Annotated in this window: 40 protein-coding genes, 1 rRNA gene and 4 pseudogenes; 32 read left to right on the forward strand and 13 right to left on the reverse strand. The window is 55.9% G+C overall.

What is annotated here, in order from left to right:
• The 8 genes from rrf to IB245_RS11830 form a co-directional block, all read left to right on the forward strand.
• Nucleotides 1-97 (forward strand): 5S ribosomal RNA (gene rrf, locus IB245_RS11795); the annotation flags it as partial.
• Between the two features lie 154 nt (nt 98-251).
• A complete protein-coding gene (gene recC, locus IB245_RS11800; protein WP_192227643.1) occupies nt 252-3,704 on the forward strand; it encodes an exodeoxyribonuclease V subunit gamma in 3,453 nt (1,150 codons plus the stop codon).
• A complete protein-coding gene (gene recB / locus IB245_RS11805; RefSeq protein WP_192227644.1) occupies nt 3,701-7,393 on the forward strand; it encodes an exodeoxyribonuclease V subunit beta in 3,693 nt (1,230 codons plus the stop codon). Before recC ends, recB begins: the two co-directional genes overlap by 4 nt.
• Nucleotides 7,390-9,498 (forward strand): exodeoxyribonuclease V subunit alpha, encoded by a 2,109-nt coding sequence (recD, locus tag IB245_RS11810; protein WP_192227645.1) that lies wholly within the window; start codon nt 7,390-7,392, stop codon nt 9,496-9,498. Before recB ends, recD begins: the two co-directional genes overlap by 4 nt.
• 120 nt (nt 9,499-9,618) lie before the next feature.
• Nucleotides 9,619-10,194: a YfiR family protein gene (locus tag IB245_RS11815; RefSeq protein ID WP_008040808.1), complete on the forward strand. Its 576-nt coding sequence runs from the start codon at nt 9,619-9,621 to the stop codon at nt 10,192-10,194.
• The gene (locus IB245_RS11820) at nt 10,191-11,459 is read left to right on the forward strand and encodes a diguanylate cyclase domain-containing protein (protein WP_192227646.1); all 1,269 of its coding nucleotides are present in this window, start codon (nt 10,191-10,193) and stop codon (nt 11,457-11,459) included. The genes IB245_RS11815 and IB245_RS11820 overlap by 4 nt, the downstream gene beginning before the upstream one ends.
• Entirely contained in the window at nt 11,459-11,959 is a 501-nt protein-coding gene (locus tag IB245_RS11825) for an OmpA family protein (protein WP_192227647.1), read from the forward strand. The genes IB245_RS11820 and IB245_RS11825 overlap by 1 nt, the downstream gene beginning before the upstream one ends.
• 78 nt (nt 11,960-12,037) lie before the next feature.
• Nucleotides 12,038-12,829: a CatB-related O-acetyltransferase gene (locus tag IB245_RS11830; protein ID WP_192227648.1), complete on the forward strand. Its 792-nt coding sequence runs from the start codon at nt 12,038-12,040 to the stop codon at nt 12,827-12,829.
• On the opposite strand, the pseudogene IB245_RS11835 reads toward IB245_RS11830, so the two are convergent.
• Nucleotides 12,768-12,905: pseudogene (locus IB245_RS11835) on the reverse strand (LysR family transcriptional regulator); the annotation flags it as partial. The gene IB245_RS11830 and the pseudogene IB245_RS11835 sit on opposite strands and share 62 nt — an antisense overlap.
• Nucleotides 12,906-13,216: 311 nt before the next feature.
• Here IB245_RS11835 and IB245_RS11840 point away from each other — a divergent pair.
• The 6 genes from IB245_RS11840 (at nt 13,217) to IB245_RS11865 (ending at nt 19,369) form a co-directional block, all read left to right on the forward strand.
• On the forward strand, nt 13,217-14,335 hold the full coding sequence (locus tag IB245_RS11840; RefSeq protein ID WP_225609867.1) for a tyrosine-type recombinase/integrase: 1,119 nt from the start codon (nt 13,217-13,219) through the stop codon (nt 14,333-14,335).
• 533 nt (nt 14,336-14,868) lie between these two features.
• Nucleotides 14,869-15,453 (forward strand): recombinase family protein, encoded by a 585-nt coding sequence (locus IB245_RS11845; protein ID WP_192227650.1) that lies wholly within the window; start codon nt 14,869-14,871, stop codon nt 15,451-15,453.
• Between the two features lie 1,309 nt (nt 15,454-16,762).
• Nucleotides 16,763-17,032, forward strand: a complete 270-nt coding sequence (locus tag IB245_RS11850; RefSeq protein WP_192227651.1) for a hypothetical protein — start codon at nt 16,763-16,765, stop codon at nt 17,030-17,032.
• Between the two features lie 10 nt (nt 17,033-17,042).
• Nucleotides 17,043-17,207 carry a hypothetical protein gene (locus tag IB245_RS11855; RefSeq protein WP_192227652.1) on the forward strand — a complete coding sequence of 55 codons (165 nt, stop codon included), beginning with the start codon at nt 17,043-17,045 and terminating at the stop codon, nt 17,205-17,207.
• A gap of 217 nt (nt 17,208-17,424) precedes the next feature.
• Nucleotides 17,425-18,117, forward strand: a complete 693-nt coding sequence (locus IB245_RS11860; RefSeq protein ID WP_192227653.1) for a KilA-N domain-containing protein — start codon at nt 17,425-17,427, stop codon at nt 18,115-18,117.
• A 187-nt stretch (nt 18,118-18,304) separates the two neighbouring features.
• Nucleotides 18,305-19,369, forward strand: a complete 1,065-nt coding sequence (locus IB245_RS11865; protein WP_192227654.1) for a hypothetical protein — start codon at nt 18,305-18,307, stop codon at nt 19,367-19,369.
• Nucleotides 19,370-20,009: 640 nt separating this feature from the next.
• Here the strand turns inward: IB245_RS11865 and IB245_RS11870 are convergent.
• Nucleotides 20,010-22,700 carry a type I restriction endonuclease gene (locus IB245_RS11870; RefSeq protein WP_192227655.1) on the reverse strand — a complete coding sequence of 897 codons (2,691 nt, stop codon included), beginning with the start codon at nt 22,698-22,700 and terminating at the stop codon, nt 20,010-20,012.
• A gap of 643 nt (nt 22,701-23,343) precedes the next feature.
• Here IB245_RS11870 and IB245_RS11875 point away from each other — a divergent pair.
• On the forward strand, nt 23,344-23,562 hold the full coding sequence (locus IB245_RS11875) for a hypothetical protein (RefSeq protein WP_192227656.1): 219 nt from the start codon (nt 23,344-23,346) through the stop codon (nt 23,560-23,562).
• Nucleotides 23,563-23,640: 78 nt separating this feature from the next.
• Nucleotides 23,641-24,150 (forward strand): hypothetical protein, encoded by a 510-nt coding sequence (locus IB245_RS11880; RefSeq protein ID WP_192227657.1) that lies wholly within the window; start codon nt 23,641-23,643, stop codon nt 24,148-24,150.
• 218 nt (nt 24,151-24,368) lie between these two features.
• Here the strand turns inward: IB245_RS11880 and IB245_RS11885 are convergent, their stop codons facing one another.
• Nucleotides 24,369-25,316 (reverse strand): LysR family transcriptional regulator, encoded by a 948-nt coding sequence (locus IB245_RS11885; RefSeq protein WP_192227658.1) that lies wholly within the window; start codon nt 25,314-25,316, stop codon nt 24,369-24,371.
• 149 nt (nt 25,317-25,465) lie between these two features.
• Between IB245_RS11885 and IB245_RS11890 the strand changes: the two genes are divergently transcribed.
• Together IB245_RS11890 and mmsB are read left to right on the forward strand one after the other, a co-directional pair.
• Nucleotides 25,466-26,992 carry a CoA-acylating methylmalonate-semialdehyde dehydrogenase gene (locus IB245_RS11890; protein WP_008024085.1) on the forward strand — a complete coding sequence of 509 codons (1,527 nt, stop codon included), beginning with the start codon at nt 25,466-25,468 and terminating at the stop codon, nt 26,990-26,992.
• A gap of 10 nt (nt 26,993-27,002) precedes the next feature.
• Nucleotides 27,003-27,890, forward strand: coding sequence for a 3-hydroxyisobutyrate dehydrogenase (gene mmsB, locus IB245_RS11895; protein ID WP_192227659.1), 888 nt, complete (start codon nt 27,003-27,005; stop codon nt 27,888-27,890).
• Nucleotides 27,891-27,990: 100 nt separating this feature from the next.
• Here the strand turns inward: mmsB and IB245_RS11900 are convergent, their stop codons facing one another.
• The 3 genes from IB245_RS11900 to IB245_RS11910 all read right to left on the reverse strand — a co-directional run bounded on the left by IB245_RS11900 (nt 27,991) and on the right by IB245_RS11910 (nt 30,910).
• A complete protein-coding gene (locus IB245_RS11900; protein WP_008024653.1) occupies nt 27,991-28,335 on the reverse strand; it encodes a cupin domain-containing protein in 345 nt (114 codons plus the stop codon).
• Nucleotides 28,336-28,500: 165 nt separating this feature from the next.
• A complete protein-coding gene (locus tag IB245_RS11905) occupies nt 28,501-29,904 on the reverse strand; it encodes an amino acid permease (protein ID WP_008024654.1) in 1,404 nt (467 codons plus the stop codon).
• Between the two features lie 103 nt (nt 29,905-30,007).
• Entirely contained in the window at nt 30,008-30,910 is a 903-nt protein-coding gene (locus IB245_RS11910; RefSeq protein ID WP_192227660.1) for a LysR substrate-binding domain-containing protein, read from the reverse strand.
• Nucleotides 30,911-31,118: 208 nt separating this feature from the next.
• Here IB245_RS11910 and IB245_RS11915 point away from each other — a divergent pair, with 208 nt between their 5' ends.
• Nucleotides 31,119-31,883, forward strand: a complete 765-nt coding sequence (locus IB245_RS11915) for a sulfite exporter TauE/SafE family protein (RefSeq protein WP_192227661.1) — start codon at nt 31,119-31,121, stop codon at nt 31,881-31,883.
• Here IB245_RS11915 and IB245_RS11920 read toward each other — a convergent pair.
• Nucleotides 31,873-32,187 carry a putative quinol monooxygenase gene (locus IB245_RS11920; protein ID WP_008024657.1) on the reverse strand — a complete coding sequence of 105 codons (315 nt, stop codon included), beginning with the start codon at nt 32,185-32,187 and terminating at the stop codon, nt 31,873-31,875. The genes IB245_RS11915 and IB245_RS11920 overlap by 11 nt on opposite strands.
• 162 nt (nt 32,188-32,349) lie before the next feature.
• Between IB245_RS11920 and IB245_RS11925 the strand changes: the two genes are divergently transcribed.
• The 8 genes from IB245_RS11925 (at nt 32,350) to IB245_RS11960 (ending at nt 41,124) form a co-directional block, all read left to right on the forward strand.
• Nucleotides 32,350-32,940 (forward strand): NAD(P)H-dependent oxidoreductase, encoded by a 591-nt coding sequence (locus IB245_RS11925; RefSeq protein WP_192227662.1) that lies wholly within the window; start codon nt 32,350-32,352, stop codon nt 32,938-32,940.
• Between the two features lie 120 nt (nt 32,941-33,060).
• On the forward strand, nt 33,061-33,972 hold the full coding sequence (locus IB245_RS11930) for a LysR family transcriptional regulator (protein WP_008024659.1): 912 nt from the start codon (nt 33,061-33,063) through the stop codon (nt 33,970-33,972).
• Nucleotides 33,973-34,075: 103 nt separating this feature from the next.
• A complete protein-coding gene (locus IB245_RS11935; protein WP_192227663.1) occupies nt 34,076-34,969 on the forward strand; it encodes an NAD-dependent epimerase/dehydratase family protein in 894 nt (297 codons plus the stop codon).
• Between the two features lie 205 nt (nt 34,970-35,174).
• On the forward strand, nt 35,175-36,620 hold the full coding sequence (locus IB245_RS11940) for a SulP family inorganic anion transporter (RefSeq protein WP_192227664.1): 1,446 nt from the start codon (nt 35,175-35,177) through the stop codon (nt 36,618-36,620).
• A gap of 276 nt (nt 36,621-36,896) precedes the next feature.
• Nucleotides 36,897-38,246, forward strand: a complete 1,350-nt coding sequence (locus IB245_RS11945) for a gluconate:H+ symporter (protein WP_192227665.1) — start codon at nt 36,897-36,899, stop codon at nt 38,244-38,246.
• A 15-nt stretch (nt 38,247-38,261) separates the two neighbouring features.
• The gene (locus IB245_RS11950; protein WP_008029861.1) at nt 38,262-39,122 is read left to right on the forward strand and encodes a MurR/RpiR family transcriptional regulator; all 861 of its coding nucleotides are present in this window, start codon (nt 38,262-38,264) and stop codon (nt 39,120-39,122) included.
• Nucleotide 39,123: 1 nt separating this feature from the next.
• A complete protein-coding gene (locus tag IB245_RS11955; RefSeq protein WP_192227666.1) occupies nt 39,124-40,599 on the forward strand; it encodes an N-acyl-D-amino-acid deacylase family protein in 1,476 nt (491 codons plus the stop codon).
• Nucleotides 40,600-40,755: 156 nt separating this feature from the next.
• Entirely contained in the window at nt 40,756-41,124 is a 369-nt protein-coding gene (locus tag IB245_RS11960; RefSeq protein WP_192227667.1) for a glyoxalase superfamily protein, read from the forward strand.
• A gap of 171 nt (nt 41,125-41,295) precedes the next feature.
• Here IB245_RS11960 and IB245_RS29360 read toward each other — a convergent pair whose 3' ends face one another.
• Both IB245_RS29360 and IB245_RS29365 read right to left on the reverse strand, forming a co-directional pair.
• Nucleotides 41,296-42,159, reverse strand: coding sequence for a methyl-accepting chemotaxis protein (locus tag IB245_RS29360; protein ID WP_411736724.1), 864 nt, complete (start codon nt 42,157-42,159; stop codon nt 41,296-41,298).
• Between the two features lie 42 nt (nt 42,160-42,201).
• Nucleotides 42,202-43,215, reverse strand: a pseudogene (locus IB245_RS29365) (methyl-accepting chemotaxis protein); the annotation flags it as partial.
• A gap of 258 nt (nt 43,216-43,473) precedes the next feature.
• On the opposite strand from IB245_RS29365, the gene IB245_RS11970 reads away from it, so the two are divergent.
• Nucleotides 43,474-44,145, forward strand: coding sequence for a histidine phosphatase family protein (locus IB245_RS11970; RefSeq protein WP_192227669.1), 672 nt, complete (start codon nt 43,474-43,476; stop codon nt 44,143-44,145).
• Nucleotides 44,146-44,153: 8 nt separating this feature from the next.
• Entirely contained in the window at nt 44,154-45,017 is an 864-nt protein-coding gene (locus tag IB245_RS11975; protein ID WP_192227670.1) for a phosphatase PAP2 family protein, read from the forward strand.
• 20 nt (nt 45,018-45,037) lie between these two features.
• Here IB245_RS11975 and IB245_RS11980 read toward each other — a convergent pair whose 3' ends face one another.
• Together IB245_RS11980 and IB245_RS11985 are read right to left on the reverse strand one after the other, a co-directional pair.
• Entirely contained in the window at nt 45,038-45,298 is a 261-nt protein-coding gene (locus tag IB245_RS11980) for a DUF6124 family protein (RefSeq protein ID WP_192227671.1), read from the reverse strand.
• Nucleotides 45,299-45,931: 633 nt separating this feature from the next.
• Nucleotides 45,932-47,338, reverse strand: coding sequence for a DUF2252 domain-containing protein (locus IB245_RS11985; RefSeq protein ID WP_192227672.1), 1,407 nt, complete (start codon nt 47,336-47,338; stop codon nt 45,932-45,934).
• A gap of 83 nt (nt 47,339-47,421) precedes the next feature.
• Here IB245_RS11985 and IB245_RS29070 point away from each other — a divergent pair.
• Nucleotides 47,422-47,529: pseudogene (locus IB245_RS29070) on the forward strand (transcriptional regulator); the annotation flags it as partial.
• 440 nt (nt 47,530-47,969) lie between these two features.
• The gene (locus IB245_RS11990) at nt 47,970-49,580 is read left to right on the forward strand and encodes a hypothetical protein (RefSeq protein ID WP_192227673.1); all 1,611 of its coding nucleotides are present in this window, start codon (nt 47,970-47,972) and stop codon (nt 49,578-49,580) included.
• Between the two features lie 492 nt (nt 49,581-50,072).
• Here the strand turns inward: IB245_RS11990 and IB245_RS11995 are convergent, their stop codons facing one another.
• Nucleotides 50,073-50,891 carry a PDZ domain-containing protein gene (locus IB245_RS11995; RefSeq protein ID WP_192227674.1) on the reverse strand — a complete coding sequence of 273 codons (819 nt, stop codon included), beginning with the start codon at nt 50,889-50,891 and terminating at the stop codon, nt 50,073-50,075.
• A gap of 1,235 nt (nt 50,892-52,126) precedes the next feature.
• Here IB245_RS11995 and IB245_RS12000 point away from each other — a divergent pair.
• Nucleotides 52,127-55,930, forward strand: coding sequence for an SIR2 family NAD-dependent protein deacylase (locus IB245_RS12000; protein ID WP_192227675.1), 3,804 nt, complete (start codon nt 52,127-52,129; stop codon nt 55,928-55,930).
• A 596-nt stretch (nt 55,931-56,526) separates the two neighbouring features.
• On the opposite strand, the pseudogene IB245_RS12005 reads toward IB245_RS12000, so the two are convergent.
• Nucleotides 56,527-57,450, reverse strand: a pseudogene (locus IB245_RS12005) (tyrosine-type recombinase/integrase); the annotation flags it as partial.
• Nucleotides 57,451-57,671: the final 221 nt, after the last annotated feature.

The following is a 57,671-nucleotide window of genomic DNA, read 5'->3' on the forward strand; positions in this document are numbered from 1 at the left end:
TGGAACCACCTGATCCCATCCCGAACTCAGCAGTGAAACGATGCATCGCCGATGGTAGTGTGGGGTTTCCCCATGTGAGAGTAGGTCATCGTCAAGATTAAATTCCGAAACCCCAATTGCGAAAGCAGTTGGGGTTTTGTTTTGCCCGCAGGAAAGTTCGTACAGCATTACCGGACAGCTCCCGGCTGTCACAGTCTCCCGACAATGCTAAGGTTCGGCCCTAGCTTTTGTATTTCTCCAAGGAAGCCTTTATGCCGGACGCGACGTCCCTCAGTGCTGGTTTTATGGTGGTTCACGGTAACCGCCTGGACGAGCTGCGCAGCCTGGTGGTCAGCTGGATGCGGCGATACCCGCTGGCTCCCTTGGAAAATGAAATCGCTCTGGTGCAGAGCAACGGCATCGCCCAGTGGCTAAAGCTGGCACTGGCAGAAGACCCGGAAGAGGACGATATGGGCGGCTGCGGAATCGCCGCAGCCATCGACGTGCAGTTGCCGGGCAGCTTCATGTGGCAGCTCTATCGCATGGTGCTTGGTCGAGATGAAATTCCCGCCAAGTCATTGCTCGATAAGGCCCCGCTGACCTGGCGACTCATGCGGCTGCTTCCGCAGTTGATAGGTCAGCCCCACTTCGAACCTCTGCAACGCTTTCTGACCAATGACACCGATCTGCGCAAACGCTATCAACTGGCTGAGCGGCTGGCAGACCTGTTCGACCAATATCAGGTGTACCGAGCCGACTGGCTTGAAGACTGGTCTGAAGGTCGTCATCAATTACGCAACGGTCGGGGTGAAGCGAAACCCCTGACCCCGGCCAACTGCTGGCAGGCGGAATTGTGGCGTGCGTTGTTGCTGGATGTGGGGGAGCAAGGCATGGCGCAAAGTCGTGCTGGCGTCCATCAACGATTTATCGAGCGCATTAACAACCTCGATGTCGCCCCCGACGGATTACCATCCCGAGTGATCGTTTTCGGGATTTCTTCGCTTCCCGCTCAGGCTCTGGAAGCACTCGCCGGTCTGGCCCGTTTCAGCCAGGTTCTGCTTTGCGTGCACAACCCGTGTCGTCACCATTGGGCGGACATCGTCGCTGATAAAGACCTGTTACGGCATCAATACAAACGTCAGGCTCGCAAGAGTGGCATGCCGGTCGTGCTGGATTCTCAAACCCTGCATCAGCATGCACATCCGCTGTTGGCAGCGTGGGGTAAACAAGGGCGGGACTACATTAATCTGCTAGACAGCTATGACGATCCCAACAGCTATCGCTCGGCGTTTCGTGATGGGCGCATTGATCTGTTCAGTGACAGCCAGCCACAGAACCTGCTGAACCAGCTGCAGGACGACATCCTCGAATTGCGCCCTCTGAATGAAACGCGCGAACGCTGGCCGGCAGTCGATACAGGCGCGGATCAATCGATCCGTTTTCACATTGCCCACAGTGCTCAGCGCGAAGTAGAGATACTTCACGATCAGTTGCTCGCACGCTTCAGTGCTGATCCTGGGTTAAGACCGCGCGACATTATCGTGATGGTTCCGGACATCGACAGTTATGCACCGCATATTCGTGCCGTGTTCGGCCAGCTTGAACGCCATGACCCACGCTTCATTCCATTCACGCTCGCAGATCAAGGCCAGCGCGGTCGTGATCCACTGCTGATTGCTGTCGAACACCTGCTCAAACTGCCCGACAGTCGTTTCCCCGTCAGTGAGATCCTTGATCTGCTGGACGTTCCAGCGTTGCGCGCTCGCTTCGGTGTAGAGGAACGTGACCTGCCGACCCTGCATCGCTGGATCGAAGGCGCGGGCATCCGCTGGGGCATGAGCGCAGAGCAACGAGCGGGGCTTGGATTGCCGCAGGAACTGGAGCAAAACAGTTGGCGATTCGGCTTGCGGCGGATGTTGCTTGGGTATGCAGTCGGCAGCGCCAGTGCCTGTCAAGGTATCGAGCCCTACGATGAGATTGGTGGTCTGGACGCCGCGCTCATAGGTCCATTAGTGGCGCTCCTGGATGCGCTTGAAATTGCTCACCAGGAACTCACCCGACCTGCGCCACCCCAGCAATGGGGGATGCGCCTGCAAGCGTTGGTGCAGTTGTTTTTCCAGGCCAGTAATGAGCACGACGACTACTTGCTTGCCCAGCTCGAAGAGTTGCGTGAAACCTGGCTTGAGACCTGTGAGTCTGTCGGTCTGCATGACGAGTTGCCGTTGACCGTAGTTCGTGAAGCCTGGCTCGCCGGTCTCGATCAGGGGCGCTTGTCCCAACGTTTTCTCGCCGGTGCAGTTAACTTCTGCACCCTGATGCCCATGCGCGCGATCCCGTTCAAGCTGGTCTGCCTGCTCGGGATGAATGATGGCGATTATCCGCGTGCGCAACCGCCACTGGACTTCGACCTGATGGGCAGCGATTACCGTCCGGGTGATCGCTCCCGGCGCGAAGACGACCGCTATCTGTTGTTGGAAGCGCTATTGTCAGCGCGTAACCAGCTCTACATCAGTTGGGTTGGCCGCAGCATTCGCGATAACAGCGAGCGCCCGGCTTCTGTGCTGATTGGCCAACTGCGCGACCATCTGGCCAGCGGATGGCGACTGCAAAATGCCGATGAAGACTTGCTTGAGGCAATGACTCAGGAGCACCCGTTACAGCCGTTCAGTGCCCGCTATTTCCACGAAGGCGATGACTTGTTCAGCTACGCCAGCGAATGGCAGATGCTTCATCATGCTGTTGAGTCGGCAGCCGATAACGGCATCCTCGCCCCCTATGTTCAGGAGGAGCCGCTAAGCCTTGGCCAACTGCAGGACTTTCTGCGCAACCCGGTGCGGCACTTCTTCAGTCAGCGGCTGAAGGTGTTCTTTGAAGCGGCTGAAGTGCCGCTTGCCGATGAGGAGCCATTTGTCCTCGACGCGCTGCAACGCTACAGCCTCAGCGACAGTTTGCTCGACGCCGCGCTGGAGCATCTGGATCAGTCCGATCAGGCGTTGGAGGCGCAGGCCAAGCGTCTGCAAAACAGCGGCCTGCTGCCCATGGCCGGCTTTGGCGAATGCCTGCAACGGGAATTGATCGAGCCATTGCCGGATCTGCTGCAGCGTTATCAACAGCTTTTGGCCCTATGGCCGACACCGCTCACCAGCGCTTTACCTGTGAGTCTTGAGCTGCAAGGGCTGCGCCTCGAAGGTTGGCTCAGCGGTCTGCATCAGCGAGCTGACGGTGGTTTGCTGTCGGTCACCACGATTCCCAACAGCATCGGCTCGATCAAGTCTCGCAAATGGCATCGTCTGACACGGTCATGGGTCAATCATCTGGTTGCCAGCGCCAGTGGAATGGCCATGACCACTGCGCTGGTGGCCAGTGACGACAGCCTGCTGCTCGGTCCGATGGAGAAGGATGTTGCATTCCGGACCTTGAGCGACCTGCTGATGGCCTGGCAAGCAGGCATGCGCCAACCTCTACCCATTGCAGTAAAAACGGCGTTTGCCTGGCTAACCCAGACTGATCCTGCCAAAGCCGACGCCGCTGCTCGCAAGGCCTATGAAGGCGACGGTTTGACCACTGACGGCGAGCGCCGCGAAAGTCCCGCGCTCGCCCGGCAGTTTGCTGACTATGACGCACTGATTGCCGACGAGACCTTCGCCGATTGGTGCAACGCCTTGTACAAGCCAATGCTGGAAGCCCCATGGCGCTCATTGACCAGCGAGGAGCCGCGCTCATGACCAGCCAGACACCGTTGGCCCTGGCGTTCCCGCTGCGCGGCAGTCAACTGATCGAGGCCAGTGCCGGGACCGGCAAGACCTTCACTATTTCCGCGTTGTACCTGCGTCTGGTTTTGGGCCACGGCGGGGAATCGAGCGGATTTGGACGTGAACTGTTACCGCCGCAAATCCTCGTAGTGACGTTCACCGACGCCGCGACCAAAGAGCTGCGCGAACGTATTCGAACGCGCCTTGCCGAAGCCGCACGATTTTTTCGCGATGAAACACCGGCGCCGGATGCCCTGATTGCAGAGCTGCGTGAACAGTACCTTCCCGAGCAGTGGTCCGGATGCGCAAACCGTCTGGACATCGCTGCTCAGTGGATGGACGAAGCAGCTGTCTCGACCATCCACAGTTGGTGTCAGCGCATGTTGCGCGAGCACGCGTTCGACAGTGGCAGCCTGTTTACCCAGACCCTGGAAACCGATCACAGTGATTTGCTCGGCGAGGTTCTGCGCGACTACTGGCGATTGTTTTGTTACCCGATGCAAGGCGATGCGCTGAATTGGGTGCGCGGTAATTGGGGCGGGCCCGCAGCCCTGTTGCCGCGAGTTCGTGGTTTGTTCGCCAGTGAGCGCCACAGTGCTGAAGGCAAAGAGCCTGTCGAGCTGATCACTGAGTGTCTGCAAGAGCGACGAGCCGCATTGCTCGAACTCAAAATGCCTTGGCGTCAATGGGCGGACGAGTTGCTTGCCATCTGTCATGAGGGCGTCGCGAGTAAAAGCGTCGACGGTCGGAAGATGCAGGCACGCTATTTCGAACCCTGGTTCGAAAAGATAAAAGCTTGGGCCGAAGATGAATTACTCGAACAGTTGGATATTGGCACTGGCTTCACTCGCCTGACGCCTGATGGCATGGCTGAGGCGTGGAAAAAGGGCGAAGTGCCCAATCACCCGGGACTGGACGCAATGCCTGGCCTCAAGGCCAGTCTCGACAGTTTGCCAACCCCCGATGCGGCTGTCCTGCAACACGCCGCCCAGTGGGTAGGCGCGCGGTTCGAGGAAGAAAAGCGTCGCCGCGCGGAAATGGGTTTCGATGACATGCTGCTGCGCCTCGATGCCGCGTTGCAAGCCGAGGGCGGCGAACGTTTGGCAACCCTGATCCGCGAGCAATTTCCGGTAGCGTTGATCGACGAATTCCAGGATACCGACCCGGTTCAGTACCAGATCTTCGAAAGCATCTATCGCATCGAGGACAACAATCCTGAATGCGGCCTGTTCCTGATCGGCGACCCGAAGCAGGCGATCTACGCCTTCCGTGGCGCCGACATCTACACCTACCTGCGTGCCCGCCAGGCCACCACTGGCCGGCTGCATACCCTGGGCACCAACTTCCGTTCCAGTCATGGCATGGTCGATGCGGTGAACCATGTGTTCGAGCGCGCCGAGTCGCGGGAAGCGGGGCGGGGCGCATTTCTGTTCCGTGAAAAAAGTGGCGAAAATCCGGTGCCGTTCCTGCCGGTCGCCTCCCAGGGCCGCAAAGAAGTTTTGCAGGTTAAGGGTCAGGTTGTACCCGCTCTGAACATCTGGCATCTGCCCGCCGAACAACCATTGTCCGGCGCCGTTTACCGACAGCAATTAGCCGCTGCTTGCGCCAGCGAAATCACTGCTTTGCTCAATGGCGGGCAACAAGGCCAGGCGGGTTTCATCCAGGACGGCAAGGACTTCAAAGGTTTGCTGCCAGCGGATATTGCGATCCTGGTACGTGACGGCAAAGAGGCCCAGGCCGTGCGCGCCGAACTCACGACCCGGGGCGTGCGCAGCGTGTATCTGTCGGACAAGGACTCGGTGTTCGCCGCACAGGAAGCTCACGACCTGCTGACCTGGCTCAAGGCTTGCGCCGAGCCGGATGTAGAGCGTCCGCTGCGAGCGGCGTTGGCCTGTATCACGCTGAATCTGTCGCTGGCGGAGCTGGAACGCTTGAATCAGGACGAGTTGGCGTGGGAAGCGCGGGTCATGCAGTTCCGCGGTTATCGCGAACTCTGGCGCAAACAGGGTGTGCTGCCGATGCTGCGTCGCTTGCTGCATGACTTCCAGCTACCTCAGGCACTGATCGCGCGAAGCGACGGCGAGCGTGTGCTGACCAACCTGTTGCACTTGTCCGAACTGCTGCAACAGGCGGCCGCCGAACTCGATGGCGAGCAAGCGTTGATCCGGCATTTATCCGAACACCTGGCGTTGTCCGGCCAGGCTGGCGAAGAGCAGATACTGCGTCTGGAGAGCGACGAGCAACTGGTCAAGGTCGTGACGATTCACAAGTCCAAGGGGCTTGAGTATCCGTTGGTGTTCCTGCCGTTCGTGTGTTCGGCGAAGCCGGTCGACGGCAGCCGCTTGCCGCTGCATTACCACGACGAGACCGGCAAGGCCCAGGTGACGTTGAAGCCGACACCCGAGTTGATCGCGCTGGCCGATCATGAGCGCCTGGCCGAGGATCTGCGCTTGTTGTATGTGGCCTTGACCCGTGCACAACATGCCTGTTGGCTCGGTGTTACGGACCTCAAGCGCGGCAATAACAACAGCTCGGTGCTGCACCTTTCGGCACTGGGTTATTTGCTGGGAGGTGGTGCGCCATTGACCGAATCGGCGGGATTGACGCGTTGGCTTGAAGACTTGCAGCAGGACTGTCCGGCGCTGAACTACAGTGAAATGCCTGAAGAAACCGCCGAGCATTACCACCCGCCGCAAAACGATGCGACATTGCTTGCCCCGCTGATTCCCAAACGCAAGGCCAGCGAAAACTGGTGGATTGCCTCCTACAGCGCCCTGCGCATTGGCGACAGCCTGAGCGTGGGCAGTGACGAAGCACCGGAAAACCCGCAAGCGCAAAAGCTGTTTGACGACGAGCGTCTTGACCCGGAAGCGCCGCGAGAGGTGGTCGCTGGCGGTGCCGATATCCATCGCTTCCCTCGGGGTCCGAACCCCGGCACCTTTCTCCATGGTTTGCTTGAATGGGCCGGTAACGAAGGTTTTGCCGCCACACCACAAGCCGTGGAAGATGCCATTGCCCGTCGCTGCAACCGTCGTGGCTGGGAAGGCTGGATCACCACGCTGAGCGATTGGCTGCAGCACCTGCTCAAGTCCCCGCTGCACATCGGTGCCGGACAGGCGCCAGTGATATTCGAGCAATTGACCCAGTACCGCGTCGAGATGGAATTCTGGTTCGCCAGCCATAAAGTCGATGTGCTCAAACTCGACGAACTGGTCCGCCAATACACCCACAACGGCGTTGCCCGTGTTGCAGCCGAACCGGTGTTGCTCAATGGCATGTTCAAAGGTTTCATCGATCTGACGTTCGAGCATGATGGTCGCTATTACGTCGCCGATTACAAATCCAATTGGCTGGGCGTCGATGACATGGCCTATACCGAGCAAGCCATGGAGCAGTCGATTCTGGACAATCGCTACGACCTGCAATACGTGCTGTACCTGTTGGCCCTGCACCGCCAACTCAAGGCGCGGCTTGCCGATTACGATTACGACCGGCACGTCGGTGGGGCGCTGTATCTGTTCCTGCGTGGCACCCGCGCATCCAGTCAGGGCGTGTATTTCGCCCGTCCGCCAAGAGAACTGATCGAGCGTCTTGACCGGCTGTTCCAGGGCAAGCCAGAACCCAAGGCCGAACCCGCTTGGGAACAGGGAGTACTGCTATGAGTCGCACCTTCGCCGATTTGCTGCCGACGCCATTGGCATCGGAAAGTCTGGCGAGTCTGGCACCGTTGAGTCGCGCCGATGACTTGTTGCTGCTGCTCACCCGTTGGGTAGAGCGGGGCTGGTTGCGAGCGCTGGACAAGGCCTTCGTTGCGTTCTTGCACGAACTCGCTCCCGACGATGACCCTCTGGTGCTGCTGGCTGCGGCATTGACCAGTCACCAATTGGGCCACGGCCATGTCTGCCTGGATCTGTTCGAAACCCTGAAAGAGCCTGACTTCGCACTGTCATTGCCGCCGGAAGGCGATCTGCAAAGTGGCGCGATGCTGCTGCCATCACAATTGCTTGAGGCGCTGGACGGCGCCCATTGGTGCAAGGTACTGGCCGCCAGCAATCTGGTCGCATTGGCAGCAGACAGGCGTGAAACGGCTCAACAAAGGCCGTTGGTACTGTCGGGTAAACGCCTTTATCTGCGCCGCTATTGGGCTTACGAGCGGCGTATCGATGACGCCCTGCGTGTGCGTCTGGCCGAACACGAAACCACGCCGAGTGATCTGCCCCAACGTCTTGTCGGTTTGTTCGGCCAGGCCAAGCCTGGCGAGCTGATCGACTGGCAGAAACTCGCGTGTGCCTTGGCGACCCGCAGTGCCTTCAGCATCGTCACCGGCGGCCCGGGGACGGGCAAGACCACCACGGTCGTGCGCTTGCTGGCATTGCTTCAGGCGCCGGCGGTGGAGGCTGGCAAACCCTTGCGCATCCGTCTCGCCGCCCCCACCGGGAAAGCTGCGGCACGGTTGACGGAGTCCATCAGCCAACAAGTCCGCACGCTGGAAGTCGCTGAAGCCGTGCGAGATAAAATTCCGTCAGACGTGACCACCGTGCACCGTCTGCTCGGCAGTCGGCCCGGTACGCGACATTTCCGGCACCACGCCGGTAACCGTTTGCCGCTGGATGTGCTGGTGGTGGATGAAGCCTCAATGATCGACCTGGAGATGATGGCCAATCTTCTCGACGCGATGCCGGCCCATGCACGACTGATTCTGCTGGGTGACAAGGACCAACTGGCCTCGGTGGAGGCCGGCGCTGTGCTGGGTGATCTGTGCCGCGACGCCGAGGCCGGTTGGTATAGCCCGCAGACGCGTCAGTGGCTGGAAACGGTCAGTGGTGAAAATCTCGCAGCCAGTGGTTTGCAAGAAGACACTCAGGGGACTCATCCGCTGGCCCAGCAAGTGGTAATGCTGCGTCACTCGCGCCGGTTCGGCGAGGGAAGCGGCATTGGCCAACTGGCGCGCTGGGTCAACCGGCAACAACCCGAAGAGGCTCGGCAGCTTCTGGCGACTGGAAGCCACAGCGATGTATTTTCCCTGCCCCTCAAGGGTGAACAGGACCGGGCGCTGGAGCGCCTATTGCTCGAAGGCCATGGTGATGGGCCGCAAGGCTACCGGCATTACCTCAGCCTGCTGCGCCACCTGCGGCCATCGCCCGACAGCTCGCTTGAGGATTCACGCTGGACCGATTGGGCACGCCAGGTGCTGCAAGCCTTTGACGCCTTCCAGTTGTTGTGTGCCGTTCGCAAAGGGCCATGGGGGGTGGAGGGCTTGAATCAGCGCGTGACCGATGCGTTGCTCAAGGCCCGGTTGATCGACAGCAATCAGCAGTGGTACGAAGGCCGGCCGGTGCTGATGACCCGTAACGACTATGGCTTGGGTTTGATGAACGGCGACATCGGCATTGCCCTCAAGCTGCCAGAGCGCGATGGCCCCGAGGCGGGTCGTCAGGTATTGCGCGTGGCCTTTCCGCGCAATGATGGCCAGGGTGGCGTGCGTTTTGTCCTGCCGAGCCGGCTCAATGATGTCGAAACCGTGTACGCCATGACCGTGCACAAATCCCAGGGCTCCGAGTTTGCCCATACGGCGTTGATTTTGCCGGACGCCCTGAACCCGGTTCTGACCAAGGAGCTGATCTATACCGGCATTACCAGGGCCAAGGACTGGTTCACATTGATCGAGCCACGTGCCGGAGTGTTTGAAGAGGCCGTGCGACGCAAGGTCAAGCGGTTGAGTGGGTTGATGCTGGAGTTGGAAGAGGCCGTCGAGCCGAGGCAATAAATGGCGGCGGCACCGGACGCCGGAAACTGTCCGAAGTGCCGTCGTACGTGGCCTCGCTGGTGTTTCAGCGCTGTGCTATCGTTGCGGCACCCTCCCGTTACGATCGAAGAGAATCCCTGCATGAAGGTGGCTGTCTGGATGACAGAGTGCGTTGCTGGCTGCAAGCAGGCCGTACTTGCAGGCTTTCTCTGTTTGCTGAGCGGCTTCGTTTTCGCTCAAGCGCAAACCCCACCAGGCATGGCCGACCAGCGCGCCAAATCGGTCACGCAGGTTGTACTTGGGATACTCAGCTATGCCCGCTGGCCAGTTGAGCCCGCACAACTTCGTTTGTGCATCGTCGGCCCTACCGAATACACCGACGACCTGGTCAAGGGCACCACCCAGGCCACCGGCCGACCCGTTACCGTGCGCCGCCTGCTGGCCGACAACCCATCCATTGTCAGTGAGTGCGACGCGGTGTACATCGGCAAATTGACCAGCGAAGAGCGCAGCCGGTTGTTCGCTTCGCTGAGCGGGCATCCGGTGTTGAGCATCAGCGAAAGCGACGATCAATGCACCGTCGGCAGTCTGTTCTGTTTGCGTGTCGGCGATGAACAAGTGTCCTTTGAGGTCAACCTCGATTCCGTCGCCCGTAGCGGCGTGCGAATTCACCCAAGTGTGCTGCAACTGTCCCGCCGCAAACCGGCGGCGCCATGAGTCTATTCAAGCCGGGCAGTCGTCCGACCTTGCGTTCGGTCATTGGCCGCGGCCATTTGATCGTCGCGCTGGTCGGCGTCGCCATGGCCAGCATCTCGCTGACGCTGCTCGGCGTCCTGGCGTTGCGGGTCTATGCCGACCACAACCTGCATTTGATCGCGCGCTCCATCAACTACACCGTGGAAGCTGCCGTGGTGTTCAACGACAAAGCCGCCGCCACTGAAGCGCTGGCACTGATCGCCTCCACCGAAGAAGTGGCGGATGCCCAAGTGCTGGACTTGCAAGGCAAGTTGTTGGCGCGTTGGCAGCGACCGGAAACCGGATTGTTCTCTGATCTCGAAATGCAGATGGCCAAAGCCTTTCTGGAAGAGCCCATCAGCATGCCGATCATCCATCAAGGTCAGGAAATCGGCAGCACTCTGCTGATCGGCCACGGCGGCAGCCTGATGCGCTTCTTGCTCAGCGGTCTGATGGGCATCGTTCTGTGCACCGCCGCCAGTGCCTGGGTAGCGCTTTATCTGGCTCGCCGACAACTGAGCGGGATCACCGGTCCGCTGCGCAGTCTGGCGTTCGTGGCGCACGCTGCGCGCAGCGAACGAGCCTTCGACCAGCGTGTGCCGCCCGCCGACATCGCCGAACTTGATAACCTGGGCAATGACTTCAATGCCCTGCTCGATGAACTCGAATCCTGGCAAACCCACCTGCAAAGCGAGAATGAAACCCTCGCCCACCAGGCCAGTCATGACAGCCTCACCGGGTTGCCGAACCGGGCGTTTTTCGAAGGACGATTGATTCGTGCACTACGCAACGCCAACAAGCTCAACGAGCGGGTAGCGGTGCTGTTTCTCGACAGTGACCGGTTCAAGGAAATCAACGACACCTTCGGTCATGCCGCTGGCGATGCAGTGTTGGTCGCAGTCGCCAATCGGGTTCGCGCGCAACTGCGCGAAGAGGATCTGGTGGCGCGTCTTGGGGGGGACGAGTTTGCTGTCCTGCTGACACCGCTGCACAAGACCGAAGACGCCGAGCGGATTGCCGATAAAATCATTGCCAGCATGGAAGTGCCGATCCCGTTGCCGGGTCATACTCAGGTTTTGACTTCTCTGAGCATCGGCATTGCCGTGTACCCGGATCATGGTGCTACACCGGGTGCCCTGCTCAATGCTGCCGATGCGGCCATGTACCAGGCCAAACGCTTTTCCAGAGGTGCACAGCACACGTCAGGGTCGGAGCACCCTGTCGCCGATGTTCAAACCAGGAGCTAATGTTCGTGTTCTCATTCAATCTGCGATTTCTTGCGATCCCTTTGTTCATGGCTTTGCTGGCACTGACCGGTTGCCAGACGGCACCACAAAAAGGTTTGAGTCCGGCACAGGTTGCAGTACTCCAACAGCAAGGTTTCGAGTTGACCGACGAGGGCTGGGCGTTTGGCTTGTCCGGCAAAGTGTTGTTTGGCAGTGATGTCGAAAGCCTGAATCCGCAGAGCACCGAGATCGTCGAGCGCATTGGCAAGGCGTTGCTGGGTGTCGGGATCGATCGGGTGCGGGTTGATGGTCACACCGATGCGTCGGGCAAAGAGACCTACAACGAACAGCTGTCCCTGCGCCGCTCGAACAGCGTCGGCAAGGTCCTGATCGCGGTTGGCATGAAAGAGCAGAATATCCAGCTAAGGGGCTTTGGCAGCAGTGAGCCGGTAGCCTCCAACGATAACGCGGCCGGTCGAACCGAAAACCGCCGGGTGTCGATTGTGGTGAGCGCCGACTGATCGGCCGACCCTCTTTTTAACTATTCTTTTTGGGGGAATTCATACCCCCGTAGATGAACGGAACACGACGACTGCCACATGGAAAAAATAATAAATTACTGCCGCAACCACTTCTGGAAAAAATGGCTTCGCCAGCATAAATGCAAGATCGCTGGCGGGGTGTCATCGCTTAACGCCAAAACCACGTTGCTGGTGGAAGAGAATGTTTCGCTCGGCCATGTGGTGGTCGGCACCAAACGGTTGAGCATTGGTGCCCACACTTACATTCGAAGTGGTTGCGTGCTGTCCGCGGTGTCCTCGATAGGACGGTTTTGTTCGATTGGAAATGACTGCTACATCGGACAAGACAAAAATACCCACCCGTCCGATTGGGTCAGTTCGCACCCCTTCCAATTTACCCGTACAAAACTGTCCTTCGAACCAGAGATCGTTGATGTAACGATCGGCGACGACGTCTGGATCGGACATGGCGCCATGATCATGGAAGGTGTCACGGTGGGCACGGGTGCCATTATCGCCACCCGCGCACTGGTTGCCCACGATGTGCCGCCTTATGCGGTAGTCGCCGGGATTCCGGCGAAGGTCATCAAGTATCGGCACCCGCCAGAGTTGGTGGCGCAGTTACTTGATAGCCGATGGTGGGAATGTAATGTCGATTTCCTTCTGAGCTTGCGCCTGGACGATCCCCGTTCTGCTTTGCCGATCATTGCCGATTCGCGCAGCGCCAATCAGGTTGTTTACAAGCAGGTGGAAGTCACCCGCAAAGGCTGCCAATTAGTCAGCACTCTTGGATTGGCCGCTCCGACGCTCAGTCTGCAAACCGAAGATCCCGCGTCTCGCCCAGTAACAACGGGCCATTCAGTTCAGTGACCTCCCTGATGTAATCCCACAACAGGGTGATCCGCTTGAGCTTCCTCAGATCCTCCCGGCAGTACATCCAGAACTTCAAGGAATACAGGTTTCTCCCAATGTTTACGGGGTTAAACCTTTATGAATCGCCTTTTTGAATGCTCTGCTGTTACAAGTCCTGTACCAATTCTTGTAGGTCCTTCGAGACCCACCACGAGACTCGCGAAACCGTATCACTACAGACGCAACGGTATTTACTACATGCGCCTCAGGGCTACTGGCAGCACCACTGAGTACGCTTCGGTTTCCCTCAAGACCAGCAATAGGCGTGACGCATTAGACGCATCAGAACAGCTCGCGGGGTCTGTCAGGACGTTCCATCTGGCAAACCCAGAAGCCTCTTGGGGGATGCTGAAAGAGCATTTCCGTTTGGCCTCAGCGGAGCTGTTTGAGTTTGGACGTGATGGCGACGTTACGCAGGTGTGGGGTGGTCTGCATGACAGCAACACTGGCCCTGTGGGCGGCTCGCTCAGCTTCCCCAAGTCGGCAAAGAGCGCTGCGCTATCCCTATCTGTAATCGGCCCAGCCGTGACCTTTGAGGCCCTTTCATCGCTCTACTTGGCCGACCGTGGGCAGGATCAGAAGACATCAACCCTGAAGGAAACCAAGATTTGCCACGGCACCATCTCTGCGGCTCTCGGTGAACTGGATATGCGGACTCATTCACGGGCTGACCTCGTAGCGCTGCGTGATCGTCTTGCAGATGGTCGCATGCCCTCAACGGTCAATAAGCTGATCGTGAAGCTATCGGCTGTCCTCGCGTGGTCAGTTGAAAACGGTCACATATCCAAGTCATACGATAAGAAACTGAAGCTTACTAAGGGTCTTGAGTCGAGCCGTAAGGCATTCACACAGGATCAGGTGGGCATGCTGGTGGCTTACTCCAACACGCTCCCTGAGTCCTCATGGAAGCGCTGGTTATTGAGCCTTGGTGCCATCACTGGCGGGCGTCTCAATGAAATCTCACAGTTGACGGTAAGTGACGTACAGACCCTTGCTTCAAGTATCACCGCTATACACATCAACGAGGTAGGTGAAGGTAAGTCGATCAAGAACAAACGCAGTGAGCGGCTAGTGCCACTGACTGATGGTGCCTATGGGTTCGACCTCACAGCATTCCTGCGGTATGTCGATGCGCGCAAGGTCAGTGGGTCAGACTCATTAGCTCAGATCGGCTACAAGACAGCCGGAGAGTGGGTGAATCAACAGGCAATCCCAGAGGCTCTTGGTGACACGTATGGCCCAGGCTTGGTGTTCCATTCGTTGCGTCACTCGTTGGCTTCGCTAATGCAGGTCAAAGGAGTTCCCACGACGCATGCTCAGGCTGTGATGGGTCATGCTTCTGGCACGATTACTTTTGACACATACGGCTCTGGCGTTCCCGTTGAAACCATCGCTGAGGTACTCAAGGGGCTTTTTATCAGTGGTAATCACCTGCCCCGAATCAAAAATGGTTTGCACCCGTGAGGCATATCTCGCGCTCGCGGCGGCTGGGCGTTCCCCCATACGGGGTCTGGGCGTGTGCCTGCTGGGCTGGCGAGTCGAGGGGTGCCCCTCATCTGCTGGCTGGCCGGGGTTGATGTCCTCTCTGGCTGGAGCTAGGGCTTGCCGGTTGCGATGGTCGGGGGCTTGGCCTTCTGTACAACTGGCGGGATATGGGGAGTTGGCGTGCCACACATTATCGGCTCTGGGCTCTGGCTGCCTGTGCTTCGATACACGGGGCGCTAGGTCTACGCCTGCGGGGTAGGGCTACCGGGTGCCGCTCTATGGCGGTCTGGTGGTGCTGGCTGGGATGGTGTCAGGCTGGCCGGTGTCCGGGGTGGCGATGGGGTGGTGTCGAGTGGCTGCCTAGGTGGTGACACCAAACATCCGGTTTATGTCACCTGTCAGGCAGGCTATTAAATAGTGACAACAAACTAGGGGTTTACACTTCATGTCACCATCCGTATTCTTGTCACCATTACTTGGCACCACCAGCCAAGACCACGGGACTAGAGACAATGACTTCTCGCACCTTTGCTTACTGCCGTGTATCCACTGCCGAGCAGACCACTGAAAACCAGATCCTCGCTATTAAGACAGCGGGCGTTACCGTCAAGCCAGCACGCATTATCAGCGAGACTATCAGCGGAGCCGTATCTGCCTCTGAACGTCCGGGGTTCCAGAAGCTGCTAGAGCGCATGGAGGAAGGCGACACACTAGTTGTCCTCAAAATGGATCGACTTGGCCGTGACAGCATCGACATTCAACAGACCATCGAGCGGCTGGCCGCTGCTGGTATCAGTGTTAACAGCCTTGACCTACCGGGCGTTGATCTGACCAGTACAGCCGGTGCCTTGACTATGAAGGTGCTGGCCGCTGTGGCCGATATGGAGCGCTCCCGGATCAAAGAGCGGACTATGGAAGGGCTGGCGCGGGCCGTTGCCGCTGGCGTGAAGCTGGGGCGACCTGTGGCCGACGATGTGACCGGGGCTGTCCGGGAGCTGCGGGGACGTGGACACAGCCAATCAGAAGTGGCGACCATGCTGGGGCTGTCTGTCCGCACCGTGAAGCGACATTGTGCAAAGCTGGAAGGAAATGCATGACTTCTGGCAAAGGGCTGTATCTGGGCACGCTCAAGGAGTCCTATAGCATCGAGGCGCTGATTGCTTCCGACCTCATCGAAGCACAACACTGCTAGCGATCCTGATGCACGACGCATAGGTCGAGGCACAGGGTAAGACATGCGGCCAGCTAGCTCGTGAGAAGCTGCCACAGCTCAAGCTGGCAGCCTCTGGGTTTCGCGTAGGGGTGACGGTTTGACGTGGCTCCCGCGCTCCCTGATCGGCCTCACCGTGGCACTGGCTCTCTTCATCCGCCCCCCCTATTTCGCTGATGGTCGCCTTGCTCATTCTCGATGGCGCGTAGCCCAACCAGCCCCAGACCGCGCACAGACAGCGACGGGGCAGAGCATGGATCGACGCACCCCAAAAAGCCTCAGGCGCTCACAGCGAGCCTCTGGGGCTTTCTCGTTTGGGATAACTCTCACACAACTAACGGGAAGTCTCGCAGCGTGAGACTAATATTGGATTATGGTTAAGTTGCATTATAGGAAATAAATTCCCCGTGTGACTCGATTGGCTAATCTGGTCACAAGGTCTCACAGCGCTACAGCCCTTATAAACCGGGGTCTTCAGAGTCTCACAGCTTTTAAGTTGCATTATAGAAGAATCCCCAAGTAGCAACAGTAGTGTAGTAGTGATGGTAGTTACAGTAGCACTCAGTATTGTCTATTAGGGTAGTAGGTTAAGTAGTCTACAGTGGGAGAGGTAGTGTAGTAGCCCAGTATTGTCTAGTCGCTCAAGTAGTGATAGTTGTTCCCTCCCTTCTTCTCCTTAATGGAGAGAGGGAGAGCTAATAGACGCTACGAGGTATCCAACCCAGCCAGCCCTAGACCGTGCGCAGACCGCAACGGGGCAGAGCACTGACCTACGCGGCCCCCAAAAGCCTCAGGCGCTCATAGCGAGCCTCAGGGCTTTCTCGTTTTGGCCGGGAGTCCCAGAAAGTCTAACACGATAGACTCGGTAATTAAGTTGCATTATAGGAGCGCGAGTCGAACCGCGACTGCAAACCACACTTCCATGAAATATTTGAATCATTAATTCAACATCGCAGATCGATGTCCAAACGAGAATCATTCGTAGGTTCATCGGTCTGCGATCCCAATGGAATTGGTAGGACAAGAAGAACAGTAGCAACAGTAGCAATTCTCCTTTTCTCTTATGAGAAAAGACCCGCTAGGGAAAGTGACAGTAGCAACCATTAGCAACCGTTTCTTTAATGGGGGTGTTAGTTGTTCTGTCCTCACTGAACACACACACCACCACCCTAACAATCACTGAGAGGTAACAGGCAATGGCAACTCCAATCACCGGCGACTTCGGCGCATTCAAGGCGACCAAGAAGCAAGGCGTAACTCTGCACAATATGCCAGTGTATCCAAGCTCTGATGTAAGCAATAAAGCGGCCTCTATTAACCAAGAGCACGAGAGTGGCAAGCGTTACGGCGCCATGATTACTGTCAGTGGCTACACTAAACCTGTGCTGTATATGGCCGCTGGCAATAAGCCAACTGACGCATGGATAGCTATCACCAACGATGGCGCGGATATTGTTCCAGCATAAGGAGGGCAGCATGCTTAATCGAAAAGTTCAGACAGGGCAACAGTACATGCTGGGTCAGATAACCATTGCCAACACTGGCCAGCCAAAACAGGCATTACCTGAGCCTGTCGCGCTATCTCCGCGGGCGAAGAAGCTGATGCAGGCAGACCTTAAGCGCAATGCTTCGGGGTTTTAAGTTGCTGTATAGATAAGGCTGTGGGGACTCTCTCTGTAGCCACAGCTTCCCAGTCCACCTTATTAAACTGTGCAAAATTGCATATTTAATTTTCGTAGTGCATAGCTGTCAGTCTTCTGGTTCCGGGGTTCTCCGGTTTGGTCGCCGTCTATATCGGTTCAAGAAGGCTGTCAGCTATCCATTAACGAACAATCCACCCACATATATAGAGATGACCATGAACCCAGAACCTAGTAAGGCGCTGCCTATTACCCTGCGCGATGCAAAAGGCAATAGCCACACCTTTGTCCCTGATACTCAGGGTATGTTTAACCTCACAGAGATGCACTGTCGTCTAGGCCTGCCAAACTCCAAACGTCCAGCCCAATGGCGTACATCCATTTCCCGCGACTTGGCAGCTTGTGCAAATTTGCACAGCTTAGTTGGTAGCGAGACTTTGGGCAGCGAAGTGGCCACTATCGCCTACGCTATGTGGGTTAGTAACGACTTCTACAAGATGGTTGTTTCTGTCTTCATCGCTGTTCGCAGTGATGCACTGTTATCAGCTCAGGTATATGAGCGTTTGGCAGTGGCGCATCAGGAATTATTTGCCGATAACTGCTACAAGCTCAGGGCATATTCCCGCATCGATAATAAGAACTCGATGACGTGGACAGTTGCTTGTGACATGTATGGCATCGAACGTCCGCTACTTGCCAAGCAATATATTTACGAGACTCATGGCTTCTGGCGCATTGTCTGCGGCGAAGTGGCGGAAACTGGCAAGGGTAGAGCTACCGGGTTCTATGTCCGCAACCGTGGTAACAATGGCCCCGAGTTGGATCTAGCTCCTGGCGCCCGTGATTGGCTGCTGCACAACGTAGGTGCCATCAACTTTGCGACGAAGCCCAACAAACGCTCCCGCAAATGACTCGCGCACCATATCTCCTGCCCCTAATAGTAGACGTGGTGTCTCGTTTTATTCCCGGTCGCCCTCCCCAGTTGCAGGTAACGCAAGTTGACCCTTTGACTGGTAAGCGAGTGCGGCCAGAGAAGCACACTAATAAAAAAAATAAGCAACAACTAACCAAACTAACTAATTTCCAAGAGGTGACACAATGACTTCCCTAAATAACATCTACGCGCTGACCATCAACGAAATGAAGGTTCGCCCCGCGCTGGAACTGCTCAAGCAATACGGCATCGACCGCGCTAAGGATGAGCTTTCTTATAACCCAGTATCTCGCGTGGCTGATGGCATCACCGCCAGCTTCCGCGCTTACCGTTCCTACTTGATTCCCGGTCGTGATCTGCACGACGCCAAGCTGAGAGAAATGGCAGGGGTGCTGGTTGAGGTGGTGAAGCATCTGGAATGCCTTAAGGAACATGGCCGATACATTGGTGAGCTACCGACCAGCCTTCCACGTCCTGAGGACTACCAGAACGCCTTTACCTTCCTGCTGGCGCTGATGAACAGCATTGCAACACAAGCCCCTGACAGCGACCTGTTCAGGAACAAGTACCGCTCGCCAGACTTCGCATATGACGAATGGCAAGCAATGCTAGCCGATCGTTTCTCGCCTACCCTGCCAGACTTCATTGGTGCCCTTGCGGGGGCCCGTCGAGATAGCAACGGTGGGCGACGTAAGATCATGGCCCCGATCTATTACAAGGACTGGGCTTCAGTAGGTGCTGAGGTGTACAGCCTCGTGTTCGATGATGGCTCCCGCTCCCGTGCATTGGCTAAATCCCTTCGGGCTAAGCTGTCTGTATTGGCCTGCCCTTTCAACGGTCATCAGCACGCACGGTCTATAGTCGAAGACATGTCCTGCACGTTGCTCAGTGAAGATGATGCGCTGGCACTGGCCGGAGCTGGCTGGAACGAGCTGCACTCAGACAAGATCCTGCATGCTCTGACATATGACCCGATGTCCAAGGTTGCTGGCCCGCGCCCTGATAGCGTCCGCACCTGTGCTGTCGAGTTCAACCTGTCGCGACTACTCAAGGCAGAGGCAGTTGTAAATGCAGAGGGTAAGGCTGAGGCTGCCCGTATCCGTGATGAAGAGGCTAAGGCTCAGGCTCTGGCTGATCGTACCCGTGATGCCAAGGCACAGCTTGAGCTGCTAGAGAAGATCAAGGCCGGTACTGTCACAGCCGAAGAGCTGGATGCAGCCGGTTACTGAGGTCGTTTATCACTTGCACCTTAGGAGCAATCCCTAGGTGCTAGGAGTAAGTGCAACCCTCTATGTACTTAGTTCGTTTGAGTACCCTTTCCCCGATGGCCCTAGTGGCTGTTGGGGGTTTTAAAGAGAATTGTTATGCTATAACCATTGGTGTAGGGCGCTCTGTGCTGCCCGTATCCCCGCCCCCTGTCCGACACCCTCCCTAGGCCACCGCGCACAGGAGGAATGCTAGTGGCTACCTTGCCTCAGGCGTACAGACCTTGGCCGAGCACTTACCTCGCGGCATCTGTCTTTTTGCAACCTGGCCCCGCGCTCCGTACTTCACTGCATCCCTTAGCCGTTGATGGTGAGGTGGCGCGGGAATGGCTCTTAACCTCGACCCACCCTATGCGGGTAATCTGCCGTTCTGGCCTATACCTCGTTGATATTTCGTCTCGGATTCAAGGGCGATGTTCGATCCTGAGCGGGTGCCGATTTTGAAAAGTTTGGGTATCGGCGGATTTCAAAGGGTAGCTAACAACCGACAGAGAACGGCCAACTGCAGTCATTCAGATGTACCTGCAAAACCGGGTGATTCGATATTTGGCTGGTATATAATGGCGACAAATTCTTCATTAATCGTCACTATATACTGCAAAGGTCAATCATGCTCTTCTACTGGCGATGTAGTTACAGAGTCCAAACGTATTTTCTGACTAAAAACGTCTATTGAATTCACTAGGAACTCAATTTTGTCGCCGCGCTTGTAACCCCTCTCAATATAATTTTTTGGCAGTTGGTTAGGATGAACAAAAACAGTCATCCCCAAATGCATTTTTACAATAAGTCCACTTTTTGCATACCTGACCACTTCGCAGGTATACTGCTCACCCGGAATGTAATGCAATTCCGCCTCTTGCCAGATGGCGGGCAAGGCATTTTTCTTAAACATTTGCAAGCTTGGCTCCATCTCTGACACGGAAGCCAAACTAGCAAGGCTACTATTTTCCAAATAACTAGAAGTGCTGGCAACCAAGGATTCGTATTGTTTCTTTATGTAATTGTAAAAATCCGTAGCGTTTTGATATGCGGTACGTTGATTGTACTGTACATCCAGAGATTTTATTCGCTCAGCAATTTCCCTAGCTGTTTTTTCCTCAGTGTACAAAGTATCTTCAGCAAGTGCTGCCAAGTAACTTACGTTAGTTAGCAAATCCAAGTGCACAAAACCGGCCGGTGCGAGCTTAATCAAATTGTCATCAGCAATTTCTGAGATGGTGAAATCTTCAGAAACGACACAGTGTCCAGCGAGCAAAAACTCCAAATCTCTGATAATCACATCAGACTCAACTCCTAATGGAATTAGCTCTGCTTTCAACTCAATTACTGGAAAATAACCCTGAACGCCTGACGGACCGATGTTGTGAAACTTTTGCTTTAACCATCTCAGAATCATTAATCGAGAAAAGTAGTTACCTTTCTTTCCAAATGATAATGTTGTAAACAAGTTTTTAACATGTGAGTGATCGCCGTCATAGTATCTTCTATTCATTCGCAACAAAACCCGAGATACTATGTGCAGTGGTAGCGTGTGCATCCCTTGGGTCTGTCGTATCTTGAATATCTCATCCTCTGCGATATGCCCGCTAGTACAAAACTCAAGAAATATTTCCAAGGCTCTCCTAATGTTTCGAGCCGACAGCCCCACAATTATGCGACGCACATACTTGTCATTTTCGAAAATCGATTTCAAGATGCATGTTAAGTAAAATGACGTGTCATTTTTGCTGTACTCAACCGTATAGCCGTTTGGCAACTCGTAAGTCAGCATATTTTGACCACCGTTTCCATCCAGTGCTCTTAAAGCAAGTTGCACTCGCTTTGCTAGAACACTTTGAAACAACGGTGGCTCTATTCGAAACACCAAGTCCTTCAGAGCCGTATCCAAAGGCGGTTGATCCCGATGATTGTCGTACGTCTCTTCTCTCAGCGGGAGTATCACAAGAGAACGAAATTCTTTTTGTAGCCATTGTGCGGCTTGAAACATCAGTAGTTGTTCATCCAAAGTACGCTTGTCGCAATTATCAAGAACAATTATTAATAGCTTGCCCCTTTCAGTTGCACAAAACCTTGTATAAGCCAGTGCAGAAAGATGTAAGTCTGATTCCAGATCTTCAATTTTCTCGCCCAGCTTTATGTTGTACTCTGGCGTACCATCATACAAAGGCTTATAAATCTTCTCAAAGCGATTTAGTTCAACCGAATAGACTTTCTTAATTCCTTCTAACGTATCAAAATCATATTGTGGAGTATTCGACTTGCAACCTTCAATTATCTCATGCCTAAGCCACCCGTAAATCTCATCAGGAGATACAGGAGATTCATTCATATTTATGCGAACCCACGCAGTTCTATCAATGACGTCAGCCGGCAGTGCAACTTCTTTGAGGTAGTCAATGAATGTCGTTTTACCTGAACCTACGCTACCCACAAGGAGAATAACCTTGCGCTCAAGAAGTTTGCTTTGCTTGGCGAGAACAGCAACCAATTCTCGAGGTGCCGACGTGTCCTCGATTGTGGTTGCGTTAATTTCACTCGGGGGCTTTGCGGCTCTAATTAATCTATCAATAGGCTCAATAAATCTCTCGCGCCTTTTTGAGGGGATATAACCATTTTTCGCGATGAATATCCTATCTTCAATAGTTGCAGGGTTGAAGATATGGCCTAAGTCTGAAGCGATATTTGCCCCAAAAGAGTTGTGCCCTATTTCCTCGTCTTGAACAGCCCTTCCACCTACTAACCGCCGTGGCTTAGATAAGTACCCTGGGTAAAGATCTTGATTAAATTTCTCCACTAAGATTTCGAGTGACTTTCTGGAGAAGTCCTTAAACAGATCATGATATTTTTGAGATGAGGCGACTAGTTCCGAAACATTCATTTCGAGCTGCGGCTTAATATTGTCACTTGAGCCAGCCAAAAGAGTCAGACCATTTGTTGCAATCACTTTTCGAACTGGATTAACTCCAGTCGGAAAGTAAGCATTTAGCTCATTCGCGTAAAGTCGAGCTTCTCTAAAGGCCTCTTCAACATCGATGTCATCAGGTTTTTTTGCCTCTATTACAAGCAAAGGGAATCCGCCAATAACCACCATATAATCTGGGTAATAGATTTTCTTCTTTGTAAGCTTGTCGATAGCAAGCTTTCGAATATCTCCCTTGGTGATAATCTCAGCGGACTGATACTGGAGTCCGACATCTTCGGAGGCTACGAGCAGCGGATAAATTATTTTTTGCTCTACGTCGCTCTCTGTAACAATTGCACCTGCTGCCGGTAATTCAAATTTGATCGCCATCCTTTCAGTCCCTTAAATAACGATTTAATTATTGAGCTGTCGCAGGAGGCTTGCCAGATGGAGCTATCTGAACGCTTTTCCGTATCGAGCTTTTCAGCCCATAGAATAGGTCATCGGATCAATTGCAAGAAGCCCGTTCGCAGGTCTATTTTGATGCAGTCTGAAGCTCTCCGACTACAGGCCTGAAGAGCCGTCTCCGGTGGCATAGCTGCCAGAGCTATCTTGTCCAACAACATGAATCGCCCCTAGTTTCGAGTGCGTTGACTGACCGCTTTTGGCCGATTCTGTTGAAAAAGTCGGCTTCCCCAAAATGCTCGAATACTGGTGGGCGAAAACACCTCTTTTGCACGCTGCTACGTAAAATCCGAGTCCGGAAGCCTCTGCTGAAAACCAGGATTTCAATCTCAGGCGCGTACTTTTCTGCCGTGGAAACCAAGCCGGACTTTTTCAACAGAATCGGCCGTTAGCTGCCGGTCACGAAGGGCAGCACCGGGCATAATCAGGAAGCATGTTGGTCAAATCCGATCCCAAGGAAGGTCAAATCGAACGCAAACGATTGGGCAGGCCTGAGCAATTACCACCAAGCCCCAGCCAGCGGCAAGGTGAACTAGGATTCCCGTATCACCACTCAAGGACTATACCCATGTCAGATAACTCAGATGCCAAGATCGCCACTGCGGACGCACTGACATTGCTCCTGCACAACCAGCACGCTATATGTGCGGCCATTGAAGAACTGACCAAGTGGCTCTCAGAGAATGGAGTATCGAGTGTTGCTGCCAACGCAGCTGGGGCTTTGGAAGCGCTGGACACGAATGCTCAAGGGATTACTGAAGCCATAATGCAACTACGGCGGTCGTAGGCGCAGCCTCGCATCATGCGCAAACAGAGGCTCTGATAGACTCGAAGCGAAGCTATGAGCGAGAGCAGGCGCATGAGGATGGACGATGAAGCGTATTACTTTCTACGCATGTACTCGATTGACCTCGACACAGCCCGTCAGGCTATCAAAGTCCTTCGCCGCTACAGACGACCAGATGTCCGTTACGCTCTTCTACGCGATCTAACGGTGGCCTATGTTCGGCCGTTCTCAACGAATAGGGGAAGGCAACATGGCACCCATGCACTGAGTGTCAAGAAGCACGTTCCGAAGGAAATGAAGGCACTTCACCTTGAACTCGTACGGGTCAGGATGCAGCAGTTTGCCCACACCGATTTGTCTTATTACAACCCAATTGTGTTTAGCCTAAACGGCACCAACGGTCACGCGATAATCTTTAAGGGCTTCGACTATGAGGCTCTGCTGCGCAAGCTGGACCAAATTGAAGAATTGATTCGAGCGGTTGAAAGCAGCGTAAACGCCGCAATCGCTGATTACGAATCGGAGTCCTCAGTGCTTTCCGAGGCAATCCCGGCTGGGCCCGAAGTTCGAAAGTTTCTTGAAAGATAGACAGAAAAATCTGAATGACCACCTCAATCCGGGTGTGTCCGCGCATCCCCCGTGGGTGCCCTCGCGTGAGCCTTATCGAGTGCCTATGCGCGCCTCTGGGCGAGGGACTTTGAGGCGCTCTCAGGTGTTACAAGTCACGTATCAACCCTGACACAAAACCTTGGCAAAGGCCTGCTGACCTCGTTACGATGCGGCCACCTGATTCCTTGAAATTCCGCTCAGTCCGTAAACAGCATCTCCCGGCTTTCTCCCATCAGCAGGCCGTGATTCTGCTCGGTCACCTGGCGGATGTAATCCCACAACAGGGTGATCCGCTTGAGCTTGCGCAGGTCTTCGCGGCAGTACATCCAGAACTGCCGGGTGATGTTGATTTCCTCCGGCAACACCGGCAGCAACCGCGGATCCTGAGCCGCGAGGAAGCACGGCAGGATCGCCAGCGAACGCCCTTGCTGCGCAGCCACGAACTGCGCAATTACGCTGGTGCTGCGCAAGTTGGCGCTGGCGCCGGGCAGCACGTTCGCCAGGTACAACAGCTCCGAGCTGAAGGCCAGGTCGTCGACATAACTGATAAATGAATGCTTGCCCAAGTCTGTCGGGCGGCGGATCGGTGGGTGTTTGTCCAGATAGTCCTGGGTCGCGTAAAGCTGCAACCGGTAGTCGCAGAGTTTGCAGCAGACGTACGGGCCATGCTCCGGGCGCTCCAGGGCGATGACGATGTCCGCCTCGCGTTTGGACAGGCTGATGAAGTGCGGCAGCGGCAGAATGTCCACCGAGATCGCCGGGTAGGCGTCGACGAAATGGCTCAGCTGCGGGGTGATGAAAAAGCTGCCAAACCCTTCGGTGCAACCCATCCGCACATGACCGGACAACGCCACGCCGGAACCGGAAACCTGTTCGCACGCCATGTGCAGCGTGCTCTCGATCGACTCGGCGTAACCCAATAAACGCTGACCCTCAGCGGTCAGGACAAAACCGCTGGTCCGGGACTTCTCGAACAACAATGTACCCAATGCCGCTTCCAGCGAGCTGATACGCCGCGACACCGTGGTGTAGTCCACCGCCAGGCGCTTGGCCGCGGTGCTGGCCTTGCGGGTGCGGGCCACTTCGAGGAAAAACTTGAGGTCATCCCAGTTCAGCGAACCTAAAGACGTGATGTTTTTTTGCATGATGGACCGGCTTTTATGTGCGTTCTTATTAGAAGTTTGCACATCTATACTCCAAAAACAGTCCGACAACCAATTCGCGACACACGCCTCATCTCAAGGCGACTTATCCGCCTTGGCTCCCTGCATAACAACAAGTCCAGGAGACCAGCATGAACGCATCGCTCACGCCCAACGAAACCACTGTCCAGAACGTCAAACTGTTGATCGACGGCGAGTGGGTCGAGTCCCAGACCACTGAGTGGCACGACATCGTCAACCCGGCGACTCAGCAAGTACTGGCCAAGGTTCCGTTTGCCACCGCCTCGGAAGTCGACGCCGCGATCAGCGCCGCCCATCGCGCCTTCCAGACCTGGAAGCTGACGCCGATCGGCGCCCGCATGCGCATCATGCTCAAGCTCCAGGCGTTGATCCGCGAACACTCCAAGCGCATCGCCGTGGTGCTCAGCAACGAACAGGGCAAGACCATTGCCGACGCTGAAGGCGATATTTTCCGTGGCCTGGAAGTCGTCGAACACGCGTGCTCCATCGGCAGCCTGCAAATGGGCGAGTTCGCCGAGAACGTCGCAGGCGGCGTCGATACCTACACCCTGCGTCAGCCAATCGGTGTTTGCGCCGGCATCACCCCGTTCAACTTCCCGGCGATGATTCCGCTGTGGATGTTCCCGATGGCCATCGCCTGCGGCAACACCTTCGTGCTCAAACCGTCCGAACAGGACCCGATGTCGACCATGCTGCTGGTGGAACTGGCCATCGAGGCGGGCGTTCCGGCGGGCGTGCTTAACGTGGTTCATGGCGGCAAGGACGTGGTGGACGCGCTCTGCACCCACAAAGACATCAAGGCGGTTTCCTTCGTCGGTTCGACTGCCGTCGGTACTCACGTTTATGACCTGGCCGGTAAGCACGGCAAGCGCGTGCAATCGATGATGGGCGCTAAAAACCACGCCGTGGTGCTGCCGGATGCCAACCGCGAACAAGCGCTGAATGCGTTGGTCGGTGCCGGTTTCGGTGCGGCCGGTCAGCGTTGCATGGCAACGTCGGTGGTGGTGTTGGTCGGCGCGGCCAAGCAATGGCTGCCGGACCTGAAAGCGCTGGCGCAGAAACTCAAGGTCAACGCTGGCAGCGAGCCGGGCACGGACGTTGGTCCGGTGATCTCCAAGCGTGCCAAAGCGCGGATTCTGGATCTGATCGAAAGCGGCATCAAGGAAGGCGCCAAGCTTGAGCTGGACGGTCGTGACATCACGGTTCCCGGCTACGAGAAGGGCAACTTTGTCGGTCCGACCCTGTTCTCTGGCGTGACCCCCGAGATGCAGATCTACACCCAGGAAATCTTCGGCCCGGTGCTGGTGGTGCTGGAAGTGAATACGCTCGACGAGGCCATCGCCCTGGTCAACGCCAACCCGTTCGGTAACGGCACGGGCCTGTTCACCCAAAGCGGTGCGGCAGCGCGCAAATTCCAGAACGAAATCGACGTGGGTCAGGTCGGCATCAACATTCCGATTCCGGTGCCGGTCCCGTTCTTCAGCTTCACCGGTTCGCGCGGTTCCAAGCTTGGCGACCTCGGCCCGTATGGCAAGCAAGTGGTGCAGTTCTACACTCAGACCAAGACCGTCACCAGCCGCTGGTTCGATGACGACAGCGTCAACGACGGTGTGAACACCACCATCAACTTGCGTTAAGGAGCCGGACATGAAAATCGCTTTTATCGGTCTCGGCAACATGGGCGCGCCGATGGCGCGCAACCTGATCAAGGCCGGCCATGTGCTGCGACTGGTTGATTTGAACAAAACCGTTCTGGCCGAACTGGAGCAACTGGGCGGCAGTATCAGCGCGACGGCTCGTGAAGCGGCTCAAGGCGCAGAACTGGTGATCACCATGCTGCCCGCCGCTGTGCATGTGCGCAGCGTGTGGCTGGGTGAAGACGGCGTGCTCGCCGGTATCGGCAGCGGCGTACCAGCCGTGGATTGCAGCACCATCGATCCGCAAACAGCGCGTGATGTAGCGGCGGCCGCGGCCAAGCAAGGCGTGGCCATGGCCGATGCGCCGGTGTCGGGTGGCACTGGTGGTGCAGCGGCCGGGACCCTGACTTTCATGGTCGGTGCCACGCCTGAACTGTTCGCCACCCTGCAACCGGTGCTGGCGCAGATGGGGCGCAACATCGTCCATTGCGGCGAAGTCGGCACCGGGCAAATCGCCAAAATCTGCAACAACCTGCTGTTGGCGATCTCCATGGTTGGTGTCAGCGAAGCCATGGCGCTGGGTGATGCACTGGGGATCGACACTGGCGTGCTGGCCGGGATCATCAATAGTTCCACGGGACGTTGCTGGAGTTCGGAGATGTACAACCCGTGGCCGGGCATCGTCGAAACGGCACCTGCGTCGCGAGGTTATACCGGTGGTTTTGGTGCCGAGCTGATGCTCAAGGATCTGGGACTTGCCACGGAAGCGGCACGTCAGGCGCACCAACCGGTGGTGCTTGGCGCGGTGGCCCAGCAGTTGTATCAGGCGATGAGCCAGCGTGGGGAAGGGGGTAAAGACTTCTCGGCGATCATCAACAGCTATCGCAAACCGCAATAACGACCTGCTTCAACCTGTGGGAGCGAGCCGGCTCCTACAGGTGTGTGCGCATCGACATTTACCGGGAAATCACGTCGGGTGATCTCCCGGTTTTTTTGCATCAGGCAAACACGAAATACTTGCGCACGGTTTCAACCACTTCCCACGTGCCTTTCATCCCCGGCTCGATGACGAAAATATCACCGGCACGCAGATGAATCGGCTCCTTTCCTTCCGGGGTGATGATGCAGTAACCCTCGCGGAAATCGCAGTATTCCCACTTCACGTATTCCACATACCACTTGCCCGGCGTGCAGATCCAGGTGCCCATGATCTTGCTGCCGTCTTCGCTGGTGTAGGCGTTGAGGTTGACGGTGTGCGGATCGCCTTCGAGTTTTTCCCATTTGCAGGCGTCGAGCACTGGCAGCGGGTGGGTGTCGCGAAGAACGGTAATCGGTGCGGACATGATGACTCCGAGCGTGATGGAGAACTGAAGTCGCACCCTATCGGGCTTGGTGCGGCGTCAGTTGTCTGTGCTCGACATCGAGGTATCCAGAAACGCTGGATTCACTGCGCTCGCCATAAAAAACGCCCCGGCATTCATCGAATGCCGGGGCGTTTTTTTACGCGATTACTGAGTCACTGACAGCTTTCGGTGCCTGGCCATGCGCAACCGATAGCAACCGTAGATGAGCAACACCCACACCGGCATGGCGTACACCGAGGCGCGCACCGGCGGGATCATCCAGATAACGCAGATGATCACGGCCATGAACGCCAGGCATAGGTAGTTGGTGTACGGCGACCAGAACGCCTTGAAGCCTGGCACGATGCCGCGCTGGACCATGGCCTTGCGGAACTTCAAATGCGTGAGGCTGATCAGCGCCCAGTTGATCATCAAGGACGCGACCACCAGGGCAAACAACAACTCAAGCGCTTCATGCGGCGCGACGTAGTTGACCAGCACCGCCAGCATCGTGATCAACGCCGAAACGCCCAGTGCCAGCAACGGCACGCCCTGCTTGTTCAACTTCATCAGCACTTTGGGCGCGTCGCCTTGCTCGGCCAGGCCATAGAGCATGCGGCTGTTGCAGTACACGCCGCTGTTGTAGACCGAGAGCGCCGCGGTAAGCACCACGAAGTTGAGGATCTGCGCGGCGGTGTCGCTGCCGATCAGGGCGAAAATCTGCACGAACGGACTGCCGCTGTAGGCATCGCCCGAGGCGCCCAGTGTCTGCAGCAGTTGGTCCCACGGGTACAGCGACAGCAACACGGTGAGTGCGCCGACGTAGAAGATCAGCACCCGATAAACCACCTGGTTGATGGCCTTGGGAATGACCTTGCGCGGTTCGCTGGCTTCAGCGGCGGTGATGCCGACCAGTTCCAGGCCGCCGAAGGAGAACATGATGAACGCCATCGCCATCAGCAAACCGTTGGTGCCATTGGGGAAGAAACCGCCGTGGCTCCACAGGTTGCTCACCGATGCTTGCGGGCCGCCGGTGCCGCTGAACAGCATGTAGCAGCCCAGGAGGATCATGCCGATGATGGCCACGACTTTGATGATCGCGAACCAGAACTCCATCTCGCCAAACACTTTGACGTTCAGCGTATTGATCAGGTTGACCAGCACAAAGAACACCGCCGCGCTGACCCAGGTCGGCACCTCCGGCCACCAGAACTGCACGTACTTGCCGACGGCTGTCAGCTCGGCCATGCCCACCAGCACATACAGGACCCAGTAGTTCCAGCCGGACAGGAAACCGGCAAAGCCGCCCCAGTAGTTGTGCGCGAAGTGGCTGAACGAGCCGGCCACGGGTTCCTCGACAATCATTTCGCCCAGTTGGCGCATGATCAGGAACGCGATGAAACCGGCAATCGCATAGCCGAGGATCATCGACGGTCCGGCGGACTTGAGCACTCCGGCGGAGCCCAGGAACAGCCCCGTACCAATGGCGCCGCCCAATGCGATCAGTTGAATGTGCCGATTTTTCAACCCCCGCTTGAGCGTTGCCTGTTGCAAGATTTCATCCGCCATCTGGTTCCCTTTTGGTTGTTGTGGCCAGGCTTGATTTGAAAGGGCAGATATTACTCTTCGCAGCCTTCGTCATACAGGTGCCTGTTGGGCCAAACACTGGTTTTCAAAGGCTCCCGGCCCGGTTTGCAGCGCACAACGCATCGAGCAAGGCTCTGGCGTAACCGGGCAGGCCAGCAAACGAGCGGGCGCACAGCAGCAGTTTGCGCTGCGCCCAGGCTTCCTGCAGGGCAACGTATTTGAACGGTTGATCGACGGCCCGGCGCTCGATCGCCGCCAGCGGCACAATCGCCAGCCCTGCGCCGCGAGCGACCATGCGAATCACCCCGTCGAAGCCTTCCGCCCGGATGCGGATCTGCATGCGCACGCCCGCGTGCAGCGCCTGTTCTTCGAGGTACACCGCCAGTGCGCTGTTGGCGCTCAGGCCGACGTAATCGTGATGCAGCGTCTCGCTGAAGCTCGGTGTTGCGCCGTCAGCCAATGGATGCCCGAGTGGCATGATCAGCACCAGCGGATCGTTGCGAAAGGGCTGGGTTTCGAGGGCGTGGGTGTCGACGGCGTCGGAGACGATGCCAAGGTCCGCCGCACCCTGACGCAGTGCATGGACGATGCGCAGGCTCGGCAATTCCTGCAGATCAATGTCGAGGTTGGGATGGTGGCAGAGGAAGTCCGCCAGCACTTCCGGCAGGTACTCGGTGATCGCTGTGGTGTTGCATAACAAGCGCACCTGACCTTTGACGCCTTTGGCGTATTCGGCCAGGTCCTGCTGCATACGGTCGGCGTGTTGCAGTAGTAGTCGGGCGTGTTGCGCCAGGGCTTTTCCCGCAGGTGTGGGCGTGACGCCGCGACGACCGCGTTCCAGAAAGTCGATGCCGAGCGAAGCCTCCATCGCACGGATTCGCGCGCTCGCCGCCGCCAGGGATAAATGGCTGCGCGCGGCGCCGGCGGTGATGTTGCCGGTGTCGAGGATGTTCAGGTAGAGGCTTAGGTCGGTGAGGTCGAAGTGCATGGGTACAGCCTCGGGAGGTGTGTTGACTGGGCAGCCGCCTTCGCGGGCAAGCCTCGCTCCTACACGATTTGCGCAACCCCTGTAGGAGCGAGGCTTGCCCGCGAAGGCGTCAGCAGCAACAACGAAATCGTCAGCCTCTATCAAAACAAGAGACACCCTCAGTATATGGCGAATTTTCACACGGCCAATCCAGGCGCAGGATCAGCCCATGAATACACTCGCCACGTTCTACCAAAACCTTGGCCTGGCCCTTTCTCTGCTGGTCATCGCCACCTTCCTCCTGGCCGGCATGATCAAAGGCGTGATCGGCCTCGGCCTGCCAACCATCGCCATGGGGCTGCTCGGTCTGGCTATGGCACCGTCGCAGGCTGCCGCGCTGCTGATCATTCCAGCGACCCTGACCAACGTCTGGCAACTGGCATTCGGCGGGCATTTGAATGGGTTGGTCAGGCGGCTGTGGCCGATGCTGCTGGCAATCTTCATCGGCACCGGTGCCGGGACGGTCTGGATTGGCATGGCGGGTGGTCATTGGGTGGTGCGGGGGTTGGGCGCGGCATTGCTGCTTTATGCGTTGAGCGGTTTGTTCCTGCCGACTTTGCGCGTCAGCCGTCAGACCGAGCGCTGGCTCGGTCCGCTGTGCGGCGTGCTGACCGGCGTCATCACCTCCGCCACTGGCGTGTTCGTGATTCCGGCGGTGCCGTATCTGCAAGCACTGGGTTTGAACAAGGATGAGCTGGTGCAGGCGCTGGGCCTGTCGTTCACCGTATCGACCCTCGCCCTCGCTGCCGGCCTGTTGTGGCGCGGCGCGCTGGGCGGTGGCGAATTGAGCGCGTCATTGCTGGCGCTGATCCCGGCGGTGCTCGGCATGTTGCTCGGGCAATGGCTGCGCCAGCGGATCAGCGCCGTGCTGTTCAAACGCGTGTTCTTCATCGGCCTCGGTGTGCTCGGCGGCCACTTGCTGATCAGCGGGTAGCGGACGACGGGCTGAGCATCTCGATGGCACGGATATCGAAATCCTGTTCCAGGAATTCGTCGCGCTGTTCGAGGAATTGCTTCATGTGCGGCAGGTTCGAGTGCACGTCGAGGTGCGCCTGGGATTGCCAGATCTCGAAGAAGATAAACAGCGTCGGGTCCTGTTTGTCGCGCAGCATGTGGTATTCGATGCAGCCTGGCTCGGCACGACTCGCTTCCACATAACCGCGGAAGAACGCTTCGAAGGCGTCGGATTTTTCCGGGCGGGTTTTGGCGTGCAGGATGAAGCCTTGTATTTCACTCATCAGGAGTCTCCTCAAAGTCAGAATCGGCTCCAGTTTATGGCAACAATCGCCTGTTGATTCGTGCGTATAGGTCAAATGAATTTTGCGAATTCAGGACTTATTCCGCGCGAGGCCGATGGCTAACCTGCCGCCATCCACTTTCTGACCCTTCCGAGATTCCTCATGAAAAAAGTACTGTTGCTCAATGGCGGCAAAAAGTTTGCGCACTCTGATGGCCGCTACAACACCACCCTGCATGAAGCCGCATTGAGCGTGCTGGATCGCGGCGGAGTTGACGTGAAAACCACCTTCATCGACGAGGGTTACGACGTCGCTGAGGAAGTGGCCAAATTCCTCTGGGCCGACGTGATCATTTATCAAATGCCGGGCTGGTGGATGGGCGCGCCGTGGACCGTGAAAAAGTACATCGACGAAGTCTTCACCGAAGGCCACGGCAGCCTCTACGCCAGTGACGGCCGCACCCGTTCCGATGCTTCGCAAAAGTACGGCAGCGGTGGTTTGGTGCAGGGCAAGCAATACATGTTGTCGCTGACCTGGAACGCGCCGCAGCAAGCTTTCGACGACCCGACCGACTTCTTCGAAGGCAAGGGCGTGGACGCGGTGTACTTCCCGTTCCACAAGGCCAACGAGTTCCTCGGCATGACCGGTTTGCCGACGTTCCTGGCGGTTGACGTTATGAAGCGCCCGAACATCGAAGGTGATGTGGCGCGTTATGAGCAGCACCTGACCAAGGTGTTCGGCCTGAAGGCATAAGGTTCGGCTACTATCGTCATCTGGAATCCGAACCTGTAGGAGCCGGCTTGCCGGCGATAGCAATCCTGAGGACGCCATCGCCAGCAAGCTGGCTCCTACACAAAGCGATAAGGAACACAGGTGAAAGCCAGATCCGATGAGTTGCAGATTTTCGTCTGCGTGATTGAGTGCGGATCGATTTCCGCTGCGGCCGAACAGGTCGGGCAGACGCCTTCGGCGGTCAGCCGCACGTTGTCGCGGCTGGAGGCCAAGCTCGATACCACGCTGATCAACCGCACCACGCGGCGCATGGACCTTACGGAGGAGGGCAAGTATTTCTTCGAGCACGCCAAACTGATTCTCGATCAGATGGAGGAGCTTGAAGAACGCCTCAGTTCACGTCAGCAAACCCCGTCCGGGCGTTTGCGGATCAACGCCGCCTCGCCGTTCATGCTGCACGCCATCGTGCCGTACATCGACGAGTTCCGCCGGCTCTACCCGGACATCCAGCTCGAACTCAACAGCAACGACCTGATCATCGACCTGCTCGAACAAAGCACCGACATCGCCATCCGCATCGGCACGCTGGCCGACTCGACCCTGCACGCCCGTTCGTTGGGTTGCAGCCCGCTGCACATCGTCGCCAGCCCGGCTTACCTTGAGCAACACGGCACACCGTTGGTGGTCGAGGACCTGAGCGGGCATGCGCTGTTGGGCTTCACCCACAATGAAGGCCTCAACCAATGGCCGCTGCGTTATGTGCATGGCGATCGCTGGCCGATTCAGGCGTCAATCAGCGCGTCCAGCGGCGAGACGATCAGGCACCTGGCGCTTGAAGGTCAGGGCATTGCCAGCCTGTCGCATTTCATGACCATCGAAGACATCCGTGCCGGGCGCCTGAAAGTGCTGCTGGCGGATTTCAACAGCGGTTATCGCCAGCCGATCAACGCGGTGTATTACCGCAACTCACAACTGGCCCTGCGGATTCAGTGCTTCCTGGACTTTATCCAGGGCAAATTGGCGGTGTACGCGAATGCGGATTTCGAAGGTTGATTCATGATTCCTGCGCAAGAGTGAATTGGGTCAACGGGGATTTTTCAGTCGTGATGACTGCTTGATACTCCTTGCATCACTTATTCACGCAGGGAGTTTCTCCATGAACGTATTCGTTACCGGCGCTGCAGGTTTCATCGGTGGCTCCATCGCTACGGGCCTGGTTCGCGCTGGCCACAAGGTCACCGGCCTGGTGCGCAGCAGCGAACAAGCCAATGAGCTGAGCGCGTTGGGCATCACGGCGGTCATCGGCACTCTTGACGACAGCGCACTATTGGCCGAACAGGCCCGCGCTGCCGACGCGGTGATCAATGCCGCTAGCAGCGACCATCGCGGCGCGGTGGAAGCCTTGGTCAATGCCTTGCGCGGTTCCAACAAGGTGTTCCTGCACACCAGTGGTTCGAGCATCGTCGGCGATGCGTCGGGCGGCCAGTTCGGCGACGCCATTTATTACGAAGACACGCTGCCGGAGCCTACTGTCGACAAGGCGGCCCGCGTGGCCATCGACAACCTGATCCTCGACGCGGCGAGCGACGGGGTGAACTCGGCGGTCATCTGTAACACGCTGATCTACGGCCACAGCCTGGGCGTCAATCGCGACAGCGTGCAGTTGCCGCGCCTGCTGAAACAGGCACGCAAAAGTGGTGTGGTGCGCCACGTCGGCACCGGCCAGAACATCTGGTCCAACGTGCACATCGAAGACGTGGTGTCCCTGTACCTGCTGGCGCTGACCAAAAACATACCGGGCACGTTTTACTTCGTTGAAAGCGGTGAAGCGTCGTTCGTCGACATGACCACGGCGATTGCCCAGGCGTTGAATCTCGCTGAGCCGCAAGACTGGCCGCTGAAAGAGGCCGAAGCCGAGTGGGGTTATGAAATGGCCAACTACGGTTTGGGTTCCAACAGCCGGGTGCGCGGCAAGCATGCGCGGGCAATGCTGGGTTGGGTGCCGAAGCGGACTTCGGTGGTTGAGTGGATTCTTAACGAGATGGTGTGAGTTCGCTTTAGACCGCGTCATCGTTCTTCGCGGGCAAGCCTCGCTCCTACAGGGGTTGTGTCGCTCACAAAATGGGTGAACGACACAACCCCTGTAGGAGCGAGGCTTGCCCGCGAAGGCGTCTTCAACAGCACCGCAACTGGCCGGGCCGCCCTCAATTCCGTACCATCCGCCCCCTCTTCCCCAGTTGTGTCCAGTCCTCCCCATGAAAGCAAACCGTCTGCGCGCCGATGTCCTGGCCGGGCTCACCACATCCTTCGCCTTGTTGCCCGAATGCATCGCCTTTGCGCTGGTGGCTCACCTCAATCCGCTGATGGGCCTGTACGGCGCATTCATCATTTGCACCCTGACCGCGCTGTTCGGTGGTCGGCCGGGCATGGTGTCGGGCGCGGCCGGTTCGATGGCCGTGGTGATCGTCGCGCTGGTGGTGCAGCACGGTGTGCAGTACTTGCTCGCGACGGTGTTGCTGGGCGGGTTGATCATGCTGACGTTCGGGTTGTTGAAACTCGGCAAACTGGTGCGGATGGTGCCGCATCCGGTGATGCTCGGCTTCGTCAACGGCCTGGCGATCATCATCGCGTTGGCGCAACTGGAACACTTCAAGAGCGGTGACAACTGGCTCAGCGGTTCACCGCTTTATGTGATGAGCGGATTGGTGGCGCTGACGATGGCGATCGTCTATCTGCTGCCGCGCCTGACCCGTGCCGTGCCGCCCGCGCTGGTGGCGATTCTGGGCGTCGGGCTGGCGGTGTATCTGCTCGGTTTGCCGACTCGCACCCTGGGCGACATGGCGCACATCGCCGGTGGCTTGCCGACGCTGGCCTTGCCAGATATTCCGTGGACGCTGGACACCCTGCGCATCATCGCCCCCTACGCGATATTGATGGCGCTGGTCGGCCTGCTGGAAACCCTGCTGACCCTGAACCTCACCGACGAAATCACCGAGAGCCGTGGCTTCCCGGATCGTGAGTGTGTGGCGCTGGGCGCGGCCAACATGGTCTCCGGTGTGTTTGGCGGCATGGGCGGCTGCGCGATGATCGGCCAGACCGTGATCAACCTCAGCTCCGGTGGCCGAGGTCGGCTTTCCGGCGTGGTGGCCGGCGTGCTGATTCTGCTGTTCATTTTGTTTTTGTCGCCGCTGATCGAGCGCATTCCGCTGGCCGCATTGGTCGGCGTGATGTTCGTGGTGTCGCAACAGACGTTTGCCTGGGCTTCGCTGCGGGTGGTCAACAAGGTGCCGCTGAACGACGTGCTGGTGATCGTCGCCGTAACGGTCATCACGGTGTTCACCGACCTGGCCACCGCCGTGCTTTGCGGGATCATCATTGCAGCGCTCAACTTTGCCTGGCAGCAGGCCCGCGAGCTGTATGCCGACAGTCACCTCGAAGCCGACGGCAGCAAGCTTTACCTGCTGCATGGCACGCTGTTTTTTGCCTCGACTACACCGTTTCTCAACCAGTTCGATCCTGCCAATGACCCGTCCGTAGTGACGATTGATTGTCGTCACCTGAGCTTCGTCGACTACTCGGCCATCGCGGCGCTGAAGACCCTGCGCGAACGTTACGCCAAGGCGGGCAAGCATCTGCGCGTGCTGCATCTGTCTGAGCGTTGCAAGAAACTGCTTAAGCGGGCGCGGGTGAGTCACGACTGAGGCCCCAACCCTGTGGGAGCGGGCTTGCTCGCGAAAGCGGTAGGTCAGCCAACACCTATGGCGACTGACACTCCCTCTTCGCGAGCAAGCCCGCTCCCACAGGAAAGCGGATGAAAGTTCGCCTGGCCGATTTTCATATTCACCGACCTCGCATACCTCTGCGCGACATCCCTTACCCCTGCACGAAAATTACTTTCACCTCGTTTGAGTTTCGCGCTTCGAAATGTTTTAAGAGTTTCACAAAACTTTCGACGTGACCCTTTCGAGGAGTACCGCATGACCCTGTCCTTCGGCTATTGGCTGCTGGTGTATGCCGCCATCGCCATCATCGCGCTGATCGTTCTGATCGCCCGTTACCGGCTTAATCCCTTCATCGTCATCACCCTGGTGTCCATCGGCCTGGCATTGCTCGCCGGCATGCCGCCATCCGGGGTGGTTGGCGCCTACGAGGCCGGTGTCGGCAAGACCCTGGGGCACATTGCGCTGGTGGTGGCGCTGGGCACGATGCTCGGCAAGATGATGGCCGAGTCCGGCGGCGCCGAGCAGGTGGCGCGCACCTTGATCGACCGTTTTGGCGAGAAGAACGCGCACTGGGCCATGGTGTGCATCGCGTTTCTGGTCGGGCTGCCGCTGTTCTTCGAAGTCGGTTTTGTGTTGCTGGTGCCGATTGCGTTTACCGTGGCGCGCCGCGTGGGTGTATCGATCCTGATGGTCGGTTTGCCGATGGTCGCCGGGCTGTCGGTGGTGCATGCGCTGGTGCCGCCGCACCCGGCGGCGATGCTGGCGGTGCAGGTGTATCAGGCGTCGGTCGGGCAGACGTTGATGTATGCGATTTTGATCGGCATTCCGACGGCGATTATTGCCGGTCCGCTGTACGCCAAGTTCATCGTGCCGCGCATTCAACTGCCGGCGGAAAACCCGCTGGAACGGCAGTTTCTTGAGCGTGAACCGCGCGACAGCCTGCCGGGTTTCGGCATCACCATGGCGACCATTCTGTTGCCGGTGCTGTTGATGCTGATCGGCGGCTGGGCCAACCTGATCTCCACGCCGGGCAGCGGTTTCAACCAGTTTTTGCTGTTCATCGGCAACTCGGTGATCGCGCTGTTGCTGGCGACCCTGCTGAGCTTCTGGACCCTCGGCCTCGCCCAAGGCTTCAACCGCGAATCGATCCTCAAGTTCACCAACGAATGCCTGGCACCGACCGCCAGCATCACCTTGCTGGTCGGCGCCGGCGGCGGTTTGAACCGGATCCTGGTGGACGCCGGGGTCACCGACCAGATCGTCAGCCTGGCCCACGAATTTCACCTGTCGCCGCTGCTGATGGGCTGGCTGTTCGCCGCGTTGATGCGCATCGCCACCGGTTCCGCCACCGTGGCCATGACCACCGCCTCCGGCATTGTCGCGCCGGTGGCCATCGGTCTGGGTTATCCGCACCCGGAGTTGCTGGTGCTGGCGACCGGCGCGGGGTCGGTGATCTTTTCCCACGTCAACGACGGTGGCTTCTGGTTGATCAAGGAATACTTCAACATGAGCGTCACCCAGACGTTCAAGACCTGGACCGTGCTGGAGACCATTATTTCGCTGGTCGCCTTTGCGCTGACCGTAGGTCTTTCTTACCTGATTTAACCGGAGCCGCCTGCCATGGACATCCTCTACCAGATCCGCGCCCGTCAGGATTCCTTCAGCGCCGGCGAAGGACGCATCGCGCGGCTGATGCTCGACGACGTAGGATTTGCTTCTGCTGCCAGCCTCGACGAGCTGGCGCTGAGAGCGGAAGTCAGCACCGCCACGCTGTCGCGTTTCGCCCGCACGGTGGGTTGCCGCGACTTGCGCGACCTGCGCCTGCAACTGGCGCAGGCCAGCGGCGTCGGCAGCCGTTTTCTCGACCCGGCAGGCACGCCCGATCAGTCGGCGTTCTACGGGCAGATCGTCGGCGATATCGAGTCGACGTTGCGTCAGCACCTGTCGGCGTTCGACGAGTCGCGCTTCGCCGACGCGGTGAAGCTGTTGGGCAAGGCGCGGATGATTCATGCCTTCGGCATGGGCGGTTGCTCGACCTTGTGCAGCGATGAACTGCAAGTGCGGCTGGTGCGCTTCGGCTACCCGATTTCGGTGTGTCACGACCCGGTGATGATGCGGGTCACCGCAGCCAGCCTCAGTGCCGAGCACGTGGTCATCGTCTGTTCGCTGACCGGCATCACCCCCGAGTTGCTCGAAACGGTGGAACTGGCCCGCAACTACGGCGCAAGAATCTTGGCCATCACACGCAGCGACTCGCCGTTGGCGCAACTGGCCGACATCGTGCTGCCACTGCAAAGTGCGGAAACCTCGTTCATCTACAAACCCACGGCGGCGCGCTACGGCATGCTGCTGGCCATCGACGTGCTCGCAACCGAGCTGGCGCTGGCCAATCCTGAAGACAATCAAGAACGTCTGCGGCGGATCAAACTCGCCCTCGACGATTACCGCGGCGGCGACGATCACTTGCCGCTGGGAGACTGACATGATGTACGACACGCTGATTCGCAACGCCCTGATCATCGACGGCAGCAACGCCCCCGGTTACCCCGCCGACGTGGCAATTCTGCATGGCCGCATCGAGCGCATCGGCGACCTGCACGACGCCACCGCCACCGAAGAAATCGACGCCGCTGGTCGAGTGCTGGCGCCGGGTTTCATCGACGTGCACACCCATGACGACACGGTGGTGATCCGCCAGCCGCAAATGCTGCCCAAGCTCAGCCAGGGCGTGACCACGGTGATCGTCGGCAACTGCGGGATCAGCGCTTCGCCGGTGAGTTTGAAGGGCGATCCGCCAGACCCGATGAACCTGCTCGGCACCTCGGCGGCCTTTGTTTACCCAACGTTCCGCGACTACCGCGCGGCGGTCGAAGCAGCGAACACCACGTTGAACGTCGCCGCCCTGGTCGGCCACACCGCGTTGCGCAGCAATCACCTTGATGACCTGTTTCGCACGGCCACGCCGGATGAAATCAGCGCGATGCGTGAGCAACTGCGCGAAAGTCTTGAAGCCGGGGCGTTGGGTCTGTCCACCGGTCTGGCGTACGCCAGCGCGTTCTCGGCGTCCACCGATGAAGTGATGCAACTGACCGAAGAACTGACCGCGTTCGGCGCGGTGTACACCACGCATTTGCGCAGCGAATTCGAGCCCGTGCTGGAGGCCATGGACGAGGCGTTCCGGATCGGCCGTCATGCGCAATCACCGGTGATCATTTCCCACCTCAAATGTGCCGGCGCCGGTAACTGGGGGCGCAGTCCGCAACTGTTGGCCTCACTTGAAGAGGCCGCGAAAACCCACCCGGTGGGCTGCGATTGTTATCCCTACGCGGCGAGCTCTTCGACCCTGGACCTCAAGCAAGTGACCGATGCGCACCGCATCACCATCACTTGGTCCACGCCGCACCCGGAACTCGGTGGCCGCGACCTGATGGATATCGCCGCCGAATGGAACGTTTCGCTGCTGGAAGCCGCTCGCCGGCTGCAACCGGCTGGCGCGGTGTACTACGGAATGGACGAGTCGGATGTACGAAGCATCCTCGCGCATCCGCTGTCGATGGTCGGTTCCGACGGCTTGCCGGAAGACCCATTCCCGCATCCACGTTTGTGGGGCGCTTTCCCACGCGTCCTCGGACATTTCAGTCGCGATGTCGGGCTGTTTCCGCTGCACACCGCGGTACACAAAATGACCGGGTTGTCCGCGTCGCGATTCGGCTTGAAGGAGCGCGGTGAAATCCGTGAAGGGCATTGGGCTGACCTGGTGTTGTTCGATCCTGCAACGATTCGTGATGTCGCCGATTTCAACGATCCGCAGCGGGCGGCAGAAGGCATCGACGGGGTGTGGGTCAACGGTGTGTTGAGTTACAGCGAAGGGCAGGCGAACGGGAAACGAGAAGGGCGGTTCCTGGCGCGGCAAGGCGATTTGCGTGACGGTTTTCAGAGCCTCCACAAACCCCTGTAGGAGCCAGGCTTGCCGGCGAAAGCGATCAGCCAGTCGACAAATCTTTTGAACTGCTTCACGTGGTGGCACATTGCAATTAAAGAAAGCCATCGCCAAGCCGAAGCGCTGACACTAGCCCGGCTACACTCTGGGCCTTACCAGTCTGGGAGCAACTTGATGAGCTTCGGCAAAACCACCCCGATCCTGCGGATTTTCGACGAAAACAAGGCCGTGGAGTTCTACGTCGACTTCCTCGGTTTCAAGATCGACTGGCAGCACCGTTTCGAGCCGAATTTCCCGCTGTACCTGCAAGTCTCCCGGGGCGAATGCGTGTTGCACCTGTCGGAACATCACGGCGACAGCACACCGGGCTCGGCGCTGCGCATCGAGACCGATGAGCTGGAGGCGTTTCAGCAGCAATTGCTGGCCAAGGACTACACGTTTTCGCACCCACAGATCCAGGCCATGCCGTGGGGTAGCCAGGACATGACCATCAGCGATCCGTTCGGGAATCGGTTGGTGTTTACCAATGCGATTAGTGTCTGAGTACGGTCTGACAGATTGATCGCCATTGATCTGTAGGAGCCGGCTTGCTGGCGATAGCCGTGTGTCAGGCGCAATCCATGTTGATGGATCCGCCGCAATCGCCAGCAAGCCGGCTCCTACAGGGTTGGTGCCATCCTGTGGGAGCGCCGCTTGTCGACGAATGAGGGTGACTCAAACCCTGAAGTGACTCACCATCATCTGCAACTGATTACCCAACCGCGCCAGTTCAACACTGGATTTAGCGGTTTCGTCGCTGGCAGCGGCGGTCTGTTCGGACACGTCGCGTACGTTGATGATGCTGCGGCTGATCTCTTCGGCTACGGCGCTTTGCTGTTCGGCGGCGGCAGCGATCTGCTGGTTCATCGACTGGATGTTGGACACCGTGCGGGTGATGTTTTCCAATGATACGCCGGCCTTGCGGGTCAGGGCGACGCTGCTGTCGGTGAGGGCGCGGCTGTTGTTCATCACGGCGGACACTTGTTGCGTACCGTTCTGCAAACCGGCCACCAGGCCTTCGATTTCCTCGGTGGATTTCTGCGTACGCTGGGCCAGGCCACGCACTTCGTCGGCCACCACGGCAAAACCACGACCGGCTTCACCGGCACGTGCCGCTTCAATGGCAGCGTTGAGCGCCAGCAGGTTTGTCTGTTCGGCCACGGCCTTGATCACGTCCATGACGCTGCCGATCTTGTCGCTTTCGTGTTGCAGCACGCTCATGGCTTCGGTGGAGCGCACCACTTCGCTGGCCAGACGCTCGATCTGGGCGATGGCTTCGTTGACCACTTTGTCGCCTTCGCGGGCTTCGCCGTCGGCGGCGGCCGCTGCTTGTGACGCTTCTTCGGCATTGCGCGCGACTTCCTGCACGGTGGCGGTCATCTCGTGCATGGCGGTGGCCACCTGATCGGTCTCGATCTTCTGGCTGTTAACGCCGGCGCTGGTCTGCCCGGTCACAGCGGACAACTCTTCGGCGGCGCTGGCGATCTGGGTAACGCCGTCGCGGATACCGCTGATCAGGTCACGCAGGGTCACGCCCATGCGCGCGATGCCTTGTTGCAAGACGCCGAGTTCATCGCGGCGGGTCACTTTGACGTCCTGGGACAGGTCGCCGCCGGCGATGCGCTCGACCACTGCCAGCGTGTCGCGCAGCGGGCGGGTGATCTGACGGGTGATGATGACGGCGGCAATGATCCCGACCAGCAACGCCAGCAAGGTGCTGATCAGTTGCAGAGTGCGGGCTTGTGCGCTTTCGGCGTCACGACGGTCGAGCTGGATCTGATACAGCTGCTCGCTGAGGGTCACGATGGCGGCGCCCTGATCGGTCATTTCCTTGCGCGCCTGCACAGCATCGTTGCTCGCGGCCTTATAGGCCTGCAAAGCGCTGCGGTAATTGCTCAATGCCGTTTCCAGCTGACGCAACTCGTCCAGCATAGTGTCGGCGAATTGCACATTGAGTTGTTTCAGGCTGGCGATGGCCGCATCCAGTTGGCCGACGGCTTTCTGCTCGGTCTCGGCGTTGGTGGTCGCGGTATAGCCGCGCACTTCGTAGCGGGCCAGCATGAACGCTTCCTTGGCGGCGGTGATGGCCTGGAATTGTTCGAAGCGCTGATCGCTCAACGGCATTTGTTGTACGCGGGTACTGATGGCGTTGATCAGCGAATTCGCGTTTTCCGCGTTGGCGCCCATGGCGTCCCGCGCGCTGTTGCCGGAACGGTAGGCGCTGCGCATTTTGTTCAGGGACGTTTTGTACGCGTCAATTTGCGTACCTTGCTCTTTGAGCAACTTGAGGTTTTCCGGGCTCTTGAACTTCACCAGCAGCGCTTGTTGCTGAGCGGCAAACGCATCCAGGGTGGTCTGGACGTTCTGCGCAGTGGTTTCATCGCCGTTGGTCAGCATGTATTGCAAGCGAACCACACGCAGTTTGGTCAGGCCGGCATTGAGCTGGGTGATGTCGCTCATCCAGTTGCTGCGGTCAATCAGGCTGCCCAGGCTCGTCCAGCCGGTCAGGGCGAGGACGCAGGTCAGTGCCAGGACCAGGCCAAACCCCAGGCCCAGTTTCATGTTCACGCTGATGTTGCCGAACCAGCTATTCATCAAATTCCTCCAGGAACGTTGCGCTTTTGGTCGTCGGTTGGCTGGAAGATTGTTGTTTTTGGTAGCCAAGGGTGTGTAGCAGGTCTGTATCGGCAGCAATCGCGAGAGCTGAAAGGATTTTGTCAGACGGTTCTGTAACAAAAGTTTTTGCAGGGGGCTTAAGCTTTTTTTCACATGGGTTTCACCGGCTGCCGACGCGAGCCTCTCTACCCTCGCGGCATCGAATGTAAGTGATGCATGCCGGTGAGGCGGCCTGATGTGGAATTGAGACTGAGTCTGTTCGGGGTCAAACGCTCGATTGATCTGAGCCGTTTGACCCGCTATCGAAACACCGCAGTGGTACTCGCCTCGGCGCTGTTGGTGATCCCGTTGACCGTCTGGCTATTGCGGCCTGCCGCCGTTCCGGACCTGGCCCATGGCAATGTCTCGGGCGCCCGGGCGTTGTTATCCGGTTGGGCCAAGGGCGACATGATTGTGCTGGTGCGCCATGTCGAGCGCTGCGATCACTCGACGGCCGCGTGTCTGACGGGCAATGACGGCATCACGGATCGTTCGCGCAGCGTCGCCGTGAGTGTCGGTGCGCAATTCGAAAGGCTCGGCCTGGGCGAGGCTGACATTTACAACAGCCCGATGATGCGGACCACACAGACGGCCTCCTACATGTTCAACAAGGTGAGTACCCATGAGGAGTGGTTGATCAATTGCAAGGGCACTATGTTGCGTGACGCGCTGGCGCACAAAGTGCCAGGGCGTAATCTGATTTTGGTGACCCACAGTGAATGCATGGCGCAGATCGAAAAAGGCCTCAAGCTGCCGACGGCCTCACTTGGCTATGGCGCCTCTTTGTTTATCTCCGCCGAATCGCTACAGGCGCCGCGAATGCTTGGTTTTATCGAAGCTTCCGACTGGCGCTCGGTGACCAGCCAATGAGTAATCCCATGCGTTTTTACTACTCCAACTTCGGTATTCCACTGGCCTGCGCAGCCGTCGTTTTTCTGATGTTCGACATGACCAAGATCGACATCGCGTTCAGTAATCTTTTTTTTGATCCGCTGACCCAGACCTTCCCGCTCGACCAGGTTCACTTCTTTGAAAAGCTCACCCATAAATGGGCGCGCATCATTCCGAACTGGACTGCTGAAATTGCCTTGATCGGCGCGATGCTGTCGTTTGTCTGGCCGCTGATCAACCCGCAAAAGCGACCGCGTCTTGGCCGATTCCTGGAGCGGAGCAAAGTCGCTCCGGTGCTGAAGTTTACCTATGACCATCGTCGGGATTTTCTGTTCGTGGTGTTCGCGTTTGCCATTTGCACCGGGGTGATCCATTTCCTCAAGGCGCACACCAGCGTGTATTGCCCAATTGAAACGACCCTGTATGGCGGGAAAATTGCCCACATGGAGTGGTACGAAAACTTCCAATTGTTCAGGGAAGCCGGTGAGGGGCGCTGCTGGCCGGGCGGGCATGCTTCGGGCGGTTTCACCATGCTGGCGTTGTACTTCGTGGCGCGCCGCTATCGCTGGCGCTATTCGAAAGCGCTGATGTACGGCTCGCTGCTGCTCGGTTTTGTCTATGGCACGACGCGGGTCCTGCAAGGCTGGCACTACATGTCCCACACGTTCTGGGCCGGGATCTTCGTGTGGCTGGCGTGTTTGCTGACGGCGTTGGCGTTTTATGGGCGAGCGCGGCTGGATGTGCCGGTGGATCAGATGACATCACTGTCGGCTGGCCGTCCGTCATCGCGAGCAGGCTCGCTCCCGCAAGGGAACGCGGTCCAGTGTGGGAGCGAGCCTGCTCGCGATTAACGATGACGCGGTATGCCTGCCTACTCCTGCGGATCAACGTTATCCAGTGCCTGGTTCACTGCCAGCTCCGCCAGCATGATGATCTGCGCAATGGCCAGCGCGGTGTTGCGCTGTGAACCGTCGAGGTAGGTGGCTAAATCGCTGGTCATGACGCTGGCGGATGCCAATGACTCGCAGGCATGGGCTAGGAGGTTTTCAGTGCCGATGTCGGGGAGAATCGTGAAAAAGGGGCTGGGGCGATAGGGTTTGTTGGTGGGGGGATCGGGGATTAATTTATCCACTAGAAGGTTCCTTTCGTAGTCGGAGCCATCAACTCCCGATCTCACTCGGCGAAGAGGCGGCAGCTATGTGCGGAGTGAGATCACCGGCAAAAGGAACCCGGCCAGACCAAAGTCTGCCCGCACACAGCCGCCATAAAGTATTGCGGACAGCGAATAGCTGGCGGCAATTATGGGGGGACTGGCGCTCGTTTCCAATTGCTGAGCCGGGGATCTCACACCCGATCACTGAGTTTTCAGTGACAAGCAAAGACTAAAGAGCCCGCTTCCGAGCAACAACCTTAAAAATCTGTGGGCGTTTTCTTCGTTTTTGGTAGGAGATGTCCTGCAATGACGACGACATTTTTATCGACAGTGAAGCCGCCATCGCGAGCAGGCTCGCTCCTACAGGCGACTGCGGTCGTACGCGTAATCCGTGAGCAAAGTCATCAAGCGGATGGCGTACGGCTACCGGGACAGCGAATTCTTTTTCATGAAGACCAAGAGCGTCTTTCCCGGTAATCCGTGAAGAACCAAAAAAAAGCCCGCGGGAGGGCGGGCAAACCGTAGTTTCTTGAATGAGCGAGCGCAATGTACCGGTTGCCGGGGCGCGATGGGGTGAAGAAAAATTCATCTGCGCCGCGGCAAAGTCGGGGCTTACGGCAAATGATCGGCCGCAAAGTCCGCCTCCGACCGTGCCCGCAAACGCCCCTTGCGACAGGCTTGCTGGAAGCGTTCGAAGTCTTGGTCATTCTGTTCGGTATAGGATTTTGCATACTTGAACAGCGCATCGGCCAGCGCATCGCTTTTGCCGATATAACCGCTGATCTGCGCGGCGTGCCCGGACGATTTGGCGTGGGCACGGGCGAGGGCGCGGCCGCAGATTCGACCGTAGGCGGCAAAGGCTTCGGCGTCGAAGGTTTCCAGTTCGGCTGAGATTTTCATGTCGCGCAACTGGCGCACGTAAAAATGGCGACCGTTGGGGCCGGTGGTCCAGCCGAGGAACAGATCACTGGCGGACTGCATCAGCCGTTGGCCATCGACCACGCGCTGACCGTTATGGCGCACGCGAGACTTGGCCTTCACGTAATCGGCGAGCACCGACCGCCGTGCTTCCTTGAATTGCAGGAACAACGGGAACTCTTGCTCGTCTGTCAGCAGCGCCACCAGGCAACGCGTGCCGACACTGCCGACACCGACCACTTTGAACGCCAGGTCCTGAACATTGAAGCGCGACAGCAGCCCGCGCCGGTCGGCTTGCAGGGTCGTCCGATATTCATTCATGAACGTCTCGTAGAGCGGTCGCCAGTCCGCGAGCCGCAACCAGTCATCGTCGGCATCCAGCAGCGTGGTGTTTTTGTGCAGATGGAAAATTTCCGGCAGATCATCGCGAATGATCAGACGGCCTGCGGCGTCACGTTCACTGATTTTCGGCAACAATTCGGCATGGGTGCGGCGTTCGGCTTTGGCGATGGCGCGCTCCACGTGCTCCAGCGTGGCTTTACTCGCCTGTTGCCGCAGATCGTCATAACTGATGGACTCGTACCAAGTCTCCAACGCACTTTGCTCCGCGCACTCGAGCATCGTTTGCTGATACGCGGCGACCACTTCGCGGCAGACGTTTTCTTCCACGGTTTCGCCGTGGCGCAGGTCACGGGCGGCCACCATGAAACTCGCCACCAGACGTTTGACATCCCACTCCCAGGGGCCGGGATGGGCCTCATCGAAGTCATTGACGCTGAACAGCAGGTTGCGTTCCGGCGTGGCGAAACCACCGAAGTTCATCAAGTGACTGTCACCACAGATCGTCGACACCAGACCCATGTTCGCCGTGCCGGCCAGGTCGTGAGCCTGCAACAGCGCGTTGCCGCGATAAAAGGTGAACGGCGACACCAGCATGCGACCGTAGCGTAACTCGACCAGAGAGTTGACCCGGCCCTCGCTGGAGCGCTTGATCAGTGGCAGCGGGTCACGATTGGTTTTTCCGGTGGCCGCCTGAGCACTGCGAGGGCAGTTTTTTCGAGCGTCCTTGCCTTGCTTCAAGCGGTCTTTGAGGGTGGTCATGGCAACTCTGCGTTGTGGGCTTGTGCGGATTGAGTGTAGGAGGGCCATGAAACTTCGTTCATAGAAAAAAACGCAGAAAGCGTATGAATCGTGGCCTCACGCAAGCGAAACTCGCCGAACTTGCCCGATTGACGCGGCGCAAAGTCATTGCTGTGGAGAAGGGCGCTCTTTCGGTGAGCATGCTTGCTTACTGAAGGGCGGTAATTCGCCTTGGCCGAGGCTTCTTTGGTTACGGGGTCACGCTGTCGTTGCTGGTGTGCGTTGTTGGGGCTGCAACGACTGTCCACGGCGCTGGAAGAACGTTGATGTAGTCTCGTTGGCGATTCTACCGGCACAAAAAAAGGCACTGGGAAAACCACCAGGAGCCTTTTTCTGAGCCAGGACATTACGTCGACCGAGAGTGGTGGGAGCTCAACAAAAAACACGACCAGTATGAGTAGACGTCCGGATCGTGGTACTGTTTTAACAGCCGGCTGATACCGAAATATTTTAGAAAAACAATAGGTAGAGCGCAGGGCTTTATTGTAAAGTATCGTCTAATTTAATAGTTGTTAAAAAAATAACAGTGGTCGCACTGCAGCAAAGGATGTCGTCATGCTGGTTGTCTTTGTGGAAGAAATGGTGGAAGTTTGTGATTGATTTTAAAGTTAAGCCAGTCATGAATTCGAAGTGCCTGATTTTAGCCGGCTCTTTCGCTCTGGTCACTTGTTTTGTATTGTTGCTTTGTTCATTGTTGTTTCCGATATGGGAAACAAATGATGATGTTGCAATGTCGATGATCGCTCATGGTTACGGCATAGCATCCAGTGGTTCTCCACCGACCCTTATGTTTTCAAACGTTTTGTGGGGGTACTTTGTACGATTTATTCCGGAAGTTAATGGTGTATTAGGTTATTCCATTGCTACCATGGGGACTTTGGTTGTAGTTGGGGCGTTTATTGTTAATGGGTTGTTCCGGCTTGGCGTGAGTTACTTGGGTTGTTTGTCTGTCTTGATACTTTTGCTTGCGCGCCCAACACTTTTTCCTCAATTCACCATTAACTCTGGTTTTTTGATGGTGGCCGCCTTTGTCTGCTGGCATTTGTATGAGAGGGAACGTGATTTTCGAATGTTGGTGTACGGCTGTGTTCTAGCCTTTTTTAGCTATATGATTAGAAGTCATGAATTTTTGCTGGTGCTTCTCGTTGCATGGCCGCTACTTCGCTGGAAAAAAATACTTTTACTAAAACAGGCGAAAATTTCTTTTGTTGTTCTCGCTTTGGCGGTGGCAGTAGCAGCCTTCATCGACCACCGAGCCTATCAGGGCGACGAATGGGGAGCATTCAGTGAGCTTAACCCAGCGCGCGCCCCTTTTACGGATTTTGGTGCTGCAGAAAACCTTAAGCAGCGGCAGGATATTCTATCGCACCATGGTTACAGTTCTAATGATGTAAGCCTGATAGAGAACTGGTTTTTTGTGGATTCAGTTGTTGCAAAGCCGCAAGTATTACAGGCAATGCTGGACGAGTTGGGCTCCGTGCCGACTCAGGACATTGCACTGGGTAACGGTTGGCTAGGAATCCAGGTCTTGTGGCATCCTGTGCTCTTGGTTTCTGTATTGGCTGCGTTATCGTTGCTATTAATCAGGCCAAGTTGGCGATTGGCGGTAAGTTGGGGTTTGTGTGTTTCTGCGATGTTTGCATTTGGGTTGTTGGGGCGCCCTGGGATCTTGCGGGTATATGTTCCACTTGTCGGCTTGCTGTTAATTGCTCCGTTTTTTACTGTGATGGCTTCGGGGTGGCGCAAGAAGTTGAGTGTCGCTATCCCGCTTGTGGCTGCGTTGATTACGGTGGTAAATTTATATCCGGAAGTTGAAGGCTCAAAAAATAGAATAGTAGCAGCCAGTGAGTCTTTTCACGACTTCCCTGATTATCCAATAGTTGTATGGGGTGTTGGCGTACCCTTTGAAGCTATTTATCCTGTAATGGGCGCTGCAACGACGGCGATGCAGTATCAGTTTTACGGTCTGGGCGTTTCTACGCTTGCGCCTTTTTCAGTCGCTTTTTCAGAGGCGGCAGGAGGCCGAGGGATGGTTGATAAACTTCTGGATAAGACTGGAGTGCCCGTGATATCCAGTGAAAAGATGCTTGAGTATCTTGATGTTTATTGCGGTGAGCATCATGGCGGTGTTTTGAAATATTTAAGCGCACAACAGTTCGGTCCTTATGTGCTGAATAGGGTCCGATGCGAAATCCTGAAGTAGTCGTGGGTCATGTACTCATCAAATCGTTTGCTATGGCGCACCGCGTATGTAGGTGTGGCGTTTTAGGTGGTTGGCCGAATTGAATGGAGAGCGCCCAGGTAAAAAGCCGTAAAAATTCAATTTTCCGAGGATTTACGGCTTTCTTTATTTTCAGCGACAACGCGTGATCAAGGCGTTGCTATAGCCAACCATTGTGACTGATGGCGATTTGGGGGGTAGATGTTGCAGCGAATGCGCGATCCTGAAGAGACGCTGCTCCTTTCGTCAGGCTGCCTGGCGACTGATCAACGAGCGAAGCCCAACCATGCGGACACAAAAAAGGCACTTGCGATAATCGCCAAGTGCCTTTTTTGTCTAGCTTGTTTGGTGGGCCGGGGTCATTTGAACCTGAATGAAAAACTCCTGTAATCATTTGGTTCGAACGACCTAAATAATTACGGGGATACATCAGGGGATACAGCACGCTGACGGTTAGCTTAATCTGAGGCGTTTTCAGTTGCCCATCTGCAGGCTTTTCTCAATTGCACGCCCTTGTCGTATCAGCGACAAATTTATGGTTCCTCCCTTCTTTGCAGATGCCATCCGGGTGAACGCCTCTTGATTGGAAACCCTTTCCCCATCCATCGCTATGATCATATCTCCGGTTAGGACATCCGCTCTGTAAGCGGGGCTGTCATCGACGATTGTTGTAATCACCACGCCCTGGTTCGTTTCTAGTTGCTGACGCTCAAGGTCGTTCAAATTACGAACGAATGCGCCGATTCGAAATCGACCTTTTACAAAGTAAATTGCGCCGTAATCAGAGCGATTAACTGTGACGGGGATGTACGTCGTGCGGCTCCCGTAGGTCGTGGTTGTGGCATTGCCATAGGCAGATACCGGACCCCCTGGCCCATACGCGGTGGCATTCGCGGAGGTGTAAGAAGTGTTGGTTGTTGGTGTCGTGATTGGCACGCTTGAGGTAACCGATCCCGTGTATTGCGGTAGAAATACTAGAACCAAGTCAGCTCCAACTGCCTGTCCCTGTTCTATAGCGTCATCATCGGAGACGCTTTCACCACTGTTGAAACTGGATTCGCCGATAATCAAATAACCACGCTTTGCATAACCTGCCAGGAGCTGATCTGTGTTTCCAAATGCTGATCGCTCAACAGCGGGTGTCTGCGGCGCGGCTGATGCGCGAGTAGACGCAATGGCTTCCGGGGTTGCACCAGGAGAGGGGGTATAGAATTTTTTGTAGCCACTGGCGCACCCTGCGATGCTGAGTGATGCGCTGATCGCCACCAGTACATGCATGAACTTCTTTCTCATACTTCCCTTCCCTTGGCCTGAAAGCGTTGCATTATTTGCAAGAGAGTATGGCGTAACGCCGCTACAAGACCTAGATCTACAGACGAGCCTTTTGTCAGTGAGTGTTGAGAAAAGGGTCGATGTGAAGAGCGTCGGTTGAAACTGCGGTCGCATCAGAAGGTCGGCGGGGACCCTGAGGTTTTCCTATTAACACGGGGTCGGAAACCCGCGGGATTTTGTTAGCGATAGCCCCCCACCTTACTGAAATTTCAACGTTGAAATTGAAAGGATCATGATGAAAAAGGGGCATCGTTACCGTGTAGGTAAAGATGCCCCTTTGTGTTGCTGATAACGCACGCATGGGGATCGTAAACCGTGTCAACTTCGTCAACCTGTCAACCAACCTCAAAAAATCAGCCGCTAACACGATCGCGCGGGTTTCCGACCCCGTACCAATCGCGATTGCCCAGGGTCCCCGACCAACTCCAGAGCTATAGGGCAGATGCACAGGTGAACCGCAGTTCACCAAGTTCACCTGTTCACTAAGCTGGGCACCTTTCTGCTAACAAGATCGGGCGGGTTACTCGCCCCGTGTCGAGGGGTATTCCTCAGGGGCCCCGGCGCAGTCTGGGTGCCTGTTAACCTGAGTTAACTGTTAACCGATTTTTTTCTCCGGTCAGACGCCTGAGCTCGCGGGTTTCCGACCCCGTACCTACCGAACACCCCTAGGGTCCTAGACTATGTCGGTGCTCCGGTCTCATTTTTTTGGCAGACGGCACCTCCTCAGCGTTTCCTGGCTTACAGCGAGAGCGTACGAATTCCACCACGCCAGTATGTTTTCGCTGGCGGTGCTATCACTTATGGGGTGTGGGGGCTCGAGAAGACGTGTTACGGGTGTTGCAGGTGTTGCAAAATAACGCAACTTATTGAATTTATTAAGCTTTATTGATATAGCACACTGTTCGGCTTTCAGATGCGATTGGTGTTACAAGCCAAATGGGTGTTGCATCAGCGTTTTCAATTTTGGGTAACCCGTAGGCCGCGGACGTCCCAAAAGCAGACGCTCAGGTAAAGCTCGTTGATGACCGGAGCAGCCAGTCAAGCGCGCTGCCACATCGGTGGCGATTCAATTTTCGATGAGCTAAAGCATCGTTTGATCAAAACCTATGCAAGTAATACTCTGCGACCGAAGCCTAGAAAAGTGTACTTGCGCTTGCCATTGAAAGAATAACTAATTTGTCCAAAAGGAGAGAGGGATGGACGGTAGCAGGGTGCATTATGATGCTGTGCGGCGAGCGTTGGAAAACGGAAATGCTGCGATAATGGTTGGAGCTGGGTTCAGTAGGAACGCTGAGAATGGCGACCAGCTGGCTACATGGTATGAAGTAGCTAAAGAATTATGGCGAGAACTTAATCCGGATAAAGGTGAACTGAAAGAGTTTTCCACAAGCATGGTCGCTCAGTTGGGTGAGCAATATGCAAGGGTGTTTTCTAAGCCTGCTCTTGAGGATCTGTTAAAGCGTCTTATACCGGATGATAGAGTGAGTCCAGGAGTCCTGCATAAAAAGCTTTTAACACTCCAGTGGTCTGAAGTATTTACAACTAATTATGACACCTTGCTTGAGCGTGCTTCGGAAAATATTGTAGATCACGCCCACTATGTAGTTGCCTGTAGAGAAGATATCCCTCAATCGAAAATGTTGAACCGCCGGAGAATTGTCAAGCTTCATGGTTCATTTCCATCACAACGTCCTTTTATATTTACCGAAGAAGATTATCGCCGCTATCCCGATCAATCTGCTCCATTTGTTAATTTAGTACGTCAATCCATATTAGAAAATATTTTTTGCCTGATCGGATTTTCAGGTGATGATCCGAATTTTTTACATTGGATTGGGTGGGTAAGGGATGTGCTCGATCAGCACGCTTTACCTATTTATCTTTTTTTGGGAAGCGCTCCAACCCTCGGACAGCAGAGACTGCTAGAAGCGCGTCGCGTTACTCCTGTGGTACTTCCTATGATGGAAGGGGTGGAAGAGTCAGATTACGCAGCCCGATACGGTGAACTTCTTCGGATATTAAAAGAGCCACTTAATGCGGATCAAAAATCTTGGGGAGAATTCACAAATAATCTGACGCAGCCTACCGGTGTTTCAATAACAAATGACGAAAAGATGGACTATGTGCTGCGCAGTTATTTGAGTCTCCAAAAAGCAAGGAGTAGTTATCCTGCGTGGTTTGTTGCACCAAGAGATGTCAGGCGGAAATTTTCCTCAAGTGTCTCGCGTATTTCTAGGTATCTCTATTCTAAGGAGCTCCAGGATCATATAGTTAAAATTATTCCGCATGTTGGTGTGGCTATAATGGCGGATTATGCGTGGCATAACGAAGTGCTGTTACAGTGTTTTGATGATGGATTGGCTGAGTTTTCCATCAAGCTTTTATCAGAGACTGAAGACGCGGCCTATCAAGAAGCAGTCTCAGAACATAAGGATCTAAGCGAATTTTCAGTAAGTTCGCAATCTTCCTTTAATGAGAGATGGAAAGAGGTCGCTCTGAGTCTGGTGCGCTGGGCCAGACAGGAATTAAGACAGGAGGAATATGAAAGTCTGTGTAAAAAACTTTTATCTAAATTTCCTGGTGATTTACATTTGCAGGATGAGCTAATTTATGAAGACGTGCTATTGGCTTTGTATAAAGGAGATCGTGATGTAGCACAGAATATTCTTATGAGCTGGGAGGTTAGATCTCCAGATGGATATATGTATGTTCGTAAAGGAATGTTGCTTGGTGAAGTTGGCGATGTGTCAGTAGGGCTAACCACTAGCCTGATGGGCCTAAAGAAAATAAGAAAAAATCAGCGGTCCAGAACGAGTTCAGTGCACTATCTTTCTCAGGAAGCATGGGCATGTTTAACCGTCGGCTATTTGCAGAAAACCTTAACGTGGTCCCGGAGCTTCCGGGCGAAAGGACGCGAACTCGAGTTTGAAATTAACCCTGATGAGTTGAATCAGCGTTTGGCAGATTTAGCGGCCATTGATCATGATGTTGTTCAAGAGCTTCAGTATCTGATGGCCGATCTGAACGCGGAGACCCCATCACCGTCGCAGCCTATTAGTCGCACCCCATTATTTGAGCTGGGTAATTACTCAACGACTAGGCATATCGGAAGGCCCAGTACATTTGATAGGAAGATTGATGCCGCTTTTGCTTGGCTTACGCTAAGTGATCGTGTTTCCCTTGTTCCTCGTGTGGGCGATACTACTTTCGATATAGGTTCGTTTGGCCAAGCAGCATGGTGGGTACAGTACGTAGACTCGATGGAGCGAGTACTAAGTGTAATGATCCGAACCTTGAACAAAAAAATGCTTGAGCCAAGATCGGATAATAAACTTATGCATTCTGCGGGATGGCTGTCTCGGTACCAAGTCGCCAGGGTTAAAGAGGATCTTGCGAAGTCGATTTGTCAGCGATCTTTAAGTTTGGTTGAGCGTTTTTTTGAAAATGCACATGATGATGAGGATGAGCTGACCCGAGTTGCAGTATTTCATCTTGAGTTGGTCGGGCGGCTAATTATTCGGTTGGCTGACTCGGAGTTGGTTTACTTGTTTGGGGAACGAATTGTAGCGCTACATCACAGCAAGGTTGTCGGTCGACACAGTGAAGTTTGGAAAAGCTTAGCAGTATGTATGGCTAGATGCTTCGAAAATTTGGATTTGATTGATAGGGGAAGGCTGGCGAGGTCTATTGCGACGATTCCTTCTGTGATTCATGATGAATCGATAAGGAGTGTTTATCGGAACAGTTGGGTAATGTTCCATAACATTAAAAAGCGTTCGGATGATCTAAAGGTTGATAACGTTTCAGTAGAAGTCAGAAGAGATGTCGATGAGCTGATTTTGGTTTTGAAAGATGTGCTTGGGAATAGTGCTGGTCCGCATTCAAGTATGACTGGTGTATGGCAGCGTCTGTTTTGGTTGAGAGATTGGGGCTTTATAAACGAGTCGCAGATTCAAGAAGTCAGTGCGCTTTTAAGCATTCAGGCAGGTTGGCCGATTATACCGGGGCACCATTTTTTTGCGCCTTTGTTATGGGTTTCTAACTTAAAGAAAGCAGGAGACCTTTCCTTCAGGAAATGGTTGCTTAAACAGAAAGTTAAACCTTTTAGAGTTACTTCAGAAGACGAGAAAATTAAGTCGGACGGCCGCTTTTCTTGGCAGCTAGATGTGGATGATCTTTTTTTTGTAAATGTGTCAGTTTCGATGGAAAGATCAAAGTGGCCCCGGCGCGATTTTGTAAAATGTCTTCTTGTCGTAAAGGAGTGGTGGGATGATGAATGGTCATTGATTACGAAAAATATTGAGAGGGTCAACGAACTTATAGGAATGACGGTTGGGCGTCTTGTCGGTTTGGATGTAATCGTGGCTAGGTTTATCGATGACCATGGGTATGAATCTTTTATTAAATCTGAGGTTTTTTCTTGGGTCTCCACTGTGCGAGCAGAATCGTCAACAGTTGGCGCTGAATTTCTACACACTAGAATTGCTACGGGTTTTAGTCAGTTAAAAAGTGACGATTTGAAAGACGTGGAAAAGGAGTTAGTAGCAGGTCTACTTTGCGCTGATGTGTCTCGTGCCAATAGAGCAATAGCGGTGATTTGGTACTGGATTAAACATCCTGAGTCCTCAAAGCTTTCCCCGCCTGTGGCACTGGTGACAACTATTGTTGCTATTGTTTCAACTCGTCGTATGCCTGTACTTTCTAGGGTGATGGATTTAATGGCGGAGTTGGTGGTGCGTCACCCGCGTTGGCTTTGTGATAGCTCATACACCATGCTCGCTAATGGTTTAAATATGATGCTCGGGGAACTCAGATATGAGAGCCGACCAGATGGCACAGGAATACCTGACGAGATTGTTCCCGAGTTGCGACTTGGATGCATAAGGCTTGCTAAGGCTTTAAAGGCCACTAGCTATGATGAAATAAAAGCTGTCGTTGGTTTGTGGGTGGGTCAAGCTTGTTCTGATCCTCTACCTGAGCTTAGATATTTTAATGAATAAATAAATTTGTGAAAATTGGAGTCTATTTCAGCCTCCATCTTTCATGGGTTTTTATAATTAATACCTACCTGGATTGACATGAGTAGTATTAGTGAGAGTAGATGAGTGAAATGGTGATAAAAATTTACCGTCAATGCGTCGTAGGATCTGTTTTTCAGGTGTCTACTTGATCAGGGAGCTTACCGGATGAGTATGCCCAGGCTAAAAACTCGACTTGAGATGGCTCATGCAGTGAATTTGTTGCGTTTGCATCAGGTCAAGATTCGATTCAGCCACTGGCGCCTGCGTCATGGGTTGAAGCTTGCAATATTATTGCTGATGACCGCAGTGCTTTTTACTGTGTTCTCGATGCCGGTTCTACAGCAATTGGCGGGAGGTTATTTCAGTAGTCAAGAACGCTTGGCCGCGCTCAGTGGCCTCTTGGGCGGCACAGGAGCGGCGCTGATCGGTGCCGCTACTATCGCGTTCTCGCTCGTCGTTTTCGCCATGCAAATCAATGTCGAGCGTATGCCGCATGGCTTGTTTAAGCAGTTAAGTTCCGACAAAAGATTGCTCAGTTCGTTTCTCGGATCGTTCCTGACGGCGATAGTCGTCGCTGGGAAAAGCTGATAGTTACCGGTGAGATTTTGAAGGTCGCGCAACAGTGCTACCGCTTGGTGGGGTAATGGCACGAGATGTTCGCGGCGTCGCTTCATACGTTCTGAGGGTATGGTCCAAAGTGCTTTCTTTAAGTCGAACTCCGACCATCTTGCTTCGCGCAATTCAGAGGGGCGGCACGCAAGCATTGAAAGAAGATGAAGGCCAATACGGATGTCAGTTGCGCTCGGATACGTTCGGATTGCCCGGAGAAGCGGTGGCAATTCCTCTTGGGATACATGAGCGTAATTTTCTACAGGTTTGGTCTGCAAAAACTTGTGCAGACCTTCCAGTGGATTGTGCGTTGCTCTTCCAGTGACACGTGCAAGATCGTAAATTTCCCGACACATGCCTCGAACACGGCTGGTCTGTTCGATGATTCCTTTCCGCTCCATCGAGCGCAGAAACTCCATCCATTCCATGGGAAGGATTTCTTGATAGATACGGTTACCGAAGACGGGGAAAACGTGTAGCTCCAGTGCGCCGATGGTCCTTACCGCTGTGCCATCGGTCCAGCCTTTACGTTTGGAGGCGTACAACTCACGAGTTAGTCGTTCGAAGGTATTGCTGGCAGCTTCAAGTTCTGCCGCTTTTCGGGCTCGCTTGGTTGCTAATGGATTGCTTCCTTGAGCGGAGTCAGCTCGAAGTTCTGCGGCTTTTTGCCGTGCGAGGGATCCACCCACTTCCGGGTAGCTTCCAAGACCTAGCCATGACCATTTCCCATCGGGCTTTTTGTACCGAAGCTGCCAAGACTTATTCCCGTCTGGACGGACCCGCAGGTAAAGGCTGTTGCCGTCATGCTCGCGATACTCTTTGGTATCTGGCTCTAGTGTCGCCAGAACGGTATCGGCCAAGGGGCGACGCTTGATTTCACTAGGCTTCATTTCCTTGTACCCCTCAGTTTCAAATTTCCTCCGTGGTACAGGGGAGGATACATGGAGCCTTGAGATAGGGGTGGACAGAGGAGGACAGCCAGAAACAAGAAAGCCCGCACGGGGCGGGCTTCTTGGGGTGTTTCGTAGACTGTCTGAGACAGGTCTAGACTGCTATTTGGTGGAGCCGGGGTAATCTGAAACAAGTCGGTATCTATCTGTTTTGGCTAGTA

This window comes from Pseudomonas sp. PDM02 (assembly GCF_014852285.1).
In the GTDB taxonomy this organism is placed as follows: Bacteria; Pseudomonadota; Gammaproteobacteria; order Pseudomonadales; family Pseudomonadaceae; genus Aquipseudomonas; species Aquipseudomonas migulae.

Excerpts from the sequence above, each read along its gene's own strand:
- recC (WP_192227643.1), top strand. The coding sequence starts at position 252 with ATGCCGGACGCGACGTCCCTCAGTGCTGGTTTTATGGTGGTTCACGGT.
- recB (WP_192227644.1), top strand. The coding sequence starts at position 3,701 with ATGACCAGCCAGACACCGTTGGCCCTGGCGTTCCCGCTGCGCGGCAGT.
- recD (WP_192227645.1), top strand. The coding sequence starts at position 7,390 with ATGAGTCGCACCTTCGCCGATTTGCTGCCGACGCCATTGGCATCGGAA.
- IB245_RS11815 (WP_008040808.1), top strand. The coding sequence starts at position 9,619 with ATGAAGGTGGCTGTCTGGATGACAGAGTGCGTTGCTGGCTGCAAGCAG.
- IB245_RS11820 (WP_192227646.1), top strand. The coding sequence starts at position 10,191 with ATGAGTCTATTCAAGCCGGGCAGTCGTCCGACCTTGCGTTCGGTCATT.
- IB245_RS11825 (WP_192227647.1), top strand. The coding sequence starts at position 11,459 with ATGTTCGTGTTCTCATTCAATCTGCGATTTCTTGCGATCCCTTTGTTC.
- IB245_RS11830 (WP_192227648.1), top strand. The coding sequence starts at position 12,038 with ATGGAAAAAATAATAAATTACTGCCGCAACCACTTCTGGAAAAAATGG.
- IB245_RS11840 (WP_225609867.1), top strand. The coding sequence starts at position 13,217 with ATGCTGAAAGAGCATTTCCGTTTGGCCTCAGCGGAGCTGTTTGAGTTT.
- IB245_RS11845 (WP_192227650.1), top strand. The coding sequence starts at position 14,869 with ATGACTTCTCGCACCTTTGCTTACTGCCGTGTATCCACTGCCGAGCAG.
- IB245_RS11850 (WP_192227651.1), top strand. The coding sequence starts at position 16,763 with ATGGCAACTCCAATCACCGGCGACTTCGGCGCATTCAAGGCGACCAAG.
- IB245_RS11855 (WP_192227652.1), top strand. The coding sequence starts at position 17,043 with ATGCTTAATCGAAAAGTTCAGACAGGGCAACAGTACATGCTGGGTCAG.
- IB245_RS11860 (WP_192227653.1), top strand. The coding sequence starts at position 17,425 with ATGAACCCAGAACCTAGTAAGGCGCTGCCTATTACCCTGCGCGATGCA.
- IB245_RS11865 (WP_192227654.1), top strand. The coding sequence starts at position 18,305 with ATGACTTCCCTAAATAACATCTACGCGCTGACCATCAACGAAATGAAG.
- IB245_RS11870 (WP_192227655.1), bottom strand. The coding sequence starts at position 22,700 with ATGGCGATCAAATTTGAATTACCGGCAGCAGGTGCAATTGTTACAGAG.
- IB245_RS11875 (WP_192227656.1), top strand. The coding sequence starts at position 23,344 with ATGTCAGATAACTCAGATGCCAAGATCGCCACTGCGGACGCACTGACA.
- IB245_RS11880 (WP_192227657.1), top strand. The coding sequence starts at position 23,641 with ATGGACGATGAAGCGTATTACTTTCTACGCATGTACTCGATTGACCTC.
- IB245_RS11885 (WP_192227658.1), bottom strand. The coding sequence starts at position 25,316 with ATGCAAAAAAACATCACGTCTTTAGGTTCGCTGAACTGGGATGACCTC.
- IB245_RS11890 (WP_008024085.1), top strand. The coding sequence starts at position 25,466 with ATGAACGCATCGCTCACGCCCAACGAAACCACTGTCCAGAACGTCAAA.
- mmsB (WP_192227659.1), top strand. The coding sequence starts at position 27,003 with ATGAAAATCGCTTTTATCGGTCTCGGCAACATGGGCGCGCCGATGGCG.
- IB245_RS11900 (WP_008024653.1), bottom strand. The coding sequence starts at position 28,335 with ATGTCCGCACCGATTACCGTTCTTCGCGACACCCACCCGCTGCCAGTG.
- IB245_RS11905 (WP_008024654.1), bottom strand. The coding sequence starts at position 29,904 with ATGGCGGATGAAATCTTGCAACAGGCAACGCTCAAGCGGGGGTTGAAA.
- IB245_RS11910 (WP_192227660.1), bottom strand. The coding sequence starts at position 30,910 with ATGCACTTCGACCTCACCGACCTAAGCCTCTACCTGAACATCCTCGAC.
- IB245_RS11915 (WP_192227661.1), top strand. The coding sequence starts at position 31,119 with ATGAATACACTCGCCACGTTCTACCAAAACCTTGGCCTGGCCCTTTCT.
- IB245_RS11920 (WP_008024657.1), bottom strand. The coding sequence starts at position 32,187 with ATGAGTGAAATACAAGGCTTCATCCTGCACGCCAAAACCCGCCCGGAA.
- IB245_RS11925 (WP_192227662.1), top strand. The coding sequence starts at position 32,350 with ATGAAAAAAGTACTGTTGCTCAATGGCGGCAAAAAGTTTGCGCACTCT.
- IB245_RS11935 (WP_192227663.1), top strand. The coding sequence starts at position 34,076 with ATGAACGTATTCGTTACCGGCGCTGCAGGTTTCATCGGTGGCTCCATC.
- IB245_RS11940 (WP_192227664.1), top strand. The coding sequence starts at position 35,175 with ATGAAAGCAAACCGTCTGCGCGCCGATGTCCTGGCCGGGCTCACCACA.
- IB245_RS11945 (WP_192227665.1), top strand. The coding sequence starts at position 36,897 with ATGACCCTGTCCTTCGGCTATTGGCTGCTGGTGTATGCCGCCATCGCC.
- IB245_RS11950 (WP_008029861.1), top strand. The coding sequence starts at position 38,262 with ATGGACATCCTCTACCAGATCCGCGCCCGTCAGGATTCCTTCAGCGCC.
- IB245_RS11955 (WP_192227666.1), top strand. The coding sequence starts at position 39,124 with ATGATGTACGACACGCTGATTCGCAACGCCCTGATCATCGACGGCAGC.
- IB245_RS11960 (WP_192227667.1), top strand. The coding sequence starts at position 40,756 with ATGAGCTTCGGCAAAACCACCCCGATCCTGCGGATTTTCGACGAAAAC.
- IB245_RS29360 (WP_411736724.1), bottom strand. The coding sequence starts at position 42,159 with ATGGGCGTGACCCTGCGTGACCTGATCAGCGGTATCCGCGACGGCGTT.
- IB245_RS11975 (WP_192227670.1), top strand. The coding sequence starts at position 44,154 with ATGCGTTTTTACTACTCCAACTTCGGTATTCCACTGGCCTGCGCAGCC.
- IB245_RS11985 (WP_192227672.1), bottom strand. The coding sequence starts at position 47,338 with ATGACCACCCTCAAAGACCGCTTGAAGCAAGGCAAGGACGCTCGAAAA.
- IB245_RS11995 (WP_192227674.1), bottom strand. The coding sequence starts at position 50,891 with ATGAGAAAGAAGTTCATGCATGTACTGGTGGCGATCAGCGCATCACTC.
- IB245_RS12000 (WP_192227675.1), top strand. The coding sequence starts at position 52,127 with ATGGACGGTAGCAGGGTGCATTATGATGCTGTGCGGCGAGCGTTGGAA.